Origin of the sequence: Cupriavidus sp. SHE (genome assembly GCF_000812445.1) — a bacterium.
GTDB lineage: Bacteria > Pseudomonadota > Gammaproteobacteria > Burkholderiales > Burkholderiaceae > Cupriavidus > Cupriavidus metallidurans.
Genome location: NZ_JWMB01000047.1, coordinates 57,672 through 114,505, shown reverse-complemented (window position 1 = coordinate 114,505; position 56,834 = coordinate 57,672). Strand labels below are relative to the sequence as shown.

At 64.4% G+C, this 56,834-nt stretch carries 54 protein-coding genes (2 of these 54 cut by a window edge); 43 read left to right on the top strand and 11 right to left on the bottom strand.

All coding sequences use genetic code 11. The features are described 5' to 3' along the window. The 8 genes from RN01_RS22235 to RN01_RS22200 form a co-directional block, all read left to right on the top strand. Window positions 1-410, top strand: partial view of a benzoate-CoA ligase family protein gene (locus RN01_RS22235; protein WP_024570895.1) — the final stretch only. It extends 1,240 nt beyond the left edge of the window; the window shows 410 of its 1,650 coding nt (coding positions 1,241-1,650); the start codon falls outside the window, past its left edge; the stop codon is at window positions 408-410. A 1-nt stretch (window position 411) separates the two neighbouring features. Beyond that, complete coding sequence (locus tag RN01_RS22230; protein WP_017513256.1) at window positions 412-1,227, top strand: alpha/beta fold hydrolase; 816 nt, start codon at window positions 412-414, stop codon at window positions 1,225-1,227. Between the two features lie 85 nt (window positions 1,228-1,312). Continuing rightward, window positions 1,313-2,506 carry an ABC transporter substrate-binding protein gene (locus RN01_RS22225; protein ID WP_017513257.1) on the top strand — a complete coding sequence of 398 codons (1,194 nt, stop codon included), beginning with the start codon at window positions 1,313-1,315 and terminating at the stop codon, window positions 2,504-2,506. 25 nt (window positions 2,507-2,531) lie between these two features. After that, entirely contained in the window at window positions 2,532-3,398 is an 867-nt protein-coding gene (locus tag RN01_RS22220) for a branched-chain amino acid ABC transporter permease (RefSeq protein ID WP_017513258.1), read from the top strand. A gap of 15 nt (window positions 3,399-3,413) precedes the next feature. Continuing rightward, complete coding sequence (locus RN01_RS22215) at window positions 3,414-4,478, top strand: branched-chain amino acid ABC transporter permease (RefSeq protein WP_017513259.1); 1,065 nt, start codon at window positions 3,414-3,416, stop codon at window positions 4,476-4,478. Continuing rightward, complete coding sequence (locus RN01_RS22210; RefSeq protein ID WP_017513260.1) at window positions 4,475-5,242, top strand: ABC transporter ATP-binding protein; 768 nt, start codon at window positions 4,475-4,477, stop codon at window positions 5,240-5,242. Before RN01_RS22215 ends, RN01_RS22210 begins: the two co-directional genes overlap by 4 nt. Continuing rightward, the gene (locus RN01_RS22205) at window positions 5,239-5,955 is read left to right on the top strand and encodes an ABC transporter ATP-binding protein (protein WP_017513261.1); all 717 of its coding nucleotides are present in this window, start codon (window positions 5,239-5,241) and stop codon (window positions 5,953-5,955) included. Before RN01_RS22210 ends, RN01_RS22205 begins: the two co-directional genes overlap by 4 nt. A 371-nt stretch (window positions 5,956-6,326) precedes the next feature. Further along, on the top strand, window positions 6,327-8,225 hold the full coding sequence (locus tag RN01_RS22200) for a potassium transporter Kup (RefSeq protein ID WP_024570894.1): 1,899 nt from the start codon (window positions 6,327-6,329) through the stop codon (window positions 8,223-8,225). 92 nt (window positions 8,226-8,317) lie between these two features. Here the strand turns inward: RN01_RS22200 and RN01_RS22195 are convergent, their stop codons facing one another. After that, window positions 8,318-10,681 (bottom strand): Tex family protein, encoded by a 2,364-nt coding sequence (locus RN01_RS22195; RefSeq protein WP_017514057.1) that lies wholly within the window; start codon window positions 10,679-10,681, stop codon window positions 8,318-8,320. A 177-nt stretch (window positions 10,682-10,858) separates the two neighbouring features. Here RN01_RS22195 and RN01_RS22190 point away from each other — a divergent pair, with 177 nt between their 5' ends. From RN01_RS22190 to RN01_RS22180, 3 genes are all read left to right on the top strand, one after another. Beyond that, window positions 10,859-11,635 carry a hypothetical protein gene (locus RN01_RS22190; protein WP_017514056.1) on the top strand — a complete coding sequence of 259 codons (777 nt, stop codon included), beginning with the start codon at window positions 10,859-10,861 and terminating at the stop codon, window positions 11,633-11,635. A gap of 57 nt (window positions 11,636-11,692) precedes the next feature. Next, window positions 11,693-11,896, top strand: a complete 204-nt coding sequence (locus tag RN01_RS22185) for a YdcH family protein (protein ID WP_008646837.1) — start codon at window positions 11,693-11,695, stop codon at window positions 11,894-11,896. A 142-nt stretch (window positions 11,897-12,038) separates the two neighbouring features. Next, on the top strand, window positions 12,039-14,186 hold the full coding sequence (locus RN01_RS22180; protein WP_223277344.1) for an ATP-dependent DNA helicase: 2,148 nt from the start codon (window positions 12,039-12,041) through the stop codon (window positions 14,184-14,186). A 301-nt stretch (window positions 14,187-14,487) separates the two neighbouring features. Here the strand turns inward: RN01_RS22180 and RN01_RS22175 are convergent, their stop codons facing one another. Next, on the bottom strand, window positions 14,488-15,318 hold the full coding sequence (locus tag RN01_RS22175) for an outer membrane protein assembly factor BamD (RefSeq protein ID WP_024570892.1): 831 nt from the start codon (window positions 15,316-15,318) through the stop codon (window positions 14,488-14,490). A gap of 17 nt (window positions 15,319-15,335) precedes the next feature. Between RN01_RS22175 and RN01_RS22170 the strand changes: the two genes are divergently transcribed. Both RN01_RS22170 and pgeF read left to right on the top strand, forming a co-directional pair. Then, on the top strand, window positions 15,336-16,547 hold the full coding sequence (locus RN01_RS22170) for an RluA family pseudouridine synthase (RefSeq protein WP_017512839.1): 1,212 nt from the start codon (window positions 15,336-15,338) through the stop codon (window positions 16,545-16,547). Then, window positions 16,534-17,325, top strand: coding sequence for a peptidoglycan editing factor PgeF (gene pgeF / locus RN01_RS22165; protein WP_024570891.1), 792 nt, complete (start codon window positions 16,534-16,536; stop codon window positions 17,323-17,325). The genes RN01_RS22170 and pgeF overlap by 14 nt, the downstream gene beginning before the upstream one ends. A 25-nt stretch (window positions 17,326-17,350) precedes the next feature. On the opposite strand, the gene RN01_RS22160 is transcribed toward pgeF, so the two are convergent. Next, window positions 17,351-17,578, bottom strand: a complete 228-nt coding sequence (locus tag RN01_RS22160; RefSeq protein ID WP_017512837.1) for a hypothetical protein — start codon at window positions 17,576-17,578, stop codon at window positions 17,351-17,353. 328 nt (window positions 17,579-17,906) lie between these two features. Here RN01_RS22160 and phaC point away from each other — a divergent pair, with 328 nt between their 5' ends. The 9 genes from phaC to RN01_RS22115 all read left to right on the top strand — a co-directional run bounded on the left by phaC (window position 17,907) and on the right by RN01_RS22115 (window position 28,245). Then, window positions 17,907-19,814, top strand: coding sequence for a class I poly(R)-hydroxyalkanoic acid synthase (gene phaC / locus RN01_RS22155; protein ID WP_017512836.1), 1,908 nt, complete (start codon window positions 17,907-17,909; stop codon window positions 19,812-19,814). A gap of 76 nt (window positions 19,815-19,890) precedes the next feature. Next, the gene (locus tag RN01_RS22150) at window positions 19,891-21,072 is read left to right on the top strand and encodes an acetyl-CoA C-acetyltransferase (RefSeq protein WP_008646824.1); all 1,182 of its coding nucleotides are present in this window, start codon (window positions 19,891-19,893) and stop codon (window positions 21,070-21,072) included. A 116-nt stretch (window positions 21,073-21,188) separates the two neighbouring features. Next, a complete protein-coding gene (locus tag RN01_RS22145; protein ID WP_008646821.1) occupies window positions 21,189-21,929 on the top strand; it encodes a 3-ketoacyl-ACP reductase in 741 nt (246 codons plus the stop codon). Between the two features lie 368 nt (window positions 21,930-22,297). Beyond that, a complete protein-coding gene (gene phaR, locus RN01_RS22140; RefSeq protein ID WP_011516122.1) occupies window positions 22,298-22,849 on the top strand; it encodes a polyhydroxyalkanoate synthesis repressor PhaR in 552 nt (183 codons plus the stop codon). Between the two features lie 192 nt (window positions 22,850-23,041). Then, a complete protein-coding gene (locus RN01_RS22135) occupies window positions 23,042-23,419 on the top strand; it encodes a hypothetical protein (protein WP_223277314.1) in 378 nt (125 codons plus the stop codon). Between the two features lie 185 nt (window positions 23,420-23,604). Next, the gene (rimO, locus tag RN01_RS22130) at window positions 23,605-24,975 is read left to right on the top strand and encodes a 30S ribosomal protein S12 methylthiotransferase RimO (protein ID WP_011516124.1); all 1,371 of its coding nucleotides are present in this window, start codon (window positions 23,605-23,607) and stop codon (window positions 24,973-24,975) included. Between the two features lie 99 nt (window positions 24,976-25,074). Then, a complete protein-coding gene (gene bktB, locus RN01_RS22125; RefSeq protein WP_017514060.1) occupies window positions 25,075-26,259 on the top strand; it encodes a beta-ketothiolase BktB in 1,185 nt (394 codons plus the stop codon). Window positions 26,260-26,334: 75 nt separating this feature from the next. Further along, complete coding sequence (locus tag RN01_RS22120; RefSeq protein WP_051069021.1) at window positions 26,335-26,916, top strand: hypothetical protein; 582 nt, start codon at window positions 26,335-26,337, stop codon at window positions 26,914-26,916. Window positions 26,917-27,036: 120 nt separating this feature from the next. Beyond that, entirely contained in the window at window positions 27,037-28,245 is a 1,209-nt protein-coding gene (locus RN01_RS22115; RefSeq protein ID WP_024570889.1) for a cystathionine beta-lyase, read from the top strand. Between the two features lie 24 nt (window positions 28,246-28,269). Here RN01_RS22115 and RN01_RS22110 read toward each other — a convergent pair whose 3' ends face one another. The 4 genes from RN01_RS22110 to serB form a co-directional block, all read right to left on the bottom strand. Further along, a complete protein-coding gene (locus tag RN01_RS22110) occupies window positions 28,270-29,901 on the bottom strand; it encodes a PepSY domain-containing protein (protein WP_017514062.1) in 1,632 nt (543 codons plus the stop codon). A gap of 19 nt (window positions 29,902-29,920) precedes the next feature. Continuing rightward, on the bottom strand, window positions 29,921-30,211 hold the full coding sequence (locus RN01_RS22105) for a hypothetical protein (RefSeq protein WP_017514063.1): 291 nt from the start codon (window positions 30,209-30,211) through the stop codon (window positions 29,921-29,923). Next, the gene (locus RN01_RS22100) at window positions 30,208-30,507 is read right to left on the bottom strand and encodes a hypothetical protein (RefSeq protein WP_024570888.1); all 300 of its coding nucleotides are present in this window, start codon (window positions 30,505-30,507) and stop codon (window positions 30,208-30,210) included. Before RN01_RS22100 ends, RN01_RS22105 begins: the two co-directional genes overlap by 4 nt. 316 nt (window positions 30,508-30,823) lie before the next feature. Next, window positions 30,824-31,678, bottom strand: a complete 855-nt coding sequence (gene serB, locus RN01_RS22095) for a phosphoserine phosphatase SerB (RefSeq protein WP_017515148.1) — start codon at window positions 31,676-31,678, stop codon at window positions 30,824-30,826. A 312-nt stretch (window positions 31,679-31,990) separates the two neighbouring features. On the opposite strand from serB, the gene RN01_RS22090 reads away from it, so the two are divergent. The 17 genes from RN01_RS22090 (at window position 31,991) to aceA (ending at window position 48,737) form a co-directional block, all read left to right on the top strand. Next, on the top strand, window positions 31,991-32,998 hold the full coding sequence (locus RN01_RS22090; RefSeq protein WP_008649171.1) for a sulfate ABC transporter substrate-binding protein: 1,008 nt from the start codon (window positions 31,991-31,993) through the stop codon (window positions 32,996-32,998). A 254-nt stretch (window positions 32,999-33,252) separates the two neighbouring features. Continuing rightward, on the top strand, window positions 33,253-34,290 hold the full coding sequence (locus RN01_RS22085) for a sulfonate ABC transporter substrate-binding protein (protein WP_024570887.1): 1,038 nt from the start codon (window positions 33,253-33,255) through the stop codon (window positions 34,288-34,290). Window positions 34,291-34,317: 27 nt separating this feature from the next. Next, on the top strand, window positions 34,318-35,481 hold the full coding sequence (gene ssuD / locus RN01_RS22080) for an FMNH2-dependent alkanesulfonate monooxygenase (protein ID WP_017515947.1): 1,164 nt from the start codon (window positions 34,318-34,320) through the stop codon (window positions 35,479-35,481). Between the two features lie 12 nt (window positions 35,482-35,493). Continuing rightward, window positions 35,494-36,300 carry an aliphatic sulfonate ABC transporter permease SsuC gene (ssuC, locus tag RN01_RS22075; RefSeq protein WP_008649165.1) on the top strand — a complete coding sequence of 269 codons (807 nt, stop codon included), beginning with the start codon at window positions 35,494-35,496 and terminating at the stop codon, window positions 36,298-36,300. A 54-nt stretch (window positions 36,301-36,354) separates the two neighbouring features. After that, window positions 36,355-37,227, top strand: coding sequence for an ATP-binding cassette domain-containing protein (locus RN01_RS22070; RefSeq protein WP_024570886.1), 873 nt, complete (start codon window positions 36,355-36,357; stop codon window positions 37,225-37,227). 51 nt (window positions 37,228-37,278) lie between these two features. After that, the gene (locus RN01_RS22065) at window positions 37,279-38,106 is read left to right on the top strand and encodes an EAL domain-containing protein (RefSeq protein ID WP_011516135.1); all 828 of its coding nucleotides are present in this window, start codon (window positions 37,279-37,281) and stop codon (window positions 38,104-38,106) included. After that, the gene (locus tag RN01_RS22060) at window positions 38,103-38,768 is read left to right on the top strand and encodes an alpha/beta hydrolase (protein WP_008649159.1); all 666 of its coding nucleotides are present in this window, start codon (window positions 38,103-38,105) and stop codon (window positions 38,766-38,768) included. Before RN01_RS22065 ends, RN01_RS22060 begins: the two co-directional genes overlap by 4 nt. A 151-nt stretch (window positions 38,769-38,919) precedes the next feature. Then, on the top strand, window positions 38,920-39,855 hold the full coding sequence (gene cysT, locus RN01_RS22055; RefSeq protein WP_008649158.1) for a sulfate ABC transporter permease subunit CysT: 936 nt from the start codon (window positions 38,920-38,922) through the stop codon (window positions 39,853-39,855). Window position 39,856: 1 nt separating this feature from the next. Then, window positions 39,857-40,774: a sulfate ABC transporter permease subunit CysW gene (gene cysW, locus RN01_RS22050; protein ID WP_024570885.1), complete on the top strand. Its 918-nt coding sequence runs from the start codon at window positions 39,857-39,859 to the stop codon at window positions 40,772-40,774. Further along, window positions 40,771-41,874 (top strand): sulfate/molybdate ABC transporter ATP-binding protein, encoded by a 1,104-nt coding sequence (locus RN01_RS22045; RefSeq protein ID WP_008649154.1) that lies wholly within the window; start codon window positions 40,771-40,773, stop codon window positions 41,872-41,874. Before cysW ends, RN01_RS22045 begins: the two co-directional genes overlap by 4 nt. After that, window positions 41,871-42,821, top strand: a complete 951-nt coding sequence (locus RN01_RS22040; protein WP_017515332.1) for a CysB family HTH-type transcriptional regulator — start codon at window positions 41,871-41,873, stop codon at window positions 42,819-42,821. Before RN01_RS22045 ends, RN01_RS22040 begins: the two co-directional genes overlap by 4 nt. 242 nt (window positions 42,822-43,063) lie before the next feature. Then, on the top strand, window positions 43,064-44,236 hold the full coding sequence (locus tag RN01_RS22035) for a sensor histidine kinase (protein WP_024570884.1): 1,173 nt from the start codon (window positions 43,064-43,066) through the stop codon (window positions 44,234-44,236). 25 nt (window positions 44,237-44,261) lie between these two features. Next, complete coding sequence (locus RN01_RS22030; RefSeq protein WP_017515916.1) at window positions 44,262-45,083, top strand: LytTR family DNA-binding domain-containing protein; 822 nt, start codon at window positions 44,262-44,264, stop codon at window positions 45,081-45,083. An 80-nt stretch (window positions 45,084-45,163) separates the two neighbouring features. Next, entirely contained in the window at window positions 45,164-45,664 is a 501-nt protein-coding gene (gene rraA, locus RN01_RS22025) for a ribonuclease E activity regulator RraA (protein WP_008649129.1), read from the top strand. 3 nt (window positions 45,665-45,667) lie between these two features. Continuing rightward, a complete protein-coding gene (locus RN01_RS22020; protein ID WP_011516144.1) occupies window positions 45,668-46,084 on the top strand; it encodes a gamma-glutamylcyclotransferase in 417 nt (138 codons plus the stop codon). Between the two features lie 91 nt (window positions 46,085-46,175). Next, window positions 46,176-47,138: an alpha/beta fold hydrolase gene (locus RN01_RS22015; RefSeq protein ID WP_024570883.1), complete on the top strand. Its 963-nt coding sequence runs from the start codon at window positions 46,176-46,178 to the stop codon at window positions 47,136-47,138. Window positions 47,139-47,441: 303 nt separating this feature from the next. Further along, a complete protein-coding gene (gene aceA, locus RN01_RS22010; RefSeq protein WP_008649123.1) occupies window positions 47,442-48,737 on the top strand; it encodes an isocitrate lyase in 1,296 nt (431 codons plus the stop codon). 99 nt (window positions 48,738-48,836) lie between these two features. On the opposite strand, the gene RN01_RS22005 is transcribed toward aceA, so the two are convergent. The 3 genes from RN01_RS22005 to RN01_RS21995 form a co-directional block, all read right to left on the bottom strand. Then, complete coding sequence (locus RN01_RS22005) at window positions 48,837-50,471, bottom strand: DUF3131 domain-containing protein (protein ID WP_223277315.1); 1,635 nt, start codon at window positions 50,469-50,471, stop codon at window positions 48,837-48,839. A 116-nt stretch (window positions 50,472-50,587) separates the two neighbouring features. Further along, entirely contained in the window at window positions 50,588-51,022 is a 435-nt protein-coding gene (locus RN01_RS22000) for a universal stress protein (RefSeq protein WP_008649117.1), read from the bottom strand. Between the two features lie 157 nt (window positions 51,023-51,179). After that, window positions 51,180-52,139: a substrate binding domain-containing protein gene (locus tag RN01_RS21995; protein ID WP_008649116.1), complete on the bottom strand. Its 960-nt coding sequence runs from the start codon at window positions 52,137-52,139 to the stop codon at window positions 51,180-51,182. A 165-nt stretch (window positions 52,140-52,304) separates the two neighbouring features. Here RN01_RS21995 and RN01_RS21990 point away from each other — a divergent pair, with 165 nt between their 5' ends. Both RN01_RS21990 and aceB read left to right on the top strand, forming a co-directional pair. Further along, window positions 52,305-53,018: a haloacid dehalogenase type II gene (locus RN01_RS21990; protein ID WP_017512551.1), complete on the top strand. Its 714-nt coding sequence runs from the start codon at window positions 52,305-52,307 to the stop codon at window positions 53,016-53,018. A 49-nt stretch (window positions 53,019-53,067) separates the two neighbouring features. After that, on the top strand, window positions 53,068-54,651 hold the full coding sequence (aceB, locus tag RN01_RS21985; RefSeq protein WP_017512550.1) for a malate synthase A: 1,584 nt from the start codon (window positions 53,068-53,070) through the stop codon (window positions 54,649-54,651). Window positions 54,652-54,763: 112 nt separating this feature from the next. Here aceB and RN01_RS21980 read toward each other — a convergent pair whose 3' ends face one another. After that, window positions 54,764-55,174: a VOC family protein gene (locus RN01_RS21980; RefSeq protein ID WP_008649113.1), complete on the bottom strand. Its 411-nt coding sequence runs from the start codon at window positions 55,172-55,174 to the stop codon at window positions 54,764-54,766. A 244-nt stretch (window positions 55,175-55,418) separates the two neighbouring features. On the opposite strand from RN01_RS21980, the gene RN01_RS21975 reads away from it, so the two are divergent. Continuing rightward, window positions 55,419-55,889 carry an SRPBCC family protein gene (locus RN01_RS21975; protein WP_017512549.1) on the top strand — a complete coding sequence of 157 codons (471 nt, stop codon included), beginning with the start codon at window positions 55,419-55,421 and terminating at the stop codon, window positions 55,887-55,889. Window positions 55,890-55,996: 107 nt separating this feature from the next. After that, a protein-coding gene (locus RN01_RS21970; protein ID WP_223277345.1) for a DHA2 family efflux MFS transporter permease subunit crosses the window boundary here: on the top strand, window positions 55,997-56,834 show its 5' portion. It continues 578 nt past the right edge of the window; the window shows 838 of its 1,416 coding nt (coding positions 1-838); its start codon is at window positions 55,997-55,999; its stop codon lies off the right edge, out of view.

The window sequence follows — 56,834 nt, the reverse complement described above, 5'->3', positions numbered from 1 at the left end:
CGTTCGTTGGCGCCTGGACTCGCAGCGGTGACAAGTACGTGTGCGACGCCGACGGCTATTTCACCTACGCGGGCCGCAGCGATGACATGCTCAAGGTCGGCGGCATCTACGTTTCGCCATTCGAGGTGGAGGCCGCGCTGGCCCTGCACCCGGCGGTGCTTGAGGCCGCGGTGATCGGCGTGGCCGATGCGGACGACCTGATCAAACCGAAGGCGTTCGTGGTGATGCGGCCGGGCCAGCAATGGCACGAAGGCATGGCCGCGGAACTGCAGGCGTTCGTGAAGTCGCGTCTCGCGCCGTACAAGTATCCGCGGCAGATCGAATGTGTCGAAGAATTGCCCAAGACCGCCACTGGCAAAATCCAGCGTTTCCGGCTGCGCCAGCGCGAGGAAGCCGCACGGCAGCGCTGACATGGATACCGACATCGTTCAGATTCCGTTCGACGGACGCAGTATCGACATCGAGTACCAATGGCTGCGCGCGGAACGGATGACGCGGCCGCTCGTGGTCTTTCTGCATGAGGGGCTGGGCTCGATCAGCATGTGGCGGGACTTTCCGCGCCAGTTCTGCGAAGCCGGTGATTTCCGTGGGCTTGTATTTTCGCGCTATGGCTACGGCGGCTCCACGCCGCGCCCGCACGCAGAGAAATGGGGCGTCGATTTCATGCACCGGCAGGCGCGGGAGGCGGTGCCGGCCTTGTTCGAGGCGCTGGATATCGGGCCGGGTCGCCGCCATGGCAAGCCGTGGCTGCTCGGACACAGCGACGGCGGGTCGATCGCGCTGATTCATGCGGCGAGCTTTCCGGACGCGGTGGATGGCCTGACGGTGCTGGCGCCGCACATCATCGTGGAAGACCTGTCCGTGCGCAGCATCGCCGTCACGCGCGAGACCTATCTGCAGACAGACCTGCGCGACAGGCTCGCGCGTCACCACCATGATGTCGATTCGGCGTTCTGGGGGTGGAACGACATCTGGCTCAACCCCGATTTCCGCCGCTTTGACCTACGCCCGCTGTTGCACGACATCCGCTGCCCGGCGCTGGCGGTACAGGGCGAGGACGACGAGTACGGCACGATGGAGCAAATCGAGGGTATCCAGCGATATGCGCCGCAAACGGTGCTGCTTAAACTCGCGCGGTGTGGACATTCGCCGCACCGGGACCAGTCCGGCGCATTGACGGCGGCAGCCGTGGCGTTTATAAACACACATACTTCAAATATAAAATAATTGGCCCGGACGGCAGGAACGCTGCCGTACCGCGGGCCAAATGGCTTGAAACCAAAGGCTTCAGACCACCAGGGAGGAGACCCCCATGCATCGCAATGCATCGCGCAGGCTGTTGCCAGCCTGCCTCGCCGTCGCCACGCTGCTCGCCACGGGGTCCGTGGCACTGGCCCAGAGTGCGCCGGCCACATCCAGCAAGATCAAGGTCGGCTTCATGCTGCCGTACACGGGCACTTATGCCGCCCTCGGCGGGGCCATCGAGAATGGCTTCCGGATGTACGTGCAGGAGCAGGGCGGCAAGCTGGGCGGCCGCGAGGTTGAATACTTCAAGGTCGATGACGAGTCTGATCCGGCCAAGGCGCCGGAGAATGCCACCAAGCTGATCAAGCGCGACCAGGTCGACGTGGTGGTCGGCACGGTTCATTCGGGCGTGCAAATGGGCATCGTCAAGGTGGCCAAGGAAAACAATACGCTGCTGATCATTCCCAATGCCGGCGTGGACGAAGCCACCGGGCCGCTGTGCGGCGCCAACATCTTCCGTTCGTCGTTCTCGAACTGGCAGCCGGGCTATGCCATGGGCCATGTGCTGGCGGATCGCGGCCTGAAGAAGGTGGTCACGCTGACGTGGAAATACGCAGCGGGCGAGCAGTCGGTCAAGGGCTTCAAGGAAGCGTTCGAAGCCAAGGGCGGCAAGGTGGTGAAGGAGTTGAGCCTGCCGTTCCCGAACGTCGAATTCCAGGCGCTGATTACCGAAGTGGCTTCGATCAAGCCCGACGCCGTGTTCGTGTTCTTCGCCGGCGGCGGCGCGGTCAAGTTCGTCAAGGACTGGCAGGCCGCCGGTCTCAAGGACAAGATTCCGCTGTACGCATCAGGCTTCCTGACCGACGGCACGCTCGAGGCGCAGGGCGTCGCGGCGCAGGGTCTGGAGACCACGCTGCACTATGCCGATGGCCTGACCAATCCGCGCGACAAGAGCTTCCGGCTCGACTACGCCAAGCTGTACAAGCTGCAGCCCGACGTCTACGCGGTACAAGGCTACGACGCCGCGCAACTGCTGGCCGCTGGCGCCAATGCGGTAAAGGGCGACATGTCGCGCAAGCCGGAGGTCATCAAGGCGATGGAAGCCGCGAAGGTGGATAGCCCGCGTGGCGCCTTCACGCTGTCGAAGGCGCACAACCCGGTGCAGGACTTCTATCTGCGCAAGGTCGATGGCCGCGACAACAAGGTCAGCAGCGTCGCCGTGAAGGCGCTGGCCGATCCGGCGCGCGGCTGCCGCCTGTAATCGCACGTTGGAAAGCGGCATCGCGATGGACCTTGTCTCGTTTCTGATCCAGTGCCTGAACAGCGTGCAGTACGGGCTGCTGCTGTTCCTCGTGGCCAGCGGCTTGACGCTGATCTTCGGCATCATGGGCGTGATCAATCTCGCACATGGCAGCTTCTACATGCTGGGGGCCTATCTGGCATTCACGCTGGCCAGCCTGACGGGCAACCTGTTCATTGCGCTGCCGCTCGGCATCGTGCTGGCCGTGCTGTTCGGGTACGTGCTGGAGTGGGCCTTCTTCAGCTACCTGTATCAGCGAGACCATCTGCAACAGGTGCTGATGACATACGGGCTAATCCTGGTCTTCGAGGAGTTGCGCAGCATCCTGGTGGGCGACGACGTGCACGGTGTGCAAGTGCCGTCGCTGCTCGACTGGTCGCTGCCGGTGGGCAACGACATGACCTATCCGGTGTATCGCCTGTTCATCTCCGCCATCTGCCTGTTGGTGGCCGGCGCGATGTACTACGTGATTCGCCGCACGCGTGTGGGCATGATGATCCGCGCCGGTGCCACGAACCGCGAGATGGTGCAGTCGCTTGGCGTCAACGTGACCGTGCTCTATCGTTTCGTGTTCGCGCTCGGCGTGGCCCTGGCCGTGCTGGCAGGCATGATCGCCGCGCCGGTTTCCTCGGTCTACCCGGGCATGGGCGGGCAGGTGCTGATCATCTGCTTCGTCGTGGTCGTGATCGGCGGTATCGGCTCGGTCAAGGGTGCGCTGGTGGCGTCGCTGCTGATCGGCTTCGTCGATACGTTCGGCAAGGTGTTCTGGCAGGATGCGGCTGGCGTGCTGGTCTACCTGCTGATGGCCGTGATCCTGCTGTGGAAGCCCCAGGGGCTGTTCCGCGCGGGCTGAGCAGGAAATCCTGACATGCATTCCGATTCCTTGACACCGCCACCGCAGGACATCCGCCGCCCGGCCTGGATGGCGGCCGCTGGCTGGCTGGTGGCACTGGCCGTGCTCTGCGCCATGCCGATGCTGCTGACCGCCGACAGCCACAAGTACTACATCGAGCTGCTCAGCAAGGTCATGATCATGGCGATCTTCGCGCTGTCGCTGCAGCTGCTGATTGGCTACACGGGGCTGGTGAGCCTGGGCCACGCCGCCTACTTCGCGATGGCCGCCTATGCCACGGCGATGCTGGCGCCCGAGAGCGGGCCGGGCAATGGCTGGCTGCTGCTGTTCGGCGCCGTGGGCGCGGCGGCCGCGCTGGCGCTGGTGGTTGGCGCGCTCGTGCTGCGCACGCGCGGCATCTATTTCATCATGGTCACGCTGGCCTTCGCGCAGATGGTGTACTTCGTGTTCCACGATACGAAGATCGCCGGTGGCAGCGACGGCACCTACATCTACTTCCGTCCCGAGTTCGGGCTGTTTTCGGCGCGACCGGTGACCGTTAACGACCCCGTGCAGTTCTATTGGCTGGTGCTCGTTGCGCTGGCGCTGACCGTGGCCGCGCTGACCTTGCTGCTGCGTTCCCGCTTTGGCCACGCGCTGGTGGGGATCCGGCACAACGAGCAGCGGATGCGGGCGGCCGGGTTCGGCACGTATCGCTATCAGCTCGGGGCGTTCGTCGTGGGCGGTGCGTTCGCGGGGCTGGCTGGGTACCTCTATGCGATCCAGTTCGGTTTCGTGAATCCCGAGATTGCTTCCTGGCATCAGTCGGGCAACGCGATGCTGATGGTGATTCTTGGCGGCGTCGGCAGCCTGGCTGGCGCCGTGCTGGGTGCATTCTCGTTTGTGCTGCTGGCCGAATGGTTTGGCACGTTGACCAAGCACTGGCAGTTGCTGATGGGCGGTTTCATCATCCTGGCGGTGGCGTTGCTGCCGCGTGGGCTGGTCAGCGTGCCGGCGGTGCTGCGGCATCGTTCTCCGCGTCGCGCGCGGCGGGCCGGCGCGGCCACCGAATCGAACACACGCAGCCGGGAGGCCGTATGAACACGATCCCATCGGTTCCGGTACTCGATGCGCAAAGCCTCACGCGGCGATTTGGCGGGCTGACGGCGGTCAACAGCGTGGACCTGGCCCTGCATCTGCACGAGATCCATGCGGTGATCGGCACCAACGGCGCCGGCAAGTCGACACTGATCAACCTGTTGTCGGGCGAACTGCCGCCATCGGAAGGCCGGCTGCAACTGCAAGGGCGCGATGTCACGGGCTGGGCGCAGCCCAAGCTGGCGCGCCACGGCATTGGCCGCAGCTACCAGCGCAACAACATCTTCCTGCCGCTGACCGTGCGCGAGAATTGCCGGCTTGCGGCGCAATCGCGCGCGCAGCGGGCCTGGCGGCTCTGGGAGCCGGCGCAGGGCTGCCGCACGAGCCGCGCGCTGGCCGACGAGGCGCTCGAACGGGCAGGGCTGATGCAGCACGCCGGTCGGCTTGCCAGTGATCTCGCGCATGGCCAGAAGCGCCAGCTCGAGGTGGCCATGTGCCTCGCGACCGAGCCCGTGGCACTGCTGCTCGACGAACCGCTGGCTGGCATGGGGGCGGAGGAGTCGGAGCGGATGCTTGACCTGCTACGCGGCCTGAAGGAGGGCCACGCGATCCTGCTGGTCGAGCACGACATGGAGGCCGTGTTCGCCGTGGCCGATCGCATCACGGTGATGGTGAACGGCACGGTGATCGCCACCGGCGATCCGGCCAGCATCCGGGCCAATCGGGAAGTGCAACTGGCCTACCTCGGCGAAGAGGAGGCCGCATGAGCCATGCCGCGATCATTGACGCAGATAGCGTCAACGCCTGGTATGGGTCGAGCCACGTGCTGCGCGGCATCGACTTTCGCGTCGGCGCCGGCGAGTCGGTTGGCCTGCTTGGCCGCAACGGCATGGGCAAGAGCACGCTGCTGCGGACGCTGCTGGGCCACGTGCGCGAACGTGAAGGCGGGATCCGCGTGGTGGGGCGCGATATGTCGCGGGCGCGGCCGCATGAGGTCGCCAGGCTCGGCATCGCCTATGTCCCGGAGGGGCGGGGGATATTTCCTAATCTGAGCGTCCGCGAAAACCTGCTGATGGCTGCGCGCGCCGGGAGCCAAGGCCGCAAGGACTGGGACGAGGCCCGCGTGCTGGACCTGTTCCCACGCCTGAAAGAGCGGTTGTCGCACGGCGGGCAGCAGTTGTCGGGCGGCGAACAGCAGATGCTGTCGATCGGCCGCGCGCTGATGACCAACCCGGATTGCCTGATCCTGGACGAGGCCACCGAAGGGCTGGCGCCCAAAATCGTCCACGAAATCTGGAATGTGATCGCCACGATACGGGCGACGGGGATCGCGTCAGTCGTTGTCGACCGAAACTACCGGGCCGTGCTGGCCCATGTGGACCGGGTGGTCGTGCTGGAAAAGGGGCTGGTAGTCATGTCCGGGCCCGCCGCCGATCTGGCCGCCGCGCCAGCCGCGCTGGACCGTTACCTCGGCGTTTGATTTCTGGATTCGGCGGCCCGCCATGGGGCGCTGGTGTGGCTTGTCCGCAACGCTCGTTTGGTGGGGCAACCCACCGCGAAGGGTGACCAGGGCTTGACCATGGCCCGGTTCGCTTCCATGCTTGTTCGGTCGCATTGGCAACACGGGCATCTTCCACAGTGGTCGTCTTACAGCACTTCATCTAGAATGCGCGCGTTTGTGCAATGCAATAGAGGTAGAGACGGCCATACCGCCCCATCGGGGACCGGAGCCGCTTGCGCGAGAGAATTTGTGCCTGAATCACCACATCGGTAGATGTTATGTCCGGCAGCCCGCCGGGTGAGCCGAAGTCAGGCCGGAGAGGCGCGAGCCGGTCCACCAGACCCAAATCCATGACTCAATCCACAACCAGTCACTACTACGTCGAAAGCCCGAGCTCCCGTGCGCTCGTGGTCGGCGCGATCGGTGTCGTCTTCGGCGATATCGGCACCAGTCCCCTTTACTCGCTCAAGGAATGCTTCAGCCCGGAACATGGCATTCCGTTCAGTCCCGATGCGGTACTCGGCATCATCTCGATGCTGTTCTGGGCCTTTGTTATCGTCGTGTCGCTGAAGTACGTGATGTTCGTGATGCGCGCCGACAACAACGGCGAGGGCGGCATTCTGGCGCTGATGGCGCTGGCCCTGCGCACAGCGGCGCCACGGTCACGCATGGCCAAGCTGATCATGATGTTCGGCATCTTCGGCGCGTGCATGTTCTACGGCGACGCGGTGATCACGCCGGCCATCTCGGTGCTGTCTGCCGTCGAAGGCCTGGAGATTGCCGCGCCGGGGCTTTCCCACTTCGTGATTCCGATCACGCTGCTGATCCTGGCCTTGCTGTTCTTTATCCAGCGCAGCGGCACGCATGTGGTGGGCAAGCTGTTCGGGCCGATCATGGTGGTGTGGTTCCTGGCGCTCGGCGCGCTGGGCCTGATCCATTTGGTGCAGGCACCCGGGATCGTCAAGGCCATCAACCCGATCTATGCGGTGTCATTCCTGCATGACCACTCGCTCCAGGCGTTCATCGTGCTGGGTAGCGTGTTCCTGGTGCTGACTGGCGCGGAGGCGCTCTACGCCGATATGGGCCACTTCGGCGCGAAGCCGATCCGCACGGCCTGGTTCGTGCTGGTCATGCCGTGCCTGATCCTGAACTACTTTGGCCAGGGGGCGATGCTGCTGGGCAACCCCGACGCGATCGAGAATCCTTTCTACCTGATGGTGCCGTCGGCGCTGCAATTGCCGATGGTGTTGCTGGCCACCGCGGCCACGGTGATTGCGTCGCAGGCCGTGATCTCGGGAGCGTTCTCGCTGACGAGCCAGGCCATCCAGCTTGGTTTCATGCCGCGGATGCGTATCCGCTATACGTCGGCGGCGGAGATCGGCCAGATCTACATGCCCGTGATCAACTGGATCCTGCTGGTACTTGTGATCTGCGTGGTGCTGGCCTTCAAGAAGTCCGATAACCTGGCGGCCGCGTACGGGATCGCCGTGACCACGACGATGGTGATCACCACGTTCCTGGCCGCGCTGGTGATGCGCAACGTCTGGAAGTGGAACCCTGCACTGGTGACGCTGATCAGCCTGACGTTCCTGGTGGTCGACATGTCGTTCTTCGCGGCCAACCTGCTCAAGATCGCCGAGGGCGGCTGGTTCCCGCTGCTGATGGGCGGTAGCGCGTTCTTCCTGTTGATGACTTGGCACAGTGGCCGCAAGCTGCTGCGCGCGCGTAGCCTGGAGGATGGCATTCCGCTGGAGCCGTTTATCGCCGGCCTGCTGGCGCACCCGCCGCATCGCGTGGAAGGTACGGCCGTGTTCCTGACCGGCAACACCGAATCGGTGCCGGTGTCGCTGCTGCACAACCTCAAGCACAACCGCGTGCTGCACGAGCGGGTGGTTTTCCTGCAGTTCGTGACGCGTGACATTCCGTACGTGGACGACGACGAGCGCCTGAGCTGCAAGGATCTGGGGGGCGGCGTCTACATCCTCAAGTCCGAATACGGCTTCAAGGAAACGCCGGATGTGCAGCGGGTTCTGGATCTGGCCCAGCGCAAGCTCGGCATGCAGTTCGAGCTGATGGAAACCTCATTCTTCATCGCGCGTGAATCGGTGATTCCGTCGAAGCTACCGGGTATGTCGATGTGGCGCGAAAGCCTGTTCGCGTGGATGCATCAGAACGGCGCCAAACCGTCTGACTTCTTCTCGATTCCGGCTAACCGCGTAGTGGAGCTTGGGACGAAGGTAGAAATCTGATTCCCGAGGTCCAGATGTGACAACGCCCCGCAATTGCGGGGCGTTTTGTTTTCTCCCCCTCTCCTGCGAGCGGGAGAGGAGAACTGCCGGACTTAGCGTTTCAGCTTGGCGAATGCCGCTGCCATCGCGCCTTGCGGCACCGCTTCACGACGGTTGCCGCCGTTGGAGCCCTTGCCACTGCCGTTACGCTGGCCACCGCGATCATTCGAGCGATCGGCGCCGCCTGCGCGTGCCGTAGCCTGGCCCGGCTCGTCATCGAGGCGCATCGTCAAGCCGATGCGATTGCGCTTGACGTCCACTTCCATCACCTTGACCTTGACGATCTGGCCGGCCTTGACCACCTCGTGCGCATCCTTGACGAACTTCGTCGAAAGCGCCGAGATATGGACCAGGCCGTCCTGATGCACGCCGATGTCGACGAACGCGCCGAAGGCCGCCACATTCGTCACCACGCCTTCGAGCACCATGCCGGGTTGCAGATCCTTGACGTCTTCCACGCCATCCTGGAACGTCGCGGTCTTGAACTCGGGGCGCGGGTCGCGGCCCGGCTTTTCGAGTTCGGACAGGATGTCGCGCACGGTCGGCAGGCCGAACGTGTCATCGGCAAACTGCTGGGCCGACAGGCCGCGCAGAGCGTCGCGGTTGCCCATCACATCGGGCAGACCCTTCTTGATGTGATCCAGGATGCGCTGCACCACCGGATAGGCTTCCGGGTGCACCGACGAACGGTCGAGCGGGTTATCCCCGTCGTTGACGCGCAGGAAGCCGGCGGCCTGTTCGAACGTCTTGTCGCCCAGGCGCGGCACCTTCTTCAGCGCATCGCGATTCGAGAACGCGCCATTGGCGTCGCGGTATTCGACGATATTGCGCGCCAGTACCGAGTTCAGGCCCGAGACACGCGCCAGCAGCGGGGCGGAGGCCGTGTTGACGTCCACACCCACCGCGTTTACGCAGTCTTCCACCACGGCGTCCAGCGCACGCGCGAGTTCGCGCTGGTTCACATCATGCTGATACTGGCCCACGCCGATCGATTTCGGGTCGATCTTGACCAGTTCGGCGAGCGGGTCCTGCAACCGGCGGGCGATCGACACCGCGCCGCGCAGCGACACGTCGAGTTCCGGAAACTCCTTGGCCGCCAGTTCCGAGGCCGAGTAGACCGATGCGCCAGCCTCGCTGACCACGATCTTGGTGAGCTTCAGCTCGGGCGCGCCCTTCATCAGGTCCTGCACCAGCTTGTCCGTTTCGCGGCTGGCCGTGCCGTTGCCGATCGAGCACAGCGCGACGTTGTGTTGCTTGGCCAGACGTGCCAGCGTGGCCAGCGAGCCGTTCCAGTCGCGGCGCGGCTCGTGCGGGTAGATCGTTGCCGTTTCCAGCAGCTTGCCCGTGGTGTCCACCACGGCGATCTTGCAGCCCGTGCGGATGCCCGGGTCGACACCCATCACCGATTTCGGGCCGGCCGGCGCGGCCAGCAGCAGCTCGTGCAGGTTGCGGCCGAACACCTTGATGGCCTCGCCCTCGGCGGTCTCGCGCAGTTGCGTGAGCAGTTCGGTTTCCAGATGCGGCTGCACCTTGACGCGCCAGCTCCAGCGGCAGACATCGGCCAGCCACTTGTCGGCGGGGCGATTCTGGTTCTGGATGCCGACGTGGCGCGCGATCATGCCTTCGCACGGATGCGGCACCATCGCGTCCTGTTCCTCGCCAAGGCCCAGCTTGACCATCAGCACGCCCGCGTTGCGGCCGCGGAACAGCGCCAGCGCGCGGTGCGACGGCACGGTGCGGATCGTCTCGCTGTACTGGTAGTAGTCGCGGAATTTCTCTTCCTCGGCGGTTTCCTTGCCCTCCACGACGGAGGACGTCACCACGCCGTTGCTCCAGAGATGCTCGCGCAGCTTGCCGAGCAGTTCCGCCGTTTCGCCGAACTGCTCCGACAGGATGTCGCGCGCGCCGTCCAGCGCGGCCTTGACGTCGGGCACGCCGCCGTCGGCGGTGGGGTTGCCGTTGACGTACTTGGCGGCCTCGGCTTGGGGATCGAGCGTCGGGTCGGCCAGCAGTGCCTGCGCAAGTGGTTCCAGGCCGCATTCACGGGCGATCTGGGCGCGCGTGCGACGGCGCGGCTTGTAGGGCAGGTACAGGTCTTCCAGCGTCTGCTTGGTCTCGGCCGCTTCAATGGCCGCGCGCAGTTCGTCGGTGAGCTTGCCCTGTTCCTCGATCGACGCCAGGATCGTGGCGCGACGATCTTCCATGTCGCGCAGGTAAAGCAGGCGCCCCTCAAGCGTGCGAAGCTGCGTGTCGTCCAGATTGCCCGTGACTTCCTTACGATAGCGGGCGATGAATGGCACCGTGGCGCCTTCGTCCAGAAGGTTGACGGCAGCCGCTACCTGGCGGGGTTGCACGGACAGTTCGGCCGCGATCAGCGACACAATCTTTTGCAGAACGGAAGCAGGCAGATTGGACATCGAGAATACGTGTCAGTCGAAAGCGGGGCATTGTGCCACAAGCGCGATGCGCGCCTGGTGACGGGGAGACACCTTTTGTGCCCGCTGTTTTCCGACGTGGTGGCGCATCCACGGGCAGACACAAGTTGCAACGTTCGCCCAGGGGGCCGAAGTGGCCCCGGATGTTAGAATTCCGCCATGATCGTCAAGCCCCATCCGGCCACCATGGCTGCCCCGGTTTCCCAAGTGCCCACAGTGTCTTCCACGGCTCTCACCATCGCGCTCGCGGCGCTACTGCTGGCTGCGCCGTTTCGGCCCGCCATGGCGCAGGCGTCCACGCCGGCTGCAGCGGCTGTGCCGCCGGCCCCAGGCGTCGCGCGCGATTTCGATGCCGAGCGCAAGGCGATCGACGACTCGCGGGCCTGGACCAAGTATCGCTACGCGGTGGCGGAACACGCGTGCTACAGCAAGTTCCTGGTGAACAACTGCATCGACAAGGCCAAGGAAGTCCAACGCGGCGAGCTGCAGGTGCTGCGCGAGCGCGATCTGGAGGTGGGCGATGCCGAGCGTGCCTACCGTGCGGCCCAGCGCGATCACGATCAGGCCCTGCGGCGTGCGGAGTACGAGGCCAGCCTGCCCAAGCGGGCCGCCGACGAACAGGCCAGCCGCGAAGCCTTCGAACGCAAGCAGCAGGACCAGGCGCTGCGTGATGCGCAGCACAATGCTGGCGCGCCGCAGCGGGCGGCCAATGCCGAGGCTTACCAGAAGAAGCAGGACGATTTCGCCACCAAGATGCAGGAGGCACAGCAGAAGGGTGCCGAGCAGGCCCGTCAGCACGAGGAGAACGCGAAGGCATACCAGCAAAAACAGGTCGATGCCGCGCAACGCCAGAAGGAACTGGAAGAACGCCGCGCCCGCGCCGCGGAAAAGCAGAATCAGGGGCAGTCGTCGAAGCCCAGCCCATTCGGATTCTGATCTGGCTCGAACAACACCCGGGCAATGGCCGCAAGGCAGGGCAGGGGAAGGCGCAACATGGACGAGAACCTCAATACGCTGGCGCGACAGATCATCGAACTGCAGATCGAGCATCGTGATCTGGATTTCATGATCGACCGCCTTGCGTCCGATCCGTCGCACGACGAATTGCAACTGCGCCGGCTCAAGAAGCGCCGGCTCAAGCTCAAGGACGCCATCACCCTGTTGCAAGTGCAGGTCGAGCCCGACGTACCCGCATAGCATAGATATCCACCGGTCCCTCCGGCGTCATGACAAAAGCGTGCGCGACCAATCGCGCCACGCCTCAGGAAGTTCCAACTTGTCCGAACCGATCGAAGACACATCCTTATCCGACGGCCCCGATGTGGCCGGAGCCGCCGACATGCCGGAGTCGCTCGCGAACGCCGTTGCCGCGGCGGCAGCCGACCAGGCCGCGCTAAGGTCTTCGCAACTCGCTACGATCTTTGCCGAAACCGGCACGCTGGCCAGTGCGATCCCCGGCTACCGGCCGCGCGCGGCGCAGGAGAAGATGTCCGAGGCCGTGGCCAATGCGATCGCCGACAACGACACGGTGATCGTCGAGGCTGGCACGGGTACGGGCAAGACGTACGCCTATCTGGTGCCGGCCATGCTCTGGGGCGGGAAGGTCATCCTTTCGACCGGTACCAAGAACCTGCAGGACCAGCTTTACCTCCGCGACATTCCGACGGTACGCCATGCGCTGAACGTGCCGATCTCGGTCTCCCTGCTCAAGGGGCGGGCCAACTACGTTTGCCACTATCACCTGGAGCGGGCACAGGCCAACGGCCGGCTGGCGTCGAAGCAGGATGCGGCCTGGTTGCGCGAGATCAGCCGATTCGCCAAGACCACGACGTCCGGGGACAAGGCCGAGCTGGCCGAAGTGCCCGAGAACGCGCCAGTGTGGCAACTCGTGACCTCCACGCGGGACAACTGCCTGGGCAGCGAATGTCCGAACTACAAGGAATGCTTCGTGATGCGCGCCCGCAAGGAGGCGCAGCAGGCCGACCTCGTGGTCGTCAACCATCACTTGTTCTTTGCCGACGTTGTGCTGCGCGATACCGGCATGGCCGAATTGCTACCCGCCGCCAACACCGTGATCTTCGACGAAGCGCACCAGTTGCCCGAGACGGCGACATTGTTCTTCGGCGAAACGTTGTCGACGAGCCAACTGCTCGAGTTGGCCCGCGATACCGTGGCCGAAGGGCTGTCGCACGCGCGCGATGCGGTGGACTGGGTCGCGCTTGGGGCACCGCTCGAGCGGGCTGCCCGCGATCTGCGCCTGGCCTTCGGCAGGGAGAACGCCCGCCTTGCGCTGGGGCAGATCGACGCCGACCCGCGCATTCGCGAGCCGTTTCACGAAACGCTCGACGCGCTCGACACGGCGCTGTCCGACTTTGTCGAGGCACTGGAATCGCAGGCCGAGCGTGCCGAGGAGCTTGAACAGTGCCATCGCCGCGCGCTCGAACTCGCCCAGCGGCTGGCGGCATGGCGCGACGACCGGATTGCCGCATCCCCCGTGCCTGCGGCCGAGCCGGCCGACGATGCGGAAGGCGACCAGACTTCCCAGTCCTTCCAGACTTCCCAGCCTGTCCAACCTGCCCAGCTTGGCCCCGAAACCGTACGCTGGGTGGAAGTGTTCTCGCACACGGTGCAGTTGCATCGGACGCCGTTGTCGATCGCGCCGATCTTCAGCCGGCAACGCGCAGGCCAACCACGCGCGTGGGTCTTCACCTCTGCCACGCTGTCCGTGAAGGGCAACTTCACCCATTACGCCGCGCAGCTTGGGCTGGATCGCGACCGATCTTTGACACTGCCTAGCCCGTTCGACTATGCGAAACAGGGGCTGCTGTATGTGCCCCGGGATATGCCACCGCCGCAATCGCCTCAATTTACCGAGGCGGTGGTGGAGCGGGCGCTGCCGTTGATCGAGGCGGCAGGTGGCCGCACGTTCCTGCTTTGCACCACGTTGCGGGCGGTGCAGAAGGCGTCGGACATGCTCTATGACCTGTTCGCGGAGCGCGGTATCAACCTGCCGCTGCTCGTGCAGGGCCAGGCGAGCCGTACCGAATTGCTCGACCGCTTCCGCGAGCTTGGCAACGCCGTACTGGTGGGCAGCCAGAGTTTCTGGGAAGGCGTTGATGTCCGTGGCGAGGCGCTGTCGCTGGTCATCATCGACAAGCTGCCGTTCGCACCACCCGATGATCCAGTGCTGGCAGCGCGCATGGAGGTACTGCAGAAGAAGGGGCTCAGCCCGTTCGCGGTTCACCAGCTTCCGCATGCGGTGATCACGCTGAAGCAGGGTGCCGGCCGACTGATCCGGTCTGAGACCGATCGGGGCGTGCTGGCGATTTGCGATACCCGGCTCGTGGAAAAGCCATATGGCCGGCAGATCTGGCAGAGTCTTCCGCCGTTCACGCGCACGCGTGAAGCCGACACCGTCATTCGGTTCCTGGAAGGGTTGGGGCGAGGTGAGGCGCCGGCGTCCGAGTCCGACACGGATTCGGAGTAGCTGTCCCAGTTTGTACCGGGCAACCACGAGTTCGTAGCGTCAGCCCGCCGGGGCTGGTCTTTCCGCACCAGACTTACTCGATCGGCAGCGGCTATGAGATTCCGAGTGACCGCAGCCAGCGCATCCAAGCGGCTTGGTCGCCATGACGCGGCCTACGGCACGTACGATGGTTATCGTGCCGAGAAGGGGGGCGTGTTCATGAGCCCAAGGTCTGGCGTCAGGTCAAAAAAAACCGCACGGATCGCGTGCGGTTTTTTTGTTGCTTGCATCGAAATGTCCAATGCGGACAGGTTCGGCAACCTCAGAACACTTCCCACCAGGACTTGTCCTTGCGGCGCTGCCCATACTTGATGTAGTCGCTGTTCGGATAGTTGCGTTCCATCACGCGGGCGGCATCGTCGCGCAGATCCTTCATGCCCAGCGCATCATACGAGCGGACCATGATATACAGCGCTTCCTCGTTGGCCGGCGCGCCGTCGTAGTCCTTCAGCGCCTGCTGCGCGCGGTTGACCGCAGCCAGGTAGGCGCCCCGGCGATAGTAGTAGCGCGCCGCGTGAACTTCGTGCTGGGCCAGCGAGTTGACGATGTACTGCATGCGCAGCGTCGCGTCGGGCGTGTACTTGCTGTCCGGGTAGCGGGTGATCAGGATCTGGAACGCGTCATAGGCTGCTCGCGCCGCCTTCGGATCACGTTCGCTCAGATCCTGGCCGGAGAACCGGCCCAGCCAGCCCAGGTTGTCGTTGAAGTTGATCAGCCCCTTGAGGTAGTAGGCGTAATCGATATTCGGGTGACTCGGGTGCAACTGGATGAAGCGGTCGACGGCAGCCAGCGCGGCAGCGGTCTCGCCATCCTTGTAGTTGGCGTAGGCCGTATCGATCTGCGCCTGCTGGGCGTAACGGCCAAATGGATAGCGGCCCTCGAGCTTCTCGTAGAGCTTGACGGCGCGCGTGTAGTCGCCGCCATCCAGGGCATCCTTGGCTTCAGAATATAATTTGTTCGCTGACCAGCCAGCCGTTTCGTCCGGCTGGTCGCCCAGCAGGCCGCACGCGGACAGCATGACGCAGCCGCCTGCAAGCAAAATCGCTCCAAATCTCGCGCGCCAATTAGCGCGTCTCATGCTCTGCAATTGCATGGGCAACCTGTTCCCGGATGAAAAATAGCGCCAAGCATTATAGCCGAAGCCCCAAGCCCGAAACCGGGCCGGAGCGCCACACCGAATCCACCGCCGTAGCGGACGTCGATACGGAGGAGTTTGGCGACCTCGGTGAGTTCAACGACGATGTGCCGGTCTCGCCGCCGGCCGCGTCGGATTTTGTGCCACTGTACATGGAAGTCGATAGCGCGTCTCACGGCGAGCGCCTCGACAAGCTGCTCGCGCGGCACTTCAGCGAGTTTTCGCGTAGCCGTATCCAGCAATGGATCGAGGATGGCGCCGTACGGGTCGATGGCGAGCCAAGCCGTGCCAAGGCATCGGTCCAGATGGGCCAGAAGATCGAGGTCCAGCCGCAGGCCGCCCCGGAGTCCATGGCATTCACGGCGGAAGACGTGCCCCTCGACGTCGTGTACGAGGATGATGCCATGTTGGTCATCAACAAGCCCGCCGGACTTGTCGTCCACCCCGCCGCCGGCAACTGGAGCGGCACCGTGCTGAACGGGCTGCTGCATCGCGACCCGTCTGCGGCAAGGCTGCCCCGCGCGGGGATTGTCCACCGGCTGGACAAGGAAACCTCCGGCCTGATGGTGGTGGCACGGACGCTGGTCGCCCAGACGGATCTGGTGCGACAGCTCGCCGCGCGCACGGTCAAGCGGACCTATCTCGCGCTGGTCTGGGGCGAGACCCCCGATGACGGCACGATCGATGCACCGATCGGCCGGGACCCTCGCGAGCGCACGCGCATGGCGATCGTGCATACGAACAGCGGCAAACCGTCGCGCACGCACTTCGAGACCCTTGGCACGGTGCCGCTGGGCCGGGGTAAGGTGTCGATGGTGATGTGCCAGCTCGAGACCGGTCGGACGCACCAGATCCGCGTGCATTTCGAGTCGATCGGCCATCCGCTGGTGGGCGATCCCGTCTATCACAAGGCCACGCAACGCGGGCAGCGCCCCGCGATCCGTGTGCCGCTGCCTGTCCCGTTCACGCGCCAGGCGCTCCATGCCTACCGGCTGGGGCTCGTGCATCCGGCCACTGGCCGCAAGATGTCGTGGGAAGCCGAGCCGCCCGAAGACCTCCAGGCCTTGATCGATGCCCTCGACTTCGAGGGGCATGCGCAGGACGATGAAGAGGAAGACGACTGGTACGAAGGGGACGACGATGACCAAGGCGACCACGACGACCACGACGACCATGACGACGAATGATCGCCCGGCCTGGATCGTGCCCGACTGGCCCGCGCCAGCGTGGGTGCGCGCATTGTCGACCACGCGCCATGGTGGTGTCAGTGAAAGCCCCTACGGCCTGGCCGATGGATCGACCGGTGGTCTGAATCTCGGCACGCATGTCGGTGATGACCCGGTCGCCGTGTCCGAGAATCGGCAGCGCTTGGCGGAACATCTGCCGGCTATGCCGCGCTGGCTCGACCAGGTGCATGGCTGTGGCGTGGTCACGGCCGACGGCGTCACGGATGGTGTGCCGCAGGCGGACGCGAGCATCGCCACCGAGTCAGGCCACGTCTGCGCGATCATGACGGCCGATTGCCTGCCAGTGCTGCTCTGCGATGCGGCGGGCACGGTCGTTGGCGCGGCACATGCGGGCTGGAGAGGGCTCTGTGATGGGGTCATCGAGGCCACGCTGGCACGCATGGCACCACATGCCGGCCCCGATCCAACCTGGCTTGCATGGCTTGGCCCGGCCATCGGGCCGACGGCATTCGAGGTAGGTGCCGAGGTCCGTGCCGCCTTCATCGAGCGCGCGCGCGACGACGAGCGCGCAGGGGTCGAGGCAGCGTTTCTCCCGGGCGCGCCGGGCAAGTACTGGGCCGATATTTATGCGTTGGCCCGCATCCGGTTGGCACGCGCGGGTTGCGTGCGGATTCATGGCGGGGATGTCTGTACCGTTACCGACGCCGATCGCTTTTTCTCCTACCGCAGGGATCGCACGACTGGCCGCATGGCCACGCTCGTCTGGCTGGAACGCTGACAGCCGCCGCCGGCCGTGGCACCGTCTACTGGCCGGCTTTCGACTCGGATTCCGCCGTCTTTGCCGCGGCGGCTTCGCCGGCTTCACGCGCTTTTCGCCGCCTGCGCCGGCCCGGCGTCCCCATGATGTACATCACGATCGAGACCGGAGCCAGTCCGTAAAACAGAAAGGTGGCCACGCCAGCCACCGCGTTGGTCTCGGTAATCGACATCATCAGGACGACGTAGAGCCAGCCAATTGCCACGATATACATCAGACTTTCATCTCTTTCGTGTATGAGTTCATGCTGCCTGGCACGCCGCGCCAGGCCTACCGTCCGGTAGGTCGGGATTTTGCGGCCAGGGAGTTACCTGTCGTGCGGATTTCCGCATTGACAGCGTCTACATTGCGAGGCAACAATGCCTTTAAATGTATCGAAACCGAGGAATTACTCTAGGGTTTCGCCGGCTAGCATAGCGTATGACGCAGGGCATCCGAGGTCGTTCTGCAGCAGTGTCAGACGCAACCCGGATCAGGGGCGGGTCGGGAGACAGTCACCCCGAGCCCGTCAACCAATACGACGGCAGAGAGACGAATACATTATGGCGACCGGCAAAGGTGCGGCAGCTTCCGATAAGGAAGGCAAGTCCCAACCGTTTCAGTTCGTGCCGGGGCCATTTGATCCAGCCACCTGGCTGGAGTGGTCCCGTCAATGGGTACCCGAGGCCAACGGCGATATGCCGTCTGGTTTCCCGGCCGGCATGGCCGGCGCGTTTCCGGGTGGATTCCCGGGCGGCGAGGCATTCGTCCAGGCCTTCCAGAACGCTTTCCAGGGTGCCGCCACGCAAGGTGCGAACGGCGTAAATGGCGCCGGCGGCGTGAAGATCGCGCCCGCGCAGCTTGCCCGTATCCAGGAACGCTTTTTCAGGGATTTCGCCGAACTCTGGCGCGAAATGGGCGAGGGCGCCGTGGCAGCCAGCGCGCCTGCGCCCAACGGCGCGGCCAATGCCGATTCAGCCAGCCAGCGCTTGTCCGACAAGCGTTTCGCCAGCCCGGCATGGCGCAACAATGCCCCGTATCGCTATACCGCAGCCTTTTACCTGCTGACGGCCCGCGCCATGACCGAACTGGCCGAGGCGGTCGAGGCGGATCCCAAGGTTCGTCAGCGCATCCGCTTCGCGGTATCGCAATGGGTGGATGCCATGTCGCCGGCCAACTTCCTGGCGACAAACCCTGACGCGCAACAGCGCCTGATCGAATCCGGTGGTGAGTCACTGCGCAAGGGCGTGCGCAATATGCTGGAGGATCTGGCCAGGGGCAAGATCTCGCAGACCGATGAAACAGCGTTCGAGGTCGGCCGCAATATGGCTGTGACCGAAGGCGCTGTGGTCTACGAGAACGAGTATTTCCAGCTTCTGCAGTACAAGCCTCTGACCGACAAGGTCTACGAGCGGCCGCTGCTGATGGTGCCGCCGTGCATCAACAAGTTCTACATTCTGGATCTGCAACCCGAGAGCTCGCTTGTGCGACATGCCGTGGAGCAGGGGAATACTGTCTTCCTGGTGTCGTGGCGAAACCCCGATGCGTCGATGGCCGAGCGCACCTGGGATGAGTACATCGAGCACGCGGCGATCCGCGCGATCGAAGTGACGCGCGATATCAGCGGACAGGACAAGATCAACGTGCTGGGCTTCTGCGTCGGCGGCACGATCGTCTCGACGGCGCTTTCCGTGCTGGCCGCGCGTGGCGAGCGTCCGGCAGCCAGCCTGACGTTGCTGACCACGCTGCTGGATTTCGCCGATACGGGCATCCTCGACGTCTTCGTCGACGAAGCGCACGTGCAACTGCGCGAGGCCACGCTGGGCGGGGCCGGCGGCGCGCCGTGCGGGCTGCTGCGCGGCGTGGAACTGGCCAATACGTTCTCGTTCCTTCGTCCGAACGACCTGGTCTGGAACTACGTGGTCGACAACTATCTCAAGGGCAACACGCCGGTTCCGTTCGACCTGTTGTTCTGGAATGGCGACGCCACCAATCTTCCGGGCCCGTGGTACTGCTGGTACCTGCGCCATACGTATCTGCAGGACGAGCTGAAGGTGCCGGGCAAGCTCACGGTATGCAATGCGCCGGTGGACTTCGGAGCGATCGACGTGCCAACGTACATCTACGGGTCGCGCGAAGACCACATCGTGCCCTGGGCCGCGGCCTACGCTTCCACGGCGCTGCTGCGGAACAAGTTGCGTTTCGTGCTGGGTGCCTCCGGCCATATCGCGGGCGTCATCAACCCGCCGGTCAAGAAGAAGCGCAGTCATTGGACCAATGACAAACTGTCGGAATCGGCCCATGATTGGCTGGCCGGCGCGCAGGAGCATCCGGGAAGCTGGTGGCCGGACTGGGTGACATGGCTGGGCAAGCAGGCGGGTCAGAAGCGTGCCGCGCCAGCCGATTACGGCAATGACCACTACCGGGCGATTGAACCCGCGCCAGGGCGCTACGTCAAACAGCGCGCCTGAGCTTCATGAGGGCCGGCCCGCGACGCCGGCCCGGATTTCGAACCGTTCCGCATTCGTTTTCTCGAAAGGACATCAAATGACCGATATCGTCATCGTTTCCGCAGCCCGTACCGCAGTCGGCAAGTTCGGCGGTTCGCTCGCGAAGATTCCCGCGCCGGAGTTGGGCGCCATCGTGATCAAGGCCGCGCTGGAGCGTGCCGGCGTGAAGCCGGACCAGGTGAGCGAAGTGATCATGGGCCAGGTGCTGACGGCCGCCTCGGGCCAGAACCCGGCACGCCAGGCTTCGCGCAAGGCGGGCCTGCCCGACATGGTGCCGGCCATGACCATCAACAAGGTGTGCGGTTCGGGCCTGAAGGCCGTGATGCTGGCCGCCAACGCGATTGTGGCTGGCGAGGCCGAGATCGTCGTGGCCGGCGGCATGGAGAACATGAGCGCCGCACCGCACGTGCTGCCGGGTTCGCGCGATGGCTTCCGCATGGGCGACACCAAGCTGGTCGATTCGATGATCGTTGACGGCCTGTGGGATGTGTACAACCAGTACCACATGGGTATCACGGCCGAGAACGTGGCCAAGGAATACGGCATCACCCGCCAGGCCCAGGACGAGTTCGCCGTGGGCTCCCAGAACAAGGCCGAAGCTGCCCAGAAAGCCGGCAAGTTCGACGAGGAAATCGTTCCGGTCCTGATTCCGCAACGCAAGGGCGATCCGGTTGCGTTCAAGACCGACGAGTACGTGCGTCAGGGCGCCACGCTGGAAAGCATGGCTAGCCTGAAACCGGCCTTCGACAAGAGCGGCACGGTGACGGCCGCAAACGCATCGGGCCTGAATGACGGCGCCGCCGCTGTGGTCGTGATGTCGGCTGCCAAGGCGCGCGAACTGGGCCTGACCCCGCTGGCGACCATCAAGGCGTACGCCAACGCCGGCGTGGACCCGGCCGTGATGGGCATGGGCCCGGTGCCTGCCAGCAAGCGCTGCCTGTCGCGTGCCGGCTGGGAGGTCAAGGACCTGGACCTGATGGAAATCAACGAGGCCTTTGCCGCTCAGGCACTGGCCGTGCATCAGCAAATGGGCTGGGATCAGTCGAAGATCAACGTGAACGGCGGCGCGATCGCCATCGGCCACCCGATCGGCGCGTCAGGCTGCCGCATCCTGGTCACGCTGCTGCACGAAATGAAGCGCCGCGATGCCAAGAAGGGCCTGGCCTCGCTGTGCATCGGTGGTGGCATGGGCGTGGCGCTCGCAGTCGAGCGGAATTAAGCATCGCAATTGCATTGAGGGGTGTGCCGGCCGTGTGCGTCCAGGACGGATGCGGCCGGCGTGAATAAGAAAGACCAAAGCTTCGACACGATCGGGCGAGCCAACTAGGAGTGGATATGACTCAGCGCATTGCATATGTGACCGGCGGCATGGGCGGCATCGGGACCGCGATTTGCCAGCGACTGGCGCGGGATGGTTACAAGGTGGTGGCGGGCTGCGGCCCGAATTCGCCGCGTCGTGAGAAGTGGCTCGAACAGCAACGCGCGCTCGGGTTTGAATTCGTGGCGTCCGAAGGCAACGTCGCCGACTGGGACTCCACCAAGGCAGCCTTCGACAAGGTCAAGTCCGAAGTGGGCGAGGTCGATGTGCTGATCAACAACGCCGGCATCACGCGCGACGTGGTGTTCCGCAAGATGACCCGCGCGGACTGGGATGCGGTGATCGACACGAATCTGACGTCGCTGTTTAACGTGACCAAGCAGGTCATCGACGGCATGGCTGACCGCGGCTGGGGTCGCATCGTCAATATCTCGTCGGTGAACGGCCAGAAGGGTCAGTTCGGTCAGACCAACTACTCGACCGCCAAGGCAGGCCTGCACGGCTTCACGATGGCGCTGGCGCAGGAAGTGGCCACCAAGGGCGTGACCGTGAACACGGTGTCGCCGGGCTACATCGCCACGGACATGGTCAAGTCGATTCGCCAGGATGTGCTCGACAAGATCGTCGGCACGATTCCGGTCAAGCGTCTGGGCACGCCCGAAGAAATCGCCTCGATCTGCGCGTGGCTGTCGTCGGACGAGTCGGGTTTCTCCACCGGTGCCGACTTCTCGCTGAATGGCGGCCTGCACATGGGCTGACCGGCGCGCGCGCCGGATGTCGCCGTTGATGCGGCGCATCCAGCGCAGTGCACAAGCATGACCCGGCCGGGCTCCGGCTGGCGTTTCTGGCGGGCGATGCCGCGCATTCGTGCGCGTTCATTGCCCGTTTGTCATCTTTCCACGCTGTTTTGCTGCGGGTTTTCCTTAAACCTTGCCGTCTTTTCTTAGTGCCTTGTTGAGCATAGAATCAGGGCAATAGCGCAACCGGCACCACTGTGGAGCCTTTCGGCTGTGTCCGGTCCGGTTGTTCTTGCGCACTGCATCGCACGCGGTGCAGCAGTACCGAGCGATGGCGCAGCAGCGATGCCGGACAACGGCATCAGCGACGACACAAGGATAGAGCACCGATGGCCACGAGCAAAAAAGGCGCAGAGCGACTGATCAAGAAGTATCCCAATCGCCGGCTCTACGACACGCAGACCAGTACCTACATCACGCTCGCGGATGTGAAACAGCTGGTCATGGACAGCGAGGAGTTCAAGGTCGTCGACGCCAAGTCGGGCGAAGAACTCACGCGCAGCATCCTGCTGCAAATCATCCTGGAAGAGGAAACCGGCGGCGTGCCAATGTTCTCGAGCGCGATGCTCTCGCAGATCATCCGCTTCTACGGCCATGCGATGCAGGGCATGATGGGCACCTACCTGGAAAAGAACATCCAGGCCTTCATCGACATCCAGAGCAAGCTGGCCGAGAATTCCAAGGGTCTTTACTCGGGTGAGCCATTCAGCCCGGACATGTGGTCGCAGTTCATGAACCTGCAGGGGCCGATGATGCAGGGCATGATGAGCAACTACATCGAACAGAGCAAAAACCTGTTCGTGCAGATGCAGGAGCAGATGCAGAACCAGGCCAAGTCGATGTTCGGCACGTTCCCGTTCAACCAGCCGGACAAGAAGTAAGCAGGTTCGGTTTTCGCCGCGCAACAGCCGTGCAGTGGTGTCACCACCACGGACTGTTGTGAAAGCGTGGCAAATTCCCATATCCGTGCGTCATTCTCTTTGACGCGTCGAATCGGGCGAGAGGGCATGGTGCAATTGGCCATGCCCTGTTTGTTCAGGGGTCCTGTTCAGGCATCCTCTCCTCGTCGCCCGATGGAAATCGACAAATTTCAACCGTTCGTACTCGACCTCTACACCCAGCTCGGCCAGGTACAGCGCGACATTGGTTCGCTCACGGCAGGCCAGCAGGCCATGGCGGAACAGCTTCGGCAACAAGAAACCCAGATGCGGGAGTCCGAATCGCGGATCATTCATGCGATGGACCAGTTCGAGGCTCGTCTCACTGCGAAGGTCGATAAAGTGGAGTCAGATCTATCCGTGCGCATCCAGTCGACCGAGGACAAGCTCTCCGTTATGAAAGACCGCGTCAAACGGGTGTTCTGGGCAACCGGTGGCGGCGGGGTCGTGTTGGGCCTGGCGCTCGGCTGGAGGCCGATTCTTGCCCGGGCCGTCAGTCTTCTTGGAACGTGATGCGCCCCGGGCACAGAACGAAGCCCGCCAAGGGCAGGCGCGCCAATATCGCTTGCTCAGGGTAAAATCACGGCCTTTCATGGCAATGACGGCGCCCGGCAGGCTCGCCGGATGCCCTTGGCCCAGAGCGGCGCGCCACCGGGGACGGTCGGATGCGCCCCGAATCCCCCTATTTGCGGTGCCCCATGTCGTCTGATACCAACTTGTCCAATCCGCCCAAAGTCGGCTTTGTTTCACTCGGCTGCCCCAAGGCCCTGGTGGACTCCGAGCAGATCATTACCCAGCTACGTGCCGAGGGATACTCGATCAGCGGCACCTATGACGGCGCCGACCTTGTGGTCGTCAATACGTGCGGCTTCATTGACGAGGCCGTGCAGGAGAGCCTGGACGCGATCGGCGAGGCACTGACGGAGAACGGCAAGGTGATCGTGACCGGCTGCCTGGGTGCCAAGAAGGATGCCGCCGGGCACGACATCGTGAGTGCCGTGCACCCGAAGGTGTTGGCTGTGACCGGCCCGCACGCGCTGGGCGAGGTGATGCAGGCGGTGCATACGCACCTGCCGAAGCCGCATGACCCGTTCACGGACCTGGTGCCGGCGGCCGGTATCAAGCTGACGCCGAAGCACTATGCCTACCTGAAGATTTCGGAAGGCTGCAACCATCGCTGCTCGTTCTGCATCATCCCGTCGATGCGTGGCGACCTCGTCTCGCGCCCCGTGGCTGAAGTCATGCTCGAGGCCGAAAACCTGTTCAAGGCGGGCGTCAAGGAACTGCTGGTCATCTCGCAGGACACCAGCGCTTATGGCGTGGACGTCAAATATCGCACCGGTTTCTGGAATGGGCGCCCGCTCAAGACTCGCATGACGGAGCTGGTGGCCGCGCTCGGCGAGCTGGCGAGCCAGTATGGCGCATGGGTTCGCCTGCACTACGTCTACCCGTATCCGCACGTCGACGAGATCATCCCGCTGATGAACCAGGGCAACGTGCTGCCATACCTCGATGTGCCGCTGCAGCACGCGCATCCGGATGTGCTCAAGCGCATGAAGCGCCCGGCGAATGCCGAGAAGACACTCGACCGCATCCGCGCGTGGCGCGAAGTCTGCCCGGACCTGACGATTCGTAGCACGTTCATCGCCGGTTTCCCCGGTGAGACCGAGGAAGAATTCCAGACGCTGCTCGATTTCATCGCCGAAGCCGAGCTTGACCGGGTGGGCTGCTTTGCCTATTCCCCGGTGGAAGGCGCCACGGCCAACGACCTGCCCGGTGCGTTGCCGGACGAAGTGCGCGAAGAGCGACGTGCCCGCTTTATGGAAGTAGCCGAGGAGGTCTCCGCCCGCCGTCTGCAGCGCAAGGTCGGCCAGACGCTGCGCGTGCTGGTGGACGAGGTCAATCAGGATGGTGGTATCGGCCGGTCGTCGGCGGATGCGCCGGAAATCGACGGTCTGGTCTATATCGATCCGGCGGCCAAGGCTTCGCAGCGCTACAAGACGGGCGACTTCGTCAATGTGAAGATTACCGGCGCCGATGGTCACGATCTTTGGGGTGAGGTGGCGTAAGCCGTACTTGTGCATACAATTAGGTAAAAGTACGGTCGTTCGTTTTCCCGGGGTCGGGTCTATACTGTGCGGCGCAACATGAACGCATGGAGACAAGACATGGCACGTGAAGTGGTGGTTGTCAGCGGTGTGCGCACCGCAATCGGTACCTTCGGCGGCAGCCTGAAGGATCAGGCCCCGACGGATATGGGCGCTCTGGTCGTGCGCGAAGCACTGGCCCGCGCCGGCGTTTCGGGCGATGACGTGGGTCATGTGGTGTTCGGCAACGTGATCCAGACCGAGCCGAAGGACATGTATCTGGGCCGCGTGGCGGCTGTGAATGGTGGTGTGTCGACCAACGCGCCGGCACTGACCGTCAATCGCCTGTGCGGCTCCGGCCTACAGGCAATCGTCAGCGCAGCCCAGACGATTCTGCTGGGCGATGCCGACGTGGCAATCGGCGGCGGCGCGGAAAGCATGAGCCGCGCGCCGTACCTGGCGCCGATGGCCCGCTGGGGTGCGCGCATGGGCGATGCCAAGCTGGTCGACATGATGCTTGGTGCACTGCACGATCCGTTCCACACGATCCACATGGGCGTGACGGCGGAAAACGTCGCCAAGGAATATGACATTTCGCGCCAGCAGCAGGACGAAGCCGCGCTCGAATCGCATCGTCGTGCTTCCGCCGCCATCAAGGCAGGCTACTTCAAGGATCAGATCGTTCCGGTTACGCTGAAATCGCGCAAGGGCGACGTAGTATTCGATACCGATGAGCACGTGCGTCACGACGCGACGATGGACGACATGACCAAGCTCAAGCCGGTGTTCGTCAAGGAGAATGGCACGGTCACGGCCGGCAACGCCTCGGGCCTGAACGACGCCGCCGCCGCCGTGGTGCTGATGGAGCGTGCCGAGGCCGAGCGCCGCGGCCTGAAGCCGCTGGCTCGCCTGGTGTCCTACGGCCACGCCGGTGTCGATCCCAAGACGATGGGCATCGGTCCGGTGCCGGCTACGAAGATCGCGCTGGAACGTGCCGGCCTGACGGTCAAGGATCTCGATGTGATCGAGGCCAACGAGGCATTCGCGGCGCAGGCCTGCGCGGTGACCAAGGCTTTGGGTCTCGACCCGGCGAAGGTCAACCCCAATGGCTCCGGTATCTCGCTCGGCCACCCGATCGGCGCCACCGGTGCGCTCATCACGGTCAAGGCGTTGTACGAGCTGCAACGTGTACAGGGTCGCTACGCGCTGGTGACGATGTGCATCGGTGGTGGCCAGGGCATTGCCGCGATCTTCGAGCGCGTTTAAAGTCGCGGGCAGTCAATCTGCCCGAGGAAGACCGTCTTGTCCCGCCCCGTTTTGCTTTGCCTGTTGGCCGTCGCGATGCTGTCTCTCCCAATTGCGGCGCGCGCGGCCGACGGAACCGCTGTATCGACGGGGCAGGCGACGGACGAGCGGGGCGGTGGGCTCGGTATCAATGACGCCATTCGTGCCGGTGAGGCCAAGCGGGGCAACTCGCTGTCCACCGGCTCGGCGGGCCCATTGTCACCGCGCCCCGAGTACGCGAAGTATCCGGTCTATACCGGCACGCTCGGCGACAAGCCGGTGCGGTTGCGGGTAGCCCCGAAGACCGACACACGGGACAGCCTCCAAGGCGAATATTCGATCGGGGATGGCAAGAGCGTGCGGCTGCTCTCCGGCGAATGGGAGGATGGCAGCTTCCTGATGGAAGAGTCGGACGACGGCACGCGCGTATCCGGCAATTGGGAAGGGCAGATCGACCAGCAGGGCGTGGTGCGCGGTACCTGGACCGATGCGTTCAACCCCGCGATCATCCTGCCGTTTGTTATCCGGCCGCTTGGCGGCTCCCAGGTGATCCCACCATTCGATAGCCGCCAGGGCAGCGGCGCGACGTACGCCCCACCTCCGCCCAAGTCATCGATCTCGACCGAGAAGCCTCGCTGAATCCCCATCGGGCTCGGCTAGTCCGTCCCTCCTGACCTGACGTGTTTTCGCCGGCCTCGCACGTGGCCTGACTGGCATTTGCTGGTAAGCTCGAACGCCTGATTCGACTCCTCCAGGGAAATCGCCGTGTCCGCTTCCGACTCGTCCCGTTACATCAAGACCATTGCCGTCCAGCCAGAACTGGACATCGCGCCGGGCTTCGATTCGTTCTCCACGCCGACCTACCGCGGCTCCACTGTCGTCTTCCGCAACCTTGCCGAACTGCGCGCCTATGGCGACCGCAGCAAGACCTACTGGCGCTATGGCCTGCACGCCACGCCGACCAGCGAGGCGCTTTGCCAGCAACTGGCGCAGATCGAAGGTGGCCGTCACACGCTGCTGTTCCCGTCGGGCCTGGGCGCCATTTCGCTGGTCTATTTCGGCCTGCTGCGTACCGGTGACGATGTCCTCGTTCCGGAAAACGTCTACGGGCCCAATCGCGATCATGGCGACTGGATGGCGCGGGAGTTCGGCATCACCGTGCGCCCGTATCATCCGTCGGTCGGCGCTGGAATCGCCTCGATGATCCAGCCGAACACGCGTCTGATCTGGATGGAATCGCCGGGCTCGGTCACGATGGAAGTGCCCGACACCGAGGCGATCGTGGCCGCCGCGAAGGCACGTGGTGTGCTGACCGCGATCGACAACACCTGGTCTGCCGGCGTCTACTATCGGCCGTTCGAGAAGGGCATCGATATCTCCGTGCAGGCGCTGACCAAGTACCAATCCGGTGGCAGCGATGTACTGATGGGCGCCGTGATCACGCGGGATGACCATCTCCACGACCGCCTCAAGCGCACCCGCATGCTGATGGGCTGGGGTGTCTCCGCCGACGATTGCTACCTGGTCCTGCGCGGGCTGGCGAGCATGCCGGTGCGCCTGGCCGCTCACGACCGCGCAGCGCGCGAGGTGGCCGAATGGCTGACGAAACGTCCGGAGGTCGCGCGCGTGCTGCATCCGGCATTGCCCGATTGCCCCGGCCATGCCGAATGGCTACGGGATTTCAGCGGCGCGAGTGGTCTGTTCTCGATCATTCTGCACAGCCGCTATACGCGCGAGCAGGTCGATGCGTTCGTCGAGGCGCTAAAGCTGTTCGCGATTGGCTGGTCGTGGGGCGGTGCGCACAGTCTGGCTGTGCCCTATCACGTCGACACAATGCGGCCGGCTGGCACGTGGCCGCCGGCTGGATGGGAGAACGCCGGCGAACTGGTGCGGCTGTATATCGGTCTGGAAGACACCCGCGACCTGATCGCCGATCTGAAGCAGGCGCTGGAGTCTCAGCTGCGCTGACGAGCCAGGACGCGCCCGGACGCGCTAGACGCGTTCGAGCGCCGCGGGTTCTTCTGTCTGTTGGGTATTGGGCGATGCGCTACGCAGCGCCCATACCGATTCCGCCGGCCCGCCACGGGCGCGGCGTAGTGTGGCGCGGGCCAGCGCGACATATCCGGCTGCCAGCGCGATCGCGCCAATGTCGAAGCCCGCCACGGCCCAGCGGCCGTTGAGTGCCGCAACGATAAAGTGATCGCCGGTCAGGATGGCATTCGACAGCGGCACACCGAGCGTGGCGATCGCCGCGATCCACAGCAGTTCCACGGCCGCGCGTGCGGGATGGCGAATCAGAGCCCAGCCCACGGATGCGATGAATGTGGGCCAGAACACGTGGCTAACGGCCTGCTCCGGCCAAAGCAGCGCAGCGGTGAAGCACAGCGCAACGCCGATACAGGTGCCGATGCACACCCCAACCGTCGCCTGGGCGAGCAGTCGATGCACGCGAGGCTGTTCGGCCTGCCGCGTTTTGCGGCGTGTTTCGATCCACAGCAGATTGCCCGAGTAGAACAGGAACGCACCCGCCAGCCCCGCCAGCAGATAGACGATCCGCATGGCCAGGTCGCCATACGTGCCGTAGTGCAGCGCGAACATCGCGCTGTAGACCATATGGTTCGTGTCGCGCGCGCCGGCGGTCTGGTTGGCGATCAGCTTGCCCGCCTCGGGCTCGGCTGCCGCGGCGTGAATGCCCACCGATCCGCCGTTGCCGAGCGCCCGGGTGCTGTCCCCGCGGACTTCGGCCAGCGCGTTCGCGTCACCGTAGTGCTGGAAGCGGATGGCTTCCGGCGTGAACCGGTCGCCACCGTGTTCGCGCGCAATTGCCAGCAGTTGCGCCGCCGGCATCGTGGGGGAGGGGCGGCCTGCGGCGGTCACCTCGGGCGTGGCGCCCGTGACGCGTGGTACTACCTCCATCAGCTTGCCGTCGAACGTCAGCACGTTGAAGACCATCACCATAATCAGTGACAGGCAGAAGAATGCGCCGGTGATTGCGAATATCAGGTGGAACGGCAGGCTGAACAGCCCGAGCACATTGTGCGTGTCCATCCAGAAGCGCTTGAGGTTGCGTCCCGGGCGCACCGCGAAGAGATCCTTCTTCAGACGCGGCAGATGTAACAGCACACCGGATACCAGCGCCAGGCCGTACAGGATCGAGATCACGCCCATGAAGTACATGCCGTTCATGCCCAGGCCGAGCGAGTAATGCAGGGCGTTCAGGAATGCCGAGAGTTCGCCGGTTGCATGGTCGAGCGAGGTATCGTTCCGCGCGGTGGCATCGCCGTTCAGGCGCGTGCCGTTCATCGTCTGCCAGGCGCCGGTCTTGTCCTGCCAGTACGCGTTGAAGTCTGGCTCCTCCTTGCTCGGCAGGCCAACATAGACACTGTTGGCGGCATCAGGGTGCGCGGCGATGAGTTGCTGCACGAAGGCATCAACGGCAGGGCCGTCGACCTGGACCTCCGTGGTGTGTCGGCCTTCCAGCCGGGCAGGGTTCTGCCACACGTGCAGTTCATGGTGGAAGACTGTGATCGCCCCGGCGAAGAACGCTATGAACAGCGCCCAGCCTGCCATCAGGCCGACCCAGGTATGGAGCGTGTTGAATACACGCAGGGTGTTGGGTTTCATGCGGATGTCCCGGAGAGTCTCAGGCGCCCGAAAGCGGGGAGGCAGGCGGCATGAGGTGCATCACCCGCACGCCCCAGAGCACGCCGTAGCAGATCAGGTTGGCGCCAAGCAGCCAGAGCCACGCCGAGCGGCTCGATGCGAACAGCAGGCTCAGGCAGATGATCGCCACCCAGAGCACGAAACCGAGCATGATGGCCACCACCACGCCGCTTTCCCAGCCACCGGGCAGCCAGAGAATGCCAAGCGTGCACAGTGCGATTGCCAGCGGCAGGCCCAGCAGCGACCCTGCAAGCCATCGGGTTCCCATCATGGCGTGTTCCTTTCCGCGACGGTGAGGCGCGTGGCGGAGCGCCGCTTCTGCATCCACGTGCCGATGAACGGCCAGACGGACAGGCAGCAAGTCATGGTGACCAGTGTGCTGGCGATGGCTACCGGCCAGCCTTCCGGCACGCTCATCGTCCACGCGCTGGCGAGCGTCAGCCCCAGGCCGAGCCAGCAGGACAGGTGCGGGCGGATCGGCGCAGCGCGGGTGAGAACCTGGTTGGGCGCGGCCAGATAGAGGCAGGCGGCGCCTGCCAAAGCGAGAAGTACGGCCAACACCTGCATGAATTGAGCTTTTGCGGATCGACAGAGAACGAAATAATAATGATTCGTATTTAATTGATCAAGCGTGGCAATGCGTGGATGGGTTGGCGGGGTGGCTGAAGAGGCGCTCGACGCCAGCGATGCGGCGAGGCTTGGGGACGACAGGGAGTGGTGCTGCGGATGGTGTCCGGCACCAGCAGCCGGACACCGGAAGGCGGGGACTTAGAAGCCGTTTCAAAAAGATTCTGGCGTCGTTGCGGGGCCTTGCCGTACTACTTGTACTGTCTGCGGCCCCGCGTCTAGCCAGAACCGCTTCGCTTCATTTTGAAACGGCCTCTTAATGCGGGAACAGATTCAGCAGGCCATCCAAGCCGACATGGTTGAACGCCACGCTGGCCTGCGCGCGCACCACGGGCTTGGCGCGGAATGCCACGGAAAGGCCGGCTACGGCCATCATCTTCAGGTCGTTCGAGCCGTCACCCATCACGATCGCCTGCGACGGATCGGCGCCGATCTGTTCGCACACCTCGCGCACCGTGCGCGCCTTGACGTCGGCGTTCACGATCTCGCCCACCACGTTGCCCGTCAGCTTGCCGTCGACGATCTCGAGCGTGTTGGCGCGGGTGAAGTCCAGCTTCAGGCGCGGCTTGAGCTTGTCGGTGAAGTGGACGAAGCCCCCGGAAACCAGCAGCGTGCGCAAGCCCAGCGCCTGGATGGTCTGCAGCATGTTCTCGGCGCCGGGTGACAGGCGCAGCCGTTCGTCGTACACGCGATCCAGCACGCTGGCGTCCAGGCCCTTGAGCAGCGCCACGCGGCGGCGCAGGCTTTCGTTGAAATCGGTGATCTCACCGCGCATCGCGGCTTCAGTGATGGCCGATACCTCGGCCTTGAGGCCGCAGAAATCGGCGATCTCGTCGATGCACTCGATCGTGATCAGCGTCGAGTCCATGTCCATCGCCACCAGGCGGAAGTCCGACAGCTTGCGTCCACCCGGCACCACGGCCCAGTCGATGCCACGTGGCGCGCACGCCGCGTCGAGTGCTTCGCGCAGCGCGGGCGTCAGCGGCGCGCAATCGTCCGCGGCGGCCACGTTGTCGGCGCGGCGCTCGAAGGCGGAGGCGCCGGCAACGGTGCGAAGGGTGTCGAGGTCGGCATTGGCGAGCGGGGACAGGCTCTGGAGAATCAGCGGCATGGCGGGGTAGGCAGGCGATGCGGGCGTCGCAGGGGTCGCAGGAGTTGAGAGGGCGAGCGGAAGCGCGCGGGAAAGGCGGTATTGTAACCAAGCCTTCCTTCCTGCTTCCGCCTTGCGCGGATATGTCGATATTGCCGTCCGATCTTATGCGGATTTCGTGCATGGATCGGCGAAACCATTCGTTCCGTTCAGATAGGCGCGTCGGTAGCCTTTCTCCCTGACACAAGCCCCGTGCTGCCGCGTGGGGCCCAAAACAGCAGGGCGCAAGATTGCCAACGCGCCACTTCACGACACCTGACGGGAGCAATACAGATGATTCGCAAACTGGCCATCGGCCTCGCCGTTCTTTCGGTACTCGGCGCCGCACAGACCGCCTCGGCCAACACCAACCTGCTCAATGTCTCGTACGACCCCACGCGGGAACTCTACGTGGATGTGAACGCCGCGTTCGCCAAGGCCTACAAGGCGCAGTCCGGTGACGCCGTGACGATCCGCCAGTCGCATGGTGGCTCGGGCAAGCAGGCCCGCTCCGTGATTGATGGGCTGGATGCCGACGTGGTCACGCTGGCGCTCGGCTACGACATCGACGCCATTGCCGACAAGGGCCTGATCAAGCCCGACTGGCAGAAACGCCTGCCGCACAACGCATCGCCGTACACGTCGACGATCGTGTTTCTGGTGCGCAAGGGCAATCCGAAGCAGATCAAGGACTGGAACGACCTGATCAAGCCCGGCGTGCAGGTGATCACGCCGAACCCGAAGACGTCGGGCGGCGCGCGCTGGAATTACCTGGCCGCGTGGGGCTATGCGCTGCGCCAGCCGGGCGGCAATGAGGCCAAGGCCAAGGAATTCGTCGGCGCGCTGCTCAAGAATGTGCCGGTGCTCGATTCGGGCGCACGTGGCGCCACCACGACCTTCGTCGAACGCGGTCTCGGCGATGTGCTGATTGCCTGGGAAAACGAGGCGATCCTGGCCATCAAGGAACTGGGTCCGGACAAGTTCGACATCGTCGCACCATCGGTCTCGATCCTGGCCGAACCGCCGGTGGCCGTGGTCGACAAGGTCGTCGACAAGAAGGGCACCCGCAAGGCCGCCGAAGCCTACCTGCAGTTCCTCTACACCGAGGAAGGTCAGGAAATCGCCGCCAAGAACTACTACCGTCCGATCTCGGAGAAGGTGGCCGCCAAGTACGCGGCGAATTTTCCGAAGGTGAAGCTGTTCACGATCGACGAAGTGTTTGGTGGCTGGGCCAAGGCTCAGAAAGCCCACTTTGCCGATGGCGGTTCATTCGACCAGGTCTATCAGCCTGGCAAGCGGTAACACGCGCGGCCGGGGCAGCCACGCTGCCCCGGCGTGCCAGTTGAAGGAGCCCGAAGATGTCCGCAGTTCTCAAGATTTCATCCCGCATCGCCACGCGGCGATGTCCCGCCTGACCTGATTCCCGATCCATCCCGTCTGCCTTGCCGCTCGTGAAGCCGGCAGGGAGGGGTGTTGCCCGCCGATTCGGGCAACAACGACAGGACCCAAGAACTTCAGAAATCAGAACGCAGAACTCAGAACGCAAGGACACCCGTATGTCATCGCCCATCCGCATCTCTCTTTTCCACAACTCGCTGCGCCGCCGTCTGCTGACCGGTGCGCTGGTGGTTGCCACCGGCCTTTCCTATGTGCTGTTTGCCGGGCCGGTCAAGGCCCAGTCCCAGACCGTCAATCCCAAACTGCTGCGCATCGGCTATCAGAAGTACGGCACGCTGACGCTGCTCAAGGCGCGCGGTACGTTGGAAAAGCGCCTGGCGCCGCAAGGTATCACGGTCAAATGGACCGAGTTCCCGGCTGGCCCACAGTTGCTGGAGGGGCTCAACGTGGGCGCGATCGATTTCGGCACGGTCGGCGAAGCGCCGCCCATCTTTGCCCAGGCCGCCGGCGCGCAACTGGCCTACATCGGCAATGAGCCGCCCGCGCCCACGGCGGAGGCCATCGTCGTGCCGAAGAACTCCACGATCAAGAGCGTGGCCGATCTGCGTGGCAAGCGCGTGGCGCTGAACAAGGGCTCGAACGTGCACTACCTGCTGGTGCGCCAGTTGGAGAAAGCCGGGGTGGCCTATGGCGAGATCCAGCCCGTTTACCTGCCGCCCGCCGATGCGCGTGCCGCCTTCGAGCGAGGCGCCGTCGATGCCTGGGTGATCTGGGACCCGTTTCTCGCCGCTGCCCAGAAGCAGCTCGATGCCCGTGTGCTGGTCGATGGCCGTGGCGCGGATGGCAAGAACGTGGTCAGCAACCACCAGTTCTATCTGGCGTCGCGCCCTTACGCGCAAGCGCGTCCCGAGGTGGTGACCGCGATCCTCGATGAACTCGCGCAACTGGGCCAATGGGCCGAGAAGCATCCGAAGGACGCTGCCGCTGTGCTGGTCAAGGAGACTGCGCTCGACCCCGGCGTGCTCGATCTGGCCGTGTCGCGATTCTCGTACGGGGCGAAGCCGGTCTCGCCCGAGGTCCTGGCAGAGCAGCAGCGCATTGCAGATGTGTTCCAGACACTCAAGCTGATTCCCAAACCGATCAGAGTTGCAGACGCTGCGTGGCAAGCCCCCACCACGCAACAGGCGCAGCGCTGATTCTCATTGACCTGCAGGAGGCACGACATGCAAGTTCTCTGGTTCATTCCCACCCACGGTGACAGCCGCTACCTCGGCACGTCCGAAGGCGCACGCGAGGTCAGCTTCGACTATCTGAAGCAAGTCGCCGTGGCTGCCGACACGCTTGGCTATGACGGTGTGCTGATTCCCACAGGCCGCTCCTGCGAAGACCCGTGGGTGGTGGCATCGGCTTTGGCCGCCGTCACCCGCAAGCTGCGGTTCCTGGTGGCGTTGCGTCCGGGTTTGATGACACCGACGCTGGCCGCGCGCATGGCCGCCACGTTCGATCGTGTGTCCAACGGCCGCTTGCTCGTCAATCTGGTCACTGGCGGCGATGTGGCCGAACTGGAAGGCGACGGCCTGTTCCTGAACCACGCCGAACGCTACGAGGCATCGGCGGAGTTCATCCGCGTGTGGCGCGACCTGCTGGCCGCCAGCCACGAGAACGGCGAGATCAGCTTCGAGGGCAAGCACGTCACGGTCAAGGGCGCGCGCGTGCTGTATCCGCCGATTCAGCGTCCGCATCCGCCGGTGTACTTCGGCGGGTCCTCCGAGGCTGCGCACGACCTCGCCGCCGAGCAGGTGGAGACGTACCTGACCTGGGGCGAGCCGCCCGCCGACGTCGCGAAGAAGATCGCCGACGTGCGCGCCCGCGCCGCGAAGCACGGCCGCACGGTGCGCTTCGGCATCCGCCTGCACGTGATCGTGCGCGAGACCGACGCCGCAGCATGGGCGGCTGCCGACGAACTGATCAGCAAGCTCGACGACCAGACCGTGGCACGCGCGCAGGCCGTGTTCGCGAAGATGGATTCGGAAGGGCAGCGGCGCATGGCGGCGCTGCACGCGGGTGGCAGCCGTCGCACGCGTGAGGCGCTTGAGATCAGCCCGAATCTGTGGGCGGGTGTCGGACTCGTGCGTGGCGGGGCTGGCACCGCACTGGTCGGTGATCCGAAGACCGTGGCGGCACGCATCGAGGAGTACGCGGCGCTGGGTATCGATACTTTCGTGTTCTCCGGCTATCCGCACCTGGAGGAGGCTTATCGTTTTGCCGAACTCGTGTTCCCGCTGCTGCCGCGCAAGGTGCGCGACAAGTTGCCGGGGCAGGTGCTGTCCGGTCCGTTTGGTGAAGTCATGGCCACCGGCATCGTGCCGATCGCCTCGCAAAGCTGAGGGAGGCTGACCATGAGCGCGCCCCATTCCATTGCGCCACGCCGGATCGACTGGCGCCAGGCCGCCCGCGCGATCGCGCCGTGGATCGTCCCGATCCTGCTGATCGTCGTCTGGCAGGTTGCCTCGCAGGCGGGCTGGCTATCCAACCGCGTGCTGCCAGCGCCGTTGGCCGTGGTCGAAGCGGCCTGGACGCTGGCCGCATCCGGCGAACTCTGGAAGCACGTGTGGATCAGCACATGGCGCGCGCTGGTCGGTCTGGCCATCGGCGGCGGCCTGGGTCTCGTACTCGGGCTGCTGACCGGCACGTTTCGCACGGCTGCCACGCTGCTCGACAGCACGCTGCAGATGGTGCGCAACATCCCGCCGCTGGCGCTGATTCCGCTGGTGATTCTCTGGTTCGGCATTGACGAGACGGCCAAGTTATTCCTGGTGGCGCTCGGCGTGTTCTTTCCGGTGTACCTGAATACGTACCACGGCATCCGCGCGGTCGACCCGGCGCTGGTCGAAATGGCGCGCAGCTATGGCCTGTCGGGCTGGCGCCTGTATCGCGAGGTGATCCTGCCCGGCGCGCTGCCCGGCATCCTCGTCGGCGTGCGGTTCTCGCTCGGGTTGATGTGGGTGATCCTGATCGTTGCGGAAACCATCTCCGCTCAATCGGGCATCGGCTATATGACGATGAACGCGCGCGAGTTCCTGCAGACCGATGTGGTGCTGGTGGGCATCCTGCTCTACGCGCTGCTAGGCAAGCTGGCCGACGTGCTGTCACGGGCACTGGAGCGCCACTGGCTGCGTTGGCACCCCGGTTACCTGTCGGCCTGAACACTGCCTGAGATCTGCTTGAGATCTGTTTGAAGGATGAAGGAGCTTGCGATGATGCATACGCATCCGGTGGAACAGGCTGCGCTGGCCTGGCTTGACGCGAATCTTGCCCGACGTGATGCGTCGCGCCCGGCCGCGCGTGCTTCGCACGGTGTCGGCGGCATCGCGCTGCATGTGGAGCAGGTTGTGAAGCGCTACAACGGGCGCGAGGTGCTGCACGGCGTGAACCTGCGAGCGGCGCCAGGCGAGTTCGTGGCGATTGTTGGTCGTAGCGGGTGCGGCAAGAGCACGCTGCTGCGCCTGGTGGCCGGGCTGGAGTCCGCGGACGCGGGCGCCGTGGCGCTCGACGGTCAGCCGGGCGGCACGCCATCGAGTGTCCGCGTGATGTTCCAGGATGCGCGTCTGTTGCCGTGGAAGCGTGTACTCGACAACGTCGCGATCGGCCTGCCGCGCGAACGCCATGCCGATGCGGCGGCGTTGCTCGATCAGGTGGGCCTGGCGGATCGCGCCAACGAATGGCCGGCGCGGTTGTCTGGCGGCCAGCGTCAGCGCGTGGCACTGGCCCGCGCACTGGTTCACCATCCGCGCCTGCTGTTGCTCGACGAACCGCTCGGCGCGCTCGACGCGCTCACGCGGATTGAGATGCAGGCGCTGATCGAATCGTTGTGGCGCCGGCTCGGCTTCACTGCGCTGCTGGTGACCCATGACGTATCCGAGGCCATCGCGCTGGCGGACCGTGTGGTGCTGATCGAAGACGGACGCATCACGCTGGATCAGCAGGTGACGCTGGCACGACCGCGCCAGCGTGGCACAGCGGATTTCGCGCAAATCGAGGACGCAGTGCTGCGTCGTGTGATGCGGCAGGAGTCTCCGGCCGCCTCCGATGCAGAACTTCACTTTCGCTCCGCCGAGGAGTTCCTATCATGAGCTTTCAGGCGATCCGCTCGCATCGAAAGCTGTCTTGAAGTCGAATCCATCATGACCATCGATTCCGCACTTGAACGCTATCTTCAAACGTTGCCCCGTGAACCCGTGCCTGGCCGCGAGCTGTGGCGTGACGTGAACGGGCAGGTGCAGGGCCAATATTTCCAATGTTCGCTGACCAGCGCCTTCGAACCGCTGGTCACACTGGCTGATCGCGGCGTAGTGGCGCACGAAGGGTCGATCCGTACCTATGCCGAGGATGGCGTGGGGCTGGCGGCGTGGAAGCTGTTTGCGATGGCCGCCGACGACACATCGCTGGTGTCGCTGGATCGCCTGACGCGGCTGGTCCATGCGATCAACTACTTCGCGGCCGATGGCGAGCACAAGCTCGTGCTCAATGTGCACAACCGTTTGCTGGCCGCGGTTGCGGACGATCATGGAGCGGCCTTCCGTCGCGCGCTGGAGTCGCTGGGTTTGCCGATCGGGCGCTTTGTGATCCAGGTGCCTGCCAGCGCGAACGACGACCTGCCTCTGCTGCTGCACGTGGTAGGCAACTACCGGCGCAATGGTTTCGCGGTGAGCCTGCAGGCATCCGACCCCGCCGAGGCCGGCGCCCTGATGGCGCACGCCATGCCGGACTGGCTCAAGCTGGACATGCGCCGCACGTGGACCGACCGTCAACTGAGCGGGCTACGCGCCAGCGCCGAGGGTGCCGGCGTGACGTTGATCGGCCGGCGCCTGCAGGACGACGAGGCCGTCGAGCGCTTGCAGAACGCGGGCATCGTGCTCGGGCAGGGCAGAGTGATCGCCGATGAACCGGTGCCGGCACGCGGATTGCATGTCCGGGCGGTACCGGAACAACACAAACTGGAGAGGGCATGACGATATCGAAGCTGCCGGGCGGGGTGTCCCGGCTGGAAGTGCCACGCGGCTTGCAGATCCTCACCGTGCCGGGCTTGCATGGCAGTGGGCCCGCGCATTGGCAAAGCCGTTGGGAATCGCGCTATCCAGACTGGCAACGCATCGAACAGCACGACTGGAGCCGGCCGAGCCTGCCGCTCTGGGCGGAGCGGGTGTCCGAGGGCGTCTCGCGCGCGTCGCGCGTGGCGCGGCACGGCGCGGTGCTGGTGGCGCATAGCTTCGGTTGCCTGGCGACGCTGCGCCAGGCGGTGCTCGATCCGGTCGGCATCGCCGGGGCGCTGCTTGTGGCGCCTGCCGATCCGGACAAGTTCGGCGTGGCAGCGCTGCTGCCCACATGGCGGCTGCCATTCCCGACCATCGTCGTCGCCAGCACCAACGACCCATGGATGTCGCAACGCACCGCCTTCAGTTGGGGCACGCTGTGGGGCAGTGAACTGGTTGATGCCGGTGCAGCCGGTCATATCAATGCGGACTCCGGCCTGAACGATTGGCCGCAGGGACAGGCCTTGCTCGCCACTTTGCTGCAGCGGATCGAGTCGGACGGCCGGGTTCTGTCCCTGGGTGATGGCTCGACCACCTGGGATATGTCGACCGAAGTGACGCAGGCAGCGCCATATATCTAAAACGTCTAAAGAAATTCGTAAAGATTCGTTCTGTTTATAAGGGCGCATCTGCAAAATTTGTCTCGTAGGCCGGCGCGATATGCGCCGGTTTCATAAGGAAGCGTCGGATGCGGCACAAATGCCCGCCGGCACAAGACCAGACGAGACACGCATGCCTTCCACGATTTCCCTGGCGGACGCGCCCCCGCCGGCCGCCGAAGCACCAAGGCGGCCCGTATCCGCGAGCCAGCGCTTCACGGTGTTGCCGGGCTTTGGCCTGTCGCTCGGCTTCACGATCTTCTATCTGACGCTTATCGTCCTGATCCCGCTGTCGGCCACGTTCCTGAAGACGTTCACGATGACGTGGGACGCGTTCTGGACCACGGTTTCGAACCCGCGCGTGGTGGCGTCGCTGGAACTCAGCTTTGGTGCGTCGCTGGTAGCCGCGATCATCAACACGGTGTTTGGCCTGGTCGTGGCATGGGTGCTGGTGCGCTACCGGTTCTTCGGCAAACGGGTGATCGACGCGCTGGTGGACCTGCCATTCGCGCTGCCCACTGCCGTGGCTGGTATCGCGCTGACCGCGCTGTTCGCGGGCAACGGCTGGATTGGCCGCTGGCTGGAACCGCTTGGCATCAAGGTGGCCTTCACGCCGTTGGGCGTGGTGGTGGCCCTGACCTTCATCGGCCTGCCGTTCGTGGTGCGCACGGTGCAACCGGTGCTCGAGGATGTCGAGCGCGAACTGGAGGAGGCCGCCGCGAGCCTGGGCGCTTCCCGGCTGCAGACGTTCTCGAGGGTGATCCTGCCCGCCATCCTGCCGGCGCTGCTGACGGGCTTTGCGCTGTCGTTCGCCCGTGCCACGGGCGAGTACGGATCGGTCGTGTTCATCTCCGGCAACATGCCGATGGTCTCCGAGATCGCGCCGCTGATGATTTATTCGAAGCTCGAGCAGTACGACTACGCCGGTGCCACGGCCGTGGCCGTGGTGATGCTGGTGATCTCCTTCGTGCTGCTGTTGCTGATCAACCTGTTGCAAGCCTGGACGCGCCGTCACCAGAGCGGTGTCCGAGCCGCCGCGCTGCCCGATGGCAATCCGGAGGTGAACTGAGATGGCTGGTGCAATTTCCCGACTGGGTGGCCCAGGTGCCCCAGGTGCCCCAAGTGCCCGCGTACAGGCCGCGCAGTTCCCGCACGACGCCACTGGCGAATCGCGCTGGGTGCGGTATGGGCTGATCACGGTCGCGGTGCTGTTCCTGGGGCTGTTCCTGTTCATCCCGTTGGCGTCAGTGTTCTATGAGGCGCTGCGCAAGGGCGTCGATACCTATCTGGCTGCATTGACCGAGCCGGATGCCGTGTCGGCCATCAAGCTGACGCTGACGGTAGCCGCAATCGCGGTGCCGCTCAACGTGGTGTTCGGCGTGGCCGCCGCGTGGGCCATTGCCAAGTTCGATTTCCGGGGCAAGAACCTGCTGATCACGCTGATCGACCTGCCGTTCTCGGTGTCGCCTGTGATCTCGGGCCTGATCTACGTGCTGATGTTCGGCGCGCAGGGTTGGTTCGGACCGTGGCTGGAGGCGCACGACATCAAGATCATGTTCGCCGTGCCCGGGATCGTGCTGGCGACGATCTTCGTGACGTTCCCGTTCGTGGCGCGCGAGCTGATTCCGCTGATGCAGGCGCAGGGCAGCGAGGAGGAAGAAGCCGCCATCGTGCTGGGCGCTTCCGGCTGGCAGACGTTCTGGCACGTGACGCTGCCGAACATCCGCTGGGGCCTGCTATACGGCGTGATTCTCTGCAACGCGCGGGCGATGGGCGAGTTCGGCGCCGTGTCGGTGGTATCGGGTCATATCCGCGGCCTGACCAACACCATGCCGCTGCATGTCGAGATTCTCTACAACGAATACAACTTCGCGGCCGCGTTCGCGGTGGCGTCCCTGCTGACGCTGCTGGCGCTGGTCACGCTCGGTATCAAGACGCTGGTCGAAATCCGCGCCAGCCGGGAACAACTGGAAGGGCAGCCATCATGAGCATTCAGGTCAGGAACGTACACAAGCGCTTTGGCGATTTTGTCGCGCTCGACGACGTCTCGCTGGACTTCGCCGAAGGCGAACTCACGGCGCTGCTGGGGCCGTCGGGCTGCGGCAAGACCACGCTGCTGCGAATCATCGCGGGCCTGGAACGCGCCGACGCGGGACAGGTGGTGCTGGCGGGGCAGGATGCCTCGACCCAGCACGTGCGCCAGCGCAACGTGGGTTTCGTGTTCCAGCACTACGCGCTGTTCAAGCACATGACCGTATTCGAGAACGTGGCTTTTGGCCTGCGCGTGAAGCCGCGCGGCGAGCGTCCGTCCGAGGCGAAGATCCGCGAGAAGGTGAAGTCGCTGCTCGAACTCGTGCAGCTCGACTGGCTTGCTGATCGCTTCCCCGCGCAGTTGTCGGGCGGTCAGCGCCAGCGCATCGCACTGGCTCGCGCATTGGCCGTGGAACCACGCGTGCTGCTGCTCGACGAGCCGTTCGGCGCGCTGGACGCCAAGGTGCGCAAGGAGCTGCGCCGCTGGCTGCGCCGCCTGCACGACGATCTGCACGTGACCAGCGTGTTCGTCACGCATGACCAGGAGGAGGCGCTTGAAGTGGCCGACCAGGTGGTGCTGATGAACCGTGGCAGCGTGGAGCAGTTCGGCACGCCCGAGGCCGTGTACAACCACCCGGCCACGCCGTTTGTGTTCGGCTTCCTCGGCAACGTGAACCTGTTTCACGGCCGGCTGGAGGTGGGCGACAGCGGCGGCCTGCTGCACACCGGCGAGGCCGTGCTGCCCGTGGTCGGTAGCGGCCATGAGACCGAGGGCGATGCGGTGGCCTATGTCCGTCCGCATGATCTCGACCTTGAACGCTATGCGCCGGGCACCGACGGCATCGCGGTAACGCTGCGTCGCGCGCTGACGCTGGGCCCGGTGGCCCAGCTCGAACTCGAACGCGAAGACAACCAGGACGTGATCGAGGTGGCGCTGCCGCTCGAGCGCTTCCGCCATCATGGTTTCAAGGAAGGCGAACTGCTGGCGGTACGGCCGCGGCAGTTGCGTGTCTTCAATCAGGGCCGGACAACACAAGAACAGGGAGCGGCACGATGAATTTCCAGCAACTGCGATCGATTCGCGAGGCGGTGCGCCGCCAGTTCAACCTCACCGAAGTGGCCAACGCGCTGTACACGTCGCAGCCCGGTGTGTCCCGCCAGATTCGCGAGCTCGAGGAAGAGCTGGGTGTGGAGATCTTCGAACGCTATGGCAAGCGGCTGACCGGCCTGACCGAGCCCGGCCGGGAGATCGTCCGCATCGTCGAGCGCCTGCTGCTCGAAGCGGAGAACCTGCGCCAGGCGGGCGACGAGTTCGCCGGCCGCCATACGGGCCGACTGACTGTCGCCACCACCCACACGCAGGCGCGCTACGCGCTGCCCAAGGTGGTGCAGAGCTTCCGGCGCGAGTATCCGCATGTGACGCTGGCGCTGCAGGAAGCGTCTCCGGCGCATATCGTCGAACTGCTGCTGACGGGGCAGGCCGATATCGGCATCGCCACCGAGGCCGTGGCCAGCGAAGCCGGTCTGACTTCGTTCGAGGCCTATAGCTGGCAGCACGTGCTCGTGGTGTCGCCCGACCATCCGCTGACGCGGCTGCCCGAGCCGACGCTGGAGGACATCGCCAACTTCCCGCTCATTACCTACGACGCGGGCTTCACAGGCCGCCGCAAGATCGACGGTGCGTTCGCCGAGGCCGGCCTTCAGCCGGAGATCGTGCTGACCGCGATGGACGCCGACGTCATCAAGACCTATGCCGAACTGGAACTGGGCGTGGGCATCATCGCGTCGATGGCCTATGACGCGCGCAAGGATGAAGGGCTGGTGCGGATATCGGCCGACCATCTGTTCGAACCGAACGTCACCAGCGTGGCCGTACGGCGCGGCGCCTATCTGCGTGGCTACGCCCATGCGTTCATCAACATGTTCGCGCCGCACCTGTCGCGCGACACGGTCTCCACGGCCCTGGCCGAATCCGCGCATCGCCCGGCGCTGGCAGCCGCCTGAGTTGGCGGCCCCGGCAGGCGCCGGGGTCAGCGCCACGTTTGGCGCTTTCCGCTCGCCTGTCGGGCTCCACTACCTTTCGCGCCATCTGTCGCCGGTTCGTCGCACGGCGCTTCCGTCCCGGGCCGGTCCGGCGTAAAGTGCCTCCATCGCGGCCCGGCGGCGTTTTCTTGCCCGGTCTTGCGCGATGCCGCAGTGCATCAAAGATTTGCACGCGGTACCTGTAGCGAGAGGAGGGAGAGAACATGCGCCTATCGTGCGCGGGCCCGTCGCGGCTCAATATTCTTTGGCGCGACCTGCTGTTCGTGCTCTGCATGAACACGGTGATCGCCGTCAGCCTCAACTACGGCTTCCGTACCGCCGGAACGCTGCTCCAGAATTTTGCCTACAGCCAGCTGATCGGCCTCTCGATCTGGGTGCTGATCGATATCCCCCGCGTCCTGATCTGGTGGAACGATCGTCCGCGTCGATGGCCGTTCATGTGCCTGGCCGTGGTGGCGGTGCCGTTGGGCGTGGTGATGGGTAGTTGGGCGACGCGCGAATTGCTGGGCCTGCCGGAAAAGTCCGCGGCGGAGACCGGCGACATGCTGCGCATGTGCCTGATCGTCGGGATGCTGGCGTCGGCGAGCATGATCTACTTCTACTGGTCGCGCGAGAAGCTGGCGTACCTGGAGCGGCAGGCCGCGCTCGACGCTTTGCAGCGCGAGGAAGCCGAAAAGCAGCTCGTGCGCGCCCAGTTGATGGCGCTGCAGGCACAGATCGAGCCGCATTTCCTGTTTAACTCGCTGGCCAATCTCGACGGCCTGATCGCCACCGACCCCCGCGCGGCGCGCCAGTTGCTGCAGCGGCTGATCGGTTTCCTGCGCATGTCGTTGTCCCACACCCGCGCCGAGCATTGCACGCTGGCGCAGGAGTTCGAGTTGCTGCGCAGCTACCTCGATATCCAGGGCATGCGATTCGGCGCGCGGCTCGATTACGAGATCGACCTGCCGCCAGCGCTGGCCGAGGCCGAGATTCCGCCGATGCTGGTGCAGCCGCTGGTCGAGAACGCGGTGACTCACGGTATCGAGCCGTGCATGCGCGGCGGGAAGATCGTGCTGTCCGCGCGCGAGACTGGGGACGGCAGCCTGCAGGTGGTCATCGCCGACACCGGCGTGGGATTCAGCCAAGGCAATAAGGGCAGCAAGGGCGGTTCCGGGCTTGGCCTGACCCACGTGCGCGAGCGCCTGGCACGGATCTTCGGCGCGGCGGCCACGATGCAAATGGAAGAGAACACGCCGCGTGGTGTGGTGGTGCGCCTGACGTTGCCGCTCCAGCGCGGTTTCGAACCAATGTCCGTACCGGTTCGCGCCGCTGCAGGCGCCGCCGATCTGCAACATGCGCCTGCCGGTGTGGCCCCGGCGGTTTCCCGATCCTGATTGCACAGCCTGACCATCCATCCCCATGTCTCCGACGCTGCTGATCGCCGACGACGAACCGTTGCTCGCGCGCGTGCTGGAATCCGAACTGAAGGCGCTGTGGCCAGAGGCCCAGATCGTCGCCGTGGTGCATGACGGCGTGGCGGCGCTGGAGGCCACGCGCGATCAGCAACCCGATGTGGCCTTCCTTGATATCCGGATGCCGGGAATGAGTGGCATGGACGTGGCTCGCGAGTTGATCGAATTCGACCGGCCGCCGCTGGTGGTGTTCGTCACCGCCTATGACCAGTTCGCACTAGAAGCCTTCGAGCGCGCGGCGGTCGATTACGTGCTCAAGCCCGTGCAGCATGAGCGGCTGGAAGCCACAGTGGGCCGCCTGAAGGCGCGCATGGCCGCCCGGACCGAAGCAGAAGAAGAGGGCGATGCCGATACTGACATCGGCTCGATGGTCGACACGGACCGGCTGGGGCAATTGCTGCAGCGGCTGGAGATGCTGGAGAGACCCACGCAGGCACGGGGCCAGTATCTGCGATTCATCAAGGCGTTGGTGGGGCAGGAGGTGCGCATCATCCCGGTGGACGAAGTGGTCTATCTGGAAGCCACCGACAAGTATGTGAACGTGGTGTCCAGCAATGGCGAGGCGCTGATCCGCACGAGCCTGAGGGAGTTGATGCAGCAACTCGACCCCGACCGTTTCTGGCAGATCCACCGCGGCACGGTGGTCAATATCGACTGCGTGGCCAGCGCGGCGACGCAATCGCTTGGGCGCCTGTCGCTCAAGCTGCGCAATCGCCCGGAATCGCTGGCGGTCGCCAGGCAGTACGCTCATCTGTTCAAGCAGATGTAGCGCGGCCGAGTGTCTCCAAATTCCTCTAAGATGACTGCCTCGTCAGTTCCCATCCAGAGGAGTCAGAGATGAAGCCTGTTATGAAGCCCGTAACCACCGATATTTGCGACGCCAATGAAGACCGCCTGGCCGATGGCTCCCTGCGCGTTCTGACCCCGGGGTTCCTCCATTTCGGCAAGCGCATGGCCTTTTCGGGGCCTGCCGCGACGCTCAAAGTGTTCGAGGACAACTCGATGGTGCGCGCCACGCTGGAAACGCCGGGGGCGGGTCGGGTGCTGGTAGTGGATGGGGGCGGTTCGATGCGTTGCGCGCTGGTTGGCGGGATGCTGGGCGTGCTGGCCGAGAAGAATGGCTGGGCTGGGATCATCGTGAACGGCTGCGTGCGGGATTCGGAAGAGCTCAAGGTGTGCGACGTCGGCATCCGCGCGCTGGGCGTGCATCCGCAGAAAAGCCAGAAGCGCAATGTCGGTCAGGAGGACGTGACCGTGCAGATGCCGGGTGCGGTCGTGCGGCCGGGCAACTGGATCTACGCGGACGCCGATGGCGTGCTGGTCTCCGACGAGAAGCTGGACGGGGCCTGAGCCATGCCGCGAGTGTTTGTCTATGGCACGCTGCGTGCCGGCGAGGTCAATGATCTCAATCGTGCCGCCACGCGCCATGGCATCGAGGCACCCACGCTCGTGGGTACCGGGACGATTGCCGGTCGGCTCTACGATTTTGGTACCTATCCCGGGCTGGTGCTCGATGCCGCCGCTGGCCCGGTTGCCGGGGACATCTACGACATCCCCGATGCGCTGCTGCCGGTGCTGGACGAGATCGAAGAGGTCTACCCCGGGCAGGCCACCTTGTTCGTGCGCGAAACCCAACCTGTGGCGCTGGCCGGAGCGGCGACCGACTGCCTGCTGTATCCGGTTGCCGATAGCGCGGTGACGGGCCTGGTGTGCATCGATAGCGGTGACTGGGTTGCCTATCGGCGCGCGCGGGACGCGGCGGCTGCCTGACGGCAGAAGAATCGCGTTTCAAACGCCGTTGCCCGGTGCGCGACGGCGTTAGCATGGCCGACGATGACATCCTTCACTGTCAACGGACGCCATGACCCCTGTAGATTCCGCACATCCTGAGTTGCCTCCGCCCGCTCCGACACACTTCGCCGTGCAGTCCGGCCCCGTGAGGCTGGCTGCCACGGCCTGGGGCGATCCGGCCCATCCGGTGGTCGTGCTCGTGCATGGCTATCCGGACAACAGCCATGTCTGGCATGGCGTGGCGCAAGCCTTGGCCGGCCGCTTCCGTGTGGTGGCCTACGATGTGCGCGGTGCTGGGGCATCCGATGTGCCGGCTGGCGTGGCGGATTACCGGCTCGAACGCCTGGCCGACGACTTCATCGCTGTCATCGACGCGGTGTCGCCGGATCGGCCGGTGCATCTGGTGGGCCACGACTGGGGTTCGATCCAGGGATGGGAGTTCGTGACTGATCCGCGTCTCTACGGTCGCATCGCCTCGTTCACCTCCTGTTCCGGACCTTGCCTCGATCACGCCGCCCGCGCGTTGCGTGAGCCGCCCCGGCACTGGGGCGCCACGCTGCGCCAGGCGCTGGCATCGTGGTACATCGTGTTCTTCCATATTCCCGGCTTGCCAGAGTGGAACTGGAAACTCTGGCTGGGACGTAGCTGGACGTTCTGGCTGCGCCGGACGGAAGGGCTCCATACCGCCGCCAACCCGACGCAGACCGCCGATGGCGTCCATGGCCTGCGCCTGTACCGCGCCAACATCAGAACCCGATTGCGTCATCCGCACAACCGTCACGCGCACGCGCCGGTGCAGGTGATCGTGCCGACACGCGACCGCTACGTGCGCCCCGCCGTGACGGAGGGCGTGGGACGCTGGGCCGCTCAGGCGTGGCGGCGTCCCGTGGATGCCCACCACTGGTTTCCACTTGCCGCCCCCCAACTCATGGCGGCAATGGTTTGCGAATTTGTCGACCATCTTCAGGGCGCGCCAGCGTCCCCCGCACTGCAATCCGCCCGTGTTACGTCGGAGGCTGTCGAAATTTCATAATGCGGAAAGATGTTTTGTTTCGCAAAAATACGAGCGTGCGGGGCACAAGACGGTTTCTCATGATGAAAGATTGCTTGCCGCATCGTGGGAAGATTGATCCAAGCCATTGTTTGTAAAGAGATAAAAAACGAGGTGATCACCACATAAGTCGCTTGTTGCAACGCGGGAGTCTTCTCTACACTCTTATATAAGACACATGACTTGAGGCGCGAAATGCACAGCGTCCGGGTCGCTCGGCAGATGAGTACGGTGGGTGTCACGGAATCCAACGCCAATCGCCTAGTTGTTATCAGGAGAGTGAACATGACGTCGCGCCAACAACAGATTGAAGCCCTGCAGAAGGATTGGGACACCAATCCACGGTGGAAGGGTGTGAAGCGCAACTTCACCGCCGAAGACGTGGTTCGTCTGCGCGGCTCGGTCCAGATCGAGCACACGCTGGCCCGCCGCGGCGCGGAAAAACTCTGGCACCTGCTGAACACCGAGCCGTTCGTCAACACGCTCGGCGCGCTGACCGGCAATCAGGCCATGCAGCAGGTCAAGGCCGGTCTGAAGGCCATCTACCTGTCGGGCTGGCAGGTCGCTGGCGACGCCAATCTGGCCGGCGAAATGTACCCCGACCAGTCGCTGTACCCGGCCAACTCGGTGCCAATGGTCGTGAAGCGCATCAACAACACGTTCCAGCGTGCCGACCAGATCCAGTGGAGCGAAGGCAAGGGCGATATCGACTACTTCGCACCGATCGTGGCTGACGCGGAAGCCGGTTTTGGTGGCGTGCTGAATGCCTTCGAACTGATGAAGTCGATGATCGACGCGGGCGCCGCCGGCGTTCACTTCGAAGACCAGCTCGCTTCGGTGAAGAAGTGCGGCCACATGGGTGGCAAGGTGCTGGTGCCGACCCGCGAGGCTGTTGCCAAGCTGACCGCAGCGCGTCTCGCCGCCGACGTCTCGGGCGTGCCGACCCTGGTGATTGCCCGGACCGACGCGGAAGCCGCTGACCTTGTGACTTCCGACGTGGACGAGCGCGACCAGCCGTTCCTGACCGGCGAGCGTACCGTGGAAGGTTTCTTCCGCTCGAAACCCGGCATCGAGCAGTCGATCGCCCGGGCCCTGGCCTACGCCGAGGTGGCTGATCTGGTGTGGTGCGAAACCGGCAAGCCGGACCTCGAGTTCGCCAAGCGCTTCGCACAAGCCGTGCACGCGAAGTTCCCGGGCAAGCTGCTGGCCTACAACTGCTCGCCATCGTTCAACTGGAAGAAGAACCTCGACGACGCAACGATCGCCAAGTTCCAGAAGGAACTCGGTGCGATGGGTTACAAGTTCCAGTTCATCACGCTGGCGGGCTTCCATTCGCTGAACTATTCGATGTTCAACCTGGCCCACGGCTACGCCCGCAACCAGATGTCGGCATTCGTGGAGTTGCAGGAAGCGGAGTTCGCCGCCGCGGAGAAGGGCTTTACCGCTGTGAAGCACCAGCGCGAAGTGGGTACGGGTTACTTCGACGCCGTGACGCAGACCATCGAAGGCGGCCAATCGTCGACGACGGCGCTCAAGGGATCGACCGAAGACGAACAGTTCTTCGAAAAGAAGGTGGCCTGATCCTGGTTTGAGACAGTAGAAACCTGAGGTTGCAGTACGCAACGCCGCGTCGTCCGGTAGGGGACGGCGCGGCGTTGTCTTTGGTGCGGGCTGGCCGGCTTACGTGTTCGCCGGGAAGTAGAACTCTTCGAGTTCGAGCAGCGGCTGGAGCGCGTGGCCCCACTCCTTATCCACATAGCCGCGCAGCTTGCCATCGGTAAGGAAGTTGGTCACGGCGCCGAGCGCCCACGTGGTGTTGGCATGCAGGATACATTTGGCGACCGTGCCGTCTTGCACGGCGACGCTGTCCATCATGCCGTAGACCGGATGATTCAGCGTCGGGAAGTTCTTGAGCAGGCGTTCCATGTTGGCCATGGTGGCCTCCGGTTGCTCCTCGATTAGCAGCAGCACGGAATAGATCGACACAACCGGCCCGGCGCGTGTGGATTCACGGTTCCCGTCTGGGCGGTAGCCGCCCACCGACAACGGCGGCGCGCCGAACTCCGTGTACCCGCTGGTGGACGGGATGGTGGCGGGCGAGAAGCCCCAGTAGCCATCGAAATTGTCCTTGCCGTACTGGATGTGTGCCTTGGCCAGGTTGGGATGCGAACGGCCCCAGTTGTTGACACCCCACTTGGCCTCGGAAATCACGACCGGCACCGTAAAGGTCTCGAATACGGAACCGCCGTTGGTCGGCATGAAGCGCAGTCCGCCGTACTGCCATGTGTCTTCATAGACGCGCACGCCTTCGTAGGTCCGGTATTTCGATTCGTCGATCTTTCCGGCGGCCCTGAGCGGCACCCGGCCGATGTGGAAGTACTGGCTGCGCGGCACCTGCCCGAGCGCGATGCCGGCGTAGGCCAGCAGCCGCGTTTCGCCCAGCAGCCCGTACGTGCCGCCCTGGTGCGCCTGGGTCTTGGGGTTGTACGAAATGAAGTATCGCTGGTTGGCGGGGTTCAGCATCGAGTCGAACCGCATCTGGCCGAGTATGGTCTGCGCTTGCCCGGCGAGCGCGGGGTACGCCTGTTTGGCTAAGGCAAGGCTGACGGCCAGCCACGCGTTCTCGATCGACCCGACATCGCCGCTCGGCTCGGCCGTGTTGCTGTCCGTCGCGCCAAGCAGCAAGCCGCCGATGGCGCCTTTTCGCCCGGCTTTCTGCTGGAGTGTGGCGATGGTGGTCAGCAGGTGGGCAACGCGCTGCTCGGCCTCGTCGGGCGGAATGAAGCCGAGATCCCGTGCCGCCGTGAGGTTCTGGATGTGCTGGCCGATGTTGCCGGTGAAGATCCACGGATAGGCCGACGCCACGCCATTGGCGTTCAGGCATGCACGGTTGGAAGGCAGGGCGCGGCCCTTCGGGTCCAGCGTCTCGGACGCTTTCCATAGCGCCAGCGCGTACTCGCGCGCCTGGACCTTGAGCGCAGCGTGAGGGGGCCCATGCTCGCCCGTGGGCTCCGGGTCAGGTTCGGGAGCCGGCGGCACTGGCACAGGCTCCGGCACAGGCTCCGGCACAGGCTCCGGTACAGGCTCCGGTACAGGCGTCGTCGCCGTATCGCCTTGCTTTGGGTCGGGCTGGGGAGCGGGTGCGGGATTGGGAACATCTCCCGTGCTGGACGGGGCGGCTGGGGTGTCCGTCGTGACGGCCGCCGTGTCGCCGCCGCCGCAGGCCATCAGCAGCGCGCTGATGCCGATGCAGAACGCCCGGCGCGCAAAGGAGAGTCCCCAATCAAAGGAGAGTCCCGGGACATGGTATGCCATGATCTAGCCAAGAATGAGTCGAATGACGCATTCTTGGCGGGATCGCGCACAATTAGAATCGTACTATGCCGAATTCTTGGCGTGTTATTGCGGTGAAATGCAACATCGGGACCGTGTCATCGATAGACAATCACCGGGATGTCAGTGTGGGTCAGCACCTTCTGCGTTTCACTGCCGAGCAGCAGGCCCGACAGGCCGCGCCGGCCGTGGGATGCCATGAAGATGACATCGCAGCCATGGCGTTCCGCCGCGTCGATGATGCCGAGATAGGGCACCGCGAATGTGGTCATGTCGGCATCGAACGGCAGGCCGTCCGCCACGGCGGCGTTCTCGATTTCCTTCAGGTAGAGCCTGGCCTGGTTCTCGATGCGTTCCTTGAACGCTTGCGGAGCCTCGACCACGATCTCGCTGAAGGGTGTGTACGGATATTCCTCGAGACAGACGTAGGCGGTCACGCGGGCACCGATGGCCTTGGCCAGTTCAAGACCGCCGTCGATGGCTTTCTTGGACAGCTCCGAGCCGTCGGTGGGCAGCAGAATGTGCTTGAACATACCGGACCTCCTTTTGTGAGTAGATGGGGGACCAGGCCGTGCAGCGCCTGTCTGACTTGATTGTAGTCAGAGTGCGCTGTGCGCCATTGCGAAATATCAATGCGTGAGGGAAAGCACTAGACGCATCGTGACAGCGGCGCAGGCGGTAGCCATCGATCTAGGCAGGTGCGGTGATATCGACGCCGGCGTTTGTGCTGGGTTGCGCCATTTCGGCGCGGCGCCAGTAGGCGGGGTTGCCGTAGGTGTTCTTGAGGTGGTCGATAAACAGGCGGACGCGCAGCGGCAGGTGCTTGCGTTGCGGAAAGACGGCGTGGATGCCGATCGGCGGCGCCTGGAATTCGTCGAGCACGGTCACAAGTCGGCCACTGGCGATTTCCTGGCCGACTTCCCACCAGGAACGCCAGGCGAGTCCGTAGCCGCCGAGGCACCACTCGTGGAGCACAGCGCCGTCCGTGCATTCCATATTGCCGCCTACCTTGACGGTAGTGGCCCGGCCGTCCTGCTGGAAGACCCAGCCGCGTTGAACGTTGGCGCTGGCGCCGAAGGCCAGACAATTGTGACGTGCCAGTTCCTCGGGCTGTGTCGGCGTGCCGGCACGCGCCAGGTATTCGGGGGAGGCGACGACGACGCGGCGGTTTTCCGCCAGCCGGATGGAGACCAGGCTCGAATCGGGCAGGTCGCCAAGCCGGATCGCGCAGTCGAAGCCTTCGTTGACCAGATCGACAACGCGGTCGGAGAGATCTAGCGTGAGTGTGACGTCAGGATGCGATTCGATGAACAGGGGGACCAGCGGTGCCACGTGCTTGCGGCCGAAGCCAGCCGGCGCGGTGATGCGCAGGTGGCCGCTGGCCTTGACGCCGCCGGCGGAGACGCTGGCTTCGGCGTTGTGAAGGTCATTGAGGATGCGCTGGCAATCCTCCAGGAACGCCGAGCCTTCAAAGGTCAGGGTGATCTTGCGCGTGGTGCGTACCAGCAACTTCACGCCGAGCCGTTCTTCGAGCGCATCGATGCGGCGCCCAATGATCGCGGGCGCGACGCCCTCAGCGGCTGCGGCGGCAGACAGGCTGCCACGTGATGCGACCGATACAAAGGTCTCCAACTGCTTGAATTGAGCCACGGATGTTCGCCGGTTGATACATAAGTCGAGGTCAAGTTGGGCAAGATTAGTGGTGCAAAAGTAAAAGATCAAGTGACCAGCCTTGGCTTTGCCGCACTGCAACGTCTCACTACAATTCGATGCATTCAATCGTGTACAGGTCCATTCAGTCGATCCGGTCGTTAGATGAGCAAGATTCGCGCGGTAGTTTTCGATGCTTACGGCACGCTGTTCGACGTGTATTCGGTCACGGCGCGCGCGGAGCAACTGTTCCCCGGCAAGGGCGAGGCGCTGGCCCTGCTGTGGCGCGAGCGGCAGATCGACTACTCGCGGCTGCGTTCGCTCGCCGCGCCAGACGGATCGCGCTACAAGCCGTTCTGGGACATCACGATCGATGCGCTGCGCTACGCGGCCGAACGGCTCGGACTGCCGCTCGACGAAGCGGCGGAAGCGCAGCTGCTGAAGGAATACGCGTGCCTGTCGGCGTTTCCGGAGAACCTTGGCGCGCTCAAGCGGCTGCGCCGGGCGAATTTGCCGCTCGGCATCCTGTCCAACGGCAATCCGGAGATGCTCGACATCGCTGTGAAGAGCGCGGGGATGCACGGACTGTTCGACCACGTGCTGTCGGTCGATCCGGTGCGCCAGTACAAGACTTCGCCGGCTGCGTACGCGCTGGGGCCGCAAGCGTTCAACCTGCCTGCTGGCGAGATCCTTTTTGTCTCGTCCAACTGCTGGGATGCCTGTGGCGCCACCTGGTTTGGCTACACCACTTTCTGGATCAATCGTGCCGGTCATCCGGCGGAGCGCCTCGACGTGGCGCCCACCGGTACCGGGCATGACATGAACGACCTGCTTGCTTTCGCTTCGCCACTGGTTGCCGCCACTGGCGTTGCGCTCTGACGAGCCAGGCCAACCCTTAACACACCATCGCACCTACAGGAGATGACTGATGGCTATCACGCTGCCCGCGGGCATGAAGATTACCGGCGAGATTCTGCCGGCTTATGAAGACATCCTGACGCCGGAAGCCCTGGCCCTGGTCGACAAGCTGCACCGTGCCTTCGAGGCCCGCCGTCAGGAACTGCTGGCCGCGCGCGTGGCGCGCACCAAGCGCCTCGACGCCGGCGAACTGCCCGACTTCCTGCCGGAAACCAAGAGCATCCGCGAAGGTGACTGGAAGGTTGCGCCGGTGCCGAAGGCGCTGGAATGCCGCCGCGTGGAAATCACCGGTCCGGTCGAAGCCAAGATGGTGATCAACGCCTTCAACTCGGGCGCTGACAGCTACATGACCGACTTCGAGGACTCCAACACCCCGAACTGGCACAACCAGATGCAGGGTCAGGTGAACCTGAAGTCCGCCGTGCGCCGCACGCTGACGCTGGACAGCAACGGCAAGCACTACAAGCTCAACGACAAGATCGCCACGCTGCAGGTGCGTCCGCGCGGCTGGCACCTGGACGAGAAGCACGTCACGATCGACGGCAAGCGCGTCTCGGGCGGCATCTTCGACTTCGCGCTGTTCCTGTTCCACAACGCCAAGGAGCAGATTGCCCGCGGCGCCGGCCCGTTCTTCTACCTGCCGAAGATGGAAAGCCATCTGGAAGCGCGTCTGTGGAACGACATCTTCGTGATGGCGCAGAACGAAATCGGTCTGCCGCAAGGCACGGTCAAGGCCACTGTGCTGATCGAGACGATCCTGGCCGCGTTCGAGATGGAAGAAATCCTGTACGAACTGCGCGACCACAGCGCTGGCCTGAACGCCGGCCGTTGGGACTACATCTTCTCGTGCATCAAGAAGTTCAAGGTCGACAAGAACTTCTGCCTGGCTGATCGCGCCAAGGTGACGATGACCTCGCCGTTCATGCGCGCCTACGCGCTGCTGCTGCTGAAGACCTGCCACAAGCGCGGCGCGCCTGCAATCGGCGGCATGAGCGCGCTGATCCCGATCAAGAACGATCCGGAGAAGAACGCCATCGCCATGCAGGGCATCATCGGCGACAAGCGCCGTGACGCCACCGACGGCTACGACGGCGGCTGGGTGGCCCACCCGGGTCTGGTCGAGCCGGCAATGAAGGAATTCGTGGACGTGCTGGGCGACCGCCCGAACCAGTTCGACAAGCAACGTCCGGACGTCGAAGTGAAGGGTGCCGACCTGCTGAACTTCCAGCCGGAAGCGCCGATCACCGAAGCCGGCCTGCGCATGAACATCAACGTCGGCATCCACTACCTGGGCGCCTGGCTGGCTGGCAATGGCTGCGTGCCGATCCACAACCTGATGGAAGACGCCGCCACCGCCGAGATCTCGCGCTCGCAGGTGTGGCAGTGGATCCGCTCGCCGAAGGGCAAGCTGGAAGACGGCCGCAAGGTGACCGCCGAGATGGTGCGCGCGCTGATTCCGGAAGAGCTGGCCAAGGTCCGCGAAGTGGTGGGCGCAGGCGCCACGTACGACCGTGCCGCGCAGATCTTCGAGCAGATGTCGACTTCGGAAGACTTTGCCGAATTCCTGACGCTGCCGCTGTACGAAGAAGTCTGAGTCCGGGCGTCAGCCTGAAAAAAATCCCACGGTGATGAGCCGTGGGATTTTTTTTGCCGCCGTGACTGGATAAGAGCATCGCGGTGGGGGCGTGGCCATGGCCAGCGCCCGCTCAGCGCTCCGCGTTGGCGCCATAGCCATCGCCTTTCCACTCGATGAAGCAGAGTCCGTGTCCGAATGGGTCGGACAGCATGGCCTGCCGGCCCCAGTCGAAATCACGCGGCCAGTCTTCCAGTTCCGCTCCTGCGCCGAGCGCGCGCTCGATCGCCGGTTCCAGCGATTCGACCACGAAATCCAGATGCACCGGCGTCCAGTGGCGGGCGTAGTCGCGCCGGCTGTCGCTTCGCGTGGTGGCGAATGTGCCGGGCGGTTTTGCCAGCAGAAAGACCGGCGCGCAGGCGCCGTGCATTTCCGCCACCGTGCCGTCGAAGAGGGTGCGGGCGAGCCGCATCCCCAGTCCTGTCTCATAGAAGCCGATGCCGCGTTCGAGGTCATCGACGTCGATGTTGATCAACAACTCCATGCCTGCCTCCTGAGCGCCTTCTGGGCGATGTTTCCGGTGCCGGGGCCATGTCGGCGGCCGCTCCTGACGGCTCCTGACTCCATGCCGGTACCGGGCGAGCATTGTGCGCCCAGGCTCCTGACAAAAGCTGTCAGGAGTGATGCGCGAATGCCCACCCGCGATCGACCCGATCCGGGTCAAAAGCCACCGACGTTGGCACGCGAGAGGCCTCATAATACGGACATTCACGATTGGGAGAATAAAGTTGCGTTTCGAGCACCTGGTGGAGATCAATGACCCGGCCAACCCCACGCTGGAGCCGCTGACCGCGGACCAACTCTGGCAGGGACTGGTGTTGCGCGCGGAGTCGCCAGAGTTGTTCATGCTCGGGCTGGACCGGGCAGAGATCGTGGAACGGGGTGACGGCTGGATCGAGCGCGTGCTGCATTTCGGTCAGGCCAACATACGCGACCGGGTCGTATTCGAGCCGCGCCGCGCCGTGCGGTACGAATCGGCAGCCACAGTCGAGCATGCGGGCGGCACGCTGACCATGATCATCGAGACCCCGGGGCCGGGCGCGTTGCTGGTGCGTTTCATCTACGAGACCACGATGCCGAACGTCGACGCTAGCGGCGATGACCGCTACGCCGAGATCGTCAAATCCGCCTACCACGAGGCCGACCTCGACACCGTGCGCAAGATCCGGGAGATCGCCGCGACGGGGCAGCTCGGGTGAAGCGCGAATCCACCGCGCCGGCAGGTACTGGCAGCGGGGAATCCGGAGGCGGCAACCACGGCGGTGGCGGCGGAGGGCCGCGCCGCGGTGGGCCCACGCGCGCGCAACTGCGCGCGCGCTATGGCGATCGCCTGCGCTGGCTGATCCTGTTGACGTTGATGCTTGGCACGGTGTCCTCCATCGTGTCGTCGACCATCGTCAATGTCGCCATTCCAGACCTGAGCCGGCATTTCCTGCTCGGCCAGGAGCGCGCCCAATGGGTGGCGGCCAGCTTCATGATCGCCATGACGCTGTCGATGCTGCTCACCCCTTGGCTGCTGAATCGATATGGCCTGCGCAGGACCTTCATCGGCGCGCTCGCGCTGCTTGGTGCGGGCGGCCTGATAGGTGGTGTCGCGCCCACCTTCGGCGTGATGCTGGCGATGCGTGTGGCCGAAGGCGTCGCGGCGGGCATCATGCAGCCGCTGCCCAATATCTTCATCCTGCGTGTGTTCGACGAACGCGAGCAGGGCAAAGCACTGTCGCTGTTCGGCTTCGGTGTGGTGCTGGCGCCGGCCGTCGGGCCCAGCGTGGGCGGCTTTCTCGTCGAGACATTCGGCTGGCGCTCGATCTTCTTCGTGGTGGTGCCGCTGACGCTGATCGCCCTGGCGATGGCGCGCCGCTTCATGGCGGTGGACTCCGCGATGATGGGTGAGCGCAAGCCGCTGGACTGGCGCGGCCTGATGCTGGTCGGCGTGGCGACTGTCAGCCTGCTCAACGGGCTGGTGGAGATGCGCGGCGACGTGCATTCCGGGATTGGACTGGTCGCCCTGGGCGTGGTCATGCTTGCTGGATTCGTGTTCTGGCAACTGCGCGCGCCGTATCCGCTGATGAACATGCGGCTGTACAGCTACCGGCAGTTCTCGGCCGGCGCCATCGTGGCGTTCATTTACGGGGCGGGGCTGT

Bases quoted from the DNA above. Each gene is read 5' to 3' on its own strand.
- RN01_RS22230 (WP_017513256.1), top strand. From the start codon at position 412: ATGGATACCGACATCGTTCAGATTCCGTTCGACGGACGCAGTATCGAC.
- RN01_RS22225 (WP_017513257.1), top strand. From the start codon at position 1,313: ATGCATCGCAATGCATCGCGCAGGCTGTTGCCAGCCTGCCTCGCCGTC.
- RN01_RS22220 (WP_017513258.1), top strand. From the start codon at position 2,532: ATGGACCTTGTCTCGTTTCTGATCCAGTGCCTGAACAGCGTGCAGTAC.
- RN01_RS22215 (WP_017513259.1), top strand. From the start codon at position 3,414: ATGCATTCCGATTCCTTGACACCGCCACCGCAGGACATCCGCCGCCCG.
- RN01_RS22210 (WP_017513260.1), top strand. From the start codon at position 4,475: ATGAACACGATCCCATCGGTTCCGGTACTCGATGCGCAAAGCCTCACG.
- RN01_RS22205 (WP_017513261.1), top strand. From the start codon at position 5,239: ATGAGCCATGCCGCGATCATTGACGCAGATAGCGTCAACGCCTGGTAT.
- RN01_RS22200 (WP_024570894.1), top strand. From the start codon at position 6,327: ATGACTCAATCCACAACCAGTCACTACTACGTCGAAAGCCCGAGCTCC.
- RN01_RS22195 (WP_017514057.1), bottom strand. From the start codon at position 10,681: ATGTCCAATCTGCCTGCTTCCGTTCTGCAAAAGATTGTGTCGCTGATC.
- RN01_RS22190 (WP_017514056.1), top strand. From the start codon at position 10,859: ATGATCGTCAAGCCCCATCCGGCCACCATGGCTGCCCCGGTTTCCCAA.
- RN01_RS22185 (WP_008646837.1), top strand. From the start codon at position 11,693: ATGGACGAGAACCTCAATACGCTGGCGCGACAGATCATCGAACTGCAG.
- RN01_RS22180 (WP_223277344.1), top strand. From the start codon at position 12,039: ATGCCGGAGTCGCTCGCGAACGCCGTTGCCGCGGCGGCAGCCGACCAG.
- RN01_RS22175 (WP_024570892.1), bottom strand. From the start codon at position 15,318: ATGCAATTGCAGAGCATGAGACGCGCTAATTGGCGCGCGAGATTTGGA.
- RN01_RS22170 (WP_017512839.1), top strand. From the start codon at position 15,336: ATGAAAAATAGCGCCAAGCATTATAGCCGAAGCCCCAAGCCCGAAACC.
- pgeF (WP_024570891.1), top strand. From the start codon at position 16,534: ATGACGACGAATGATCGCCCGGCCTGGATCGTGCCCGACTGGCCCGCG.
- RN01_RS22160 (WP_017512837.1), bottom strand. From the start codon at position 17,578: ATGTATATCGTGGCAATTGGCTGGCTCTACGTCGTCCTGATGATGTCG.
- phaC (WP_017512836.1), top strand. From the start codon at position 17,907: ATGGCGACCGGCAAAGGTGCGGCAGCTTCCGATAAGGAAGGCAAGTCC.
- RN01_RS22150 (WP_008646824.1), top strand. From the start codon at position 19,891: ATGACCGATATCGTCATCGTTTCCGCAGCCCGTACCGCAGTCGGCAAG.
- RN01_RS22145 (WP_008646821.1), top strand. From the start codon at position 21,189: ATGACTCAGCGCATTGCATATGTGACCGGCGGCATGGGCGGCATCGGG.
- phaR (WP_011516122.1), top strand. From the start codon at position 22,298: ATGGCCACGAGCAAAAAAGGCGCAGAGCGACTGATCAAGAAGTATCCC.
- RN01_RS22135 (WP_223277314.1), top strand. From the start codon at position 23,042: ATGGAAATCGACAAATTTCAACCGTTCGTACTCGACCTCTACACCCAG.
- rimO (WP_011516124.1), top strand. From the start codon at position 23,605: ATGTCGTCTGATACCAACTTGTCCAATCCGCCCAAAGTCGGCTTTGTT.
- bktB (WP_017514060.1), top strand. From the start codon at position 25,075: ATGGCACGTGAAGTGGTGGTTGTCAGCGGTGTGCGCACCGCAATCGGT.
- RN01_RS22120 (WP_051069021.1), top strand. From the start codon at position 26,335: ATGCTGTCTCTCCCAATTGCGGCGCGCGCGGCCGACGGAACCGCTGTA.
- RN01_RS22110 (WP_017514062.1), bottom strand. From the start codon at position 29,901: ATGAAACCCAACACCCTGCGTGTATTCAACACGCTCCATACCTGGGTC.
- RN01_RS22105 (WP_017514063.1), bottom strand. From the start codon at position 30,211: ATGATGGGAACCCGATGGCTTGCAGGGTCGCTGCTGGGCCTGCCGCTG.
- RN01_RS22100 (WP_024570888.1), bottom strand. From the start codon at position 30,507: ATGCAGGTGTTGGCCGTACTTCTCGCTTTGGCAGGCGCCGCCTGCCTC.
- serB (WP_017515148.1), bottom strand. From the start codon at position 31,678: ATGCCGCTGATTCTCCAGAGCCTGTCCCCGCTCGCCAATGCCGACCTC.
- RN01_RS22090 (WP_008649171.1), top strand. From the start codon at position 31,991: ATGATTCGCAAACTGGCCATCGGCCTCGCCGTTCTTTCGGTACTCGGC.
- RN01_RS22085 (WP_024570887.1), top strand. From the start codon at position 33,253: ATGTCATCGCCCATCCGCATCTCTCTTTTCCACAACTCGCTGCGCCGC.
- ssuD (WP_017515947.1), top strand. From the start codon at position 34,318: ATGCAAGTTCTCTGGTTCATTCCCACCCACGGTGACAGCCGCTACCTC.
- ssuC (WP_008649165.1), top strand. From the start codon at position 35,494: ATGAGCGCGCCCCATTCCATTGCGCCACGCCGGATCGACTGGCGCCAG.
- RN01_RS22070 (WP_024570886.1), top strand. From the start codon at position 36,355: ATGCATACGCATCCGGTGGAACAGGCTGCGCTGGCCTGGCTTGACGCG.
- RN01_RS22065 (WP_011516135.1), top strand. From the start codon at position 37,279: ATGACCATCGATTCCGCACTTGAACGCTATCTTCAAACGTTGCCCCGT.
- RN01_RS22060 (WP_008649159.1), top strand. From the start codon at position 38,103: ATGACGATATCGAAGCTGCCGGGCGGGGTGTCCCGGCTGGAAGTGCCA.
- cysT (WP_008649158.1), top strand. From the start codon at position 38,920: ATGCCTTCCACGATTTCCCTGGCGGACGCGCCCCCGCCGGCCGCCGAA.
- cysW (WP_024570885.1), top strand. From the start codon at position 39,857: ATGGCTGGTGCAATTTCCCGACTGGGTGGCCCAGGTGCCCCAGGTGCC.
- RN01_RS22045 (WP_008649154.1), top strand. From the start codon at position 40,771: ATGAGCATTCAGGTCAGGAACGTACACAAGCGCTTTGGCGATTTTGTC.
- RN01_RS22040 (WP_017515332.1), top strand. From the start codon at position 41,871: ATGAATTTCCAGCAACTGCGATCGATTCGCGAGGCGGTGCGCCGCCAG.
- RN01_RS22035 (WP_024570884.1), top strand. From the start codon at position 43,064: ATGCGCCTATCGTGCGCGGGCCCGTCGCGGCTCAATATTCTTTGGCGC.
- RN01_RS22030 (WP_017515916.1), top strand. From the start codon at position 44,262: ATGTCTCCGACGCTGCTGATCGCCGACGACGAACCGTTGCTCGCGCGC.
- rraA (WP_008649129.1), top strand. From the start codon at position 45,164: ATGAAGCCCGTAACCACCGATATTTGCGACGCCAATGAAGACCGCCTG.
- RN01_RS22020 (WP_011516144.1), top strand. From the start codon at position 45,668: ATGCCGCGAGTGTTTGTCTATGGCACGCTGCGTGCCGGCGAGGTCAAT.
- RN01_RS22015 (WP_024570883.1), top strand. From the start codon at position 46,176: ATGACCCCTGTAGATTCCGCACATCCTGAGTTGCCTCCGCCCGCTCCG.
- aceA (WP_008649123.1), top strand. From the start codon at position 47,442: ATGACGTCGCGCCAACAACAGATTGAAGCCCTGCAGAAGGATTGGGAC.
- RN01_RS22005 (WP_223277315.1), bottom strand. From the start codon at position 50,471: ATGGCATACCATGTCCCGGGACTCTCCTTTGATTGGGGACTCTCCTTT.
- RN01_RS22000 (WP_008649117.1), bottom strand. From the start codon at position 51,022: ATGTTCAAGCACATTCTGCTGCCCACCGACGGCTCGGAGCTGTCCAAG.
- RN01_RS21990 (WP_017512551.1), top strand. From the start codon at position 52,305: ATGAGCAAGATTCGCGCGGTAGTTTTCGATGCTTACGGCACGCTGTTC.
- aceB (WP_017512550.1), top strand. From the start codon at position 53,068: ATGGCTATCACGCTGCCCGCGGGCATGAAGATTACCGGCGAGATTCTG.
- RN01_RS21980 (WP_008649113.1), bottom strand. From the start codon at position 55,174: ATGGAGTTGTTGATCAACATCGACGTCGATGACCTCGAACGCGGCATC.